The following is a 57,671-nucleotide window of genomic DNA, read 5'->3' as shown; positions in this document are numbered from 1 at the left end:
GTCCCATCGTGATACCATCTGACAGAATACCAGCTACTGGTATAACGGCGTATAAGGATGCAAATCCGACAACAAGTAATGTGATTAAGGGGGTAAAAATAATATCTACTGCATCCCACATTACTTTACGAACGTTTTTCTCAATAAATGTCATTAACCAAGCTGCGAAAATAACACCGAATAAGCCGCCTCTGCCTGGGGTTAACGCTTCACCATAAATCGTAATATCTGCAAGAAGCGGACTAAATAGGAACATTCCTGCGATAGCGCCCAATACGGGTGTGCCGCCAAATTCCTTTGCGGTATTCCAGCCAACCAGTATTCCTAATGATGCAAAGACAACGCTTCCAAGCAAAAGTAATATTTGCATCCATGTTTGTTCTTTATCTGCACCTGCGTTTACCGCAAAGTTAGCCGCTCCATTAATAATTCCTGATGCAACTAGCCCCGGGATTAATGGAATAAAGATATTCCCGAGTTTGCGTAAAAAGTTTTTAAAAGGTGTTCGATTTTTTGCTTTGAGTTTTTGTTTATCAAGGGATGCTTTTTCTTCAAACGTTAAATCATCAGCGGTTGCATCTTCTCCGATGCTAAATCCGGTTAATTGACTCATCTCCGTTGCAACTTTATTTACGGTTCCAGGCCCAATAACAATCTGTAATGTTTCATCCTCCACAACACCCATTACACCATCTACACGCTTTAAGTCAGTTAAGTTAACATTGGAATCGTCCTTTAACGACAAGCGTAACCGAGTCATACAATGGGCGACTCGCCTAATATTGTTTTTTCCACCAACATGCTCTAAAATTTCTGTGGCCATTCTTTGTTCTTTCTTCATGGTGGTCCCTCCCCTTTTATTTCTCTAACGCGCATCGGACAAACCCGTCAGAGCTCTTAAGCTTAGTTATAGCATCTTCATAGGAGCATTGTAATAAAATCATAACGATTGCTACTTTTACCTGATGCTTTGATTTCTCAAAATAAGATGCTGCAGTTTCATAATCAACACCAGTAACTTCCATAATATTTCGTTTGGATCTTTCTTCTAATTTCTCATTCGTTGGCTTTAAATCTACCATAAAATTTTGATATACTTTACCAATTCCCACCATTGCAGCAGTTGAAATCATATTCAAGACCATTTTCTGGGACGACCCCGCTTTTAATCTTGTAGAACCAGTTAATACCTCAGATCCTGTTAGAAGTTCAATTGCGACTGAAGCGTATTGGCTCATTACCGCATTTTTATTACAGGATATACTTACTGTACTCGCCTTTATCGAATTCGCATATTGTAATGCCCCGATAACATATGGTGTACGCCCGCTTGCAGCAATTCCAATTACCGTATCATTTTCTGAGAGCTGGATGCTCTTTAAATCATTTGCTCCAAGCTCTGGATCATCTTCTGCTCCCTCAGCAGCCTTGTAAAGCGCTTTCATTCCACCTGCAATAATTCCCTGCACCATCTCTGGTGATGTGCCAAATGTAGGAACACATTCTACAGCATCTAAAATTCCTAATCTACCACTTGTACCAGCTCCAACGTAGATAAGTCTTCCGTTTTTCTTAAATGATTCTATTGCATATTGCGTAGCTTTCTCAATTTGTGGAAGTTGTTCCTTAATCGCTGTTAATACCTGTTGATCTTCATTATTCATCGTGCGCAAAATATCAATCGTAGCCATTTCGTCTAAATGCATCGTATGTTGATTTCGCGCTTCGGTCGTTAATTTTTCAAGCATCATTTTAGCCTCCTCAACTTTCTTACATCTCTATTTTACTTGTTTATGAAATTAAAAGTCAATATAAATAATTAATTATATGAAATTTAATTTCATTTTATGTAAAAAAGAAGCTATCTTCTTAATTTCACAACATGATCTCTTGCTTCTTGATATTCGTCCAGCACATTTTCACCAATACTATTAAAAATACTGATATATAAGCTATCTATAATTGTCAGCTGGGTCATTCTTGATGTAATGCTGCCAATCCGAAAGTCCTGCTCTACATTTGGTGTTGCTAATCGAATATCTGCTTCTTTATACAACGGTGACTTGTTTATGTTTGTAATTGCTATCACCTTTGCTCCTTTTTTTTGCGACAATCGCGCTAGATCTAAAACATCTTTCGTCTTTCCAGACATACTAATCGCAACAAAAACATCCTCACTGTTAAAGTGCGGAACCTTTGAAAGCATGTAATGAAAGTCCAAGTTAAACTCCACTTGAAATCCGAGCTTTGTAAATTTATATAATGCATCCATCGCAGCAATCGATGACCCTCCGACACCATAAAAGATAATTTTTCGGGCATTTTTCAAGTACGTAACTGCTTCATCCAGCTCTTTTTTATCTAATGATTCCATAATCAGCTCAATCGCATTCTTGTTTACATGGACAACTTTCTGGAACATTTCATATGGGGAATCTTTTTTCTGTAAAATTGAAAAATCTGTGATATATCCATCTTTTACAGCTAATTCCTGCGCTAAGGCTATTTTAAATGTCTTAAAGCTTCCTATCCCAATTGTTTTTGCGAACCGAATTACGCTTGCTTCACTTACATCTGCTTTATTCGCTAATTCCTTTGTTGTCATATTTGGAATGAGCTCTGCATGGTGGAGGATATAATTCGAGATTTTCTGGTCTGCTTTGGAAAATTGGTGATGCCTTTCTTTAATTCTAGCTAGTAATGTAGTTGCCATGTCAACTTCTCCTGTTCTTATCCTTCTATGTTCATTAGTATAGCAAAAATTAAATGTGTGTTCTAATTTAAATTCGATGCTGGTTTGGGGTGGGAAGTTATTTGGTGCGTTTTTTTTGGTGTATGGTGCGGTTTTTCCGGTGGGTGGTGCGGTTTTCGAGTGTGATGGTTCTGTTTCTTACGTAGGTGGTGCTGTTCTTGGGGCGTGGTGCTGTTTCTACGGCGGATGGTGCTGTTTTCTCGGGGCATGGTGCTGTTTCTACGGCGGATGGTGCTGTTTTCTTGGGGCATGGTGCTATTTTCTCGGGGCGTGGTGCTGTTCCGGCCGGGGATGGTGCTGTTTTGGGACGGGGTGGTGCTGTTTCGGCCGGGGATGGTGCTATTTTCTTGGGGCGTGGTGCTGTTTTATCGGGGCATGGTGCTGTTTTCTCGGAGGGTGGTGCGGTTTTTCGAGTGTTTCGAGTGTATGGTGCGGTTTTAGCGTAAGTGGCAGTAATTGCTGTTAAAAAGAGACACGTGCACCGACGTGTCTCTTGGACATTATAGTTCCTTCATCACTGCTGTGATCAATGGATGATCCGCATTCAGCTCTGAAATAGTTTGCAACGTTTTTTCATAACCTTGTTCAGCAATCATTTGCTGTAGTTTCACCGCTTCTTCATCTTGTTCATTTTTGTATTGCAATGCAGCAACAATTACTTGGACAAGATAGGTTGGTACCTTATCTGTTACCTCCATATATAAGCTTGCAGGTCGAATGATACGATCACGAGGCCCCAGCTTGCGGATTGGGCCACGTCCAACTCGTGTAACTTCGTCTGAAATATATGGGTTCATGAAGCGACCGATAATTGTATTGATATAGCTTTCATGCTCACTGCGGTCAAAGTGGTAAGTTTGAATCAACGCTTCACCTGATTCATTTAAAGCACCCTTTATGATTTCCTGTACTTTTTCATCATGCATTGCTTCATTAATCGTTGCATACCCCAGTGAGCGACCAATATATGCAGGAACGACATGTCCGGTGTTCACCGTAAATAGTTTCCGTTCAATGTATGGTGTTAGATCTTCTACGTATGTGACACCATCAATTGCAGGAACCTCGCCTTTAAATGCTGGTTTTTCAACAACCCATTCAAAGTATGGTTCAACAGAGACTAATAATGGATCTTCATTTACTTGGTTGGGTACAATCCGGTCTACTGCAGCATTTGGAAATCCAAACACTTTATCAAACTGTTGTTGTTCATCTGCTGTTACTTGTTTGTAAATATGTTCTTTAAGCAGGGAGCTTCCTCCGACCATATTTTCACAAGCAATAATATTTAAAGGTTTATCATTTGTTTTGATTCGATTCTGCAAGCCTTCTGCAATTAACTTTGCAATAATGGCCAAAATGTTTGGTCCGACAGCAGTTGTAATGAGATCTGCTTTCCCAATTGCTTCAATTACTTTATCTGGATCTGTAATGCTATTAATTCCAGAAACATTATTAACTGTTAATGTTTCACTTTCCTCTGCAGCTAATACAACATTGTATTGTTGTTTTTCATTTATTTCATTAATAATGTTTTCATTAACATCGACAAAGGTTGTATGGTAATTCGCTTGATAAAGCAGGGCGCCGATAAAGCCTCTGCCGATGTTTCCAGCTCCAAAATGTACTGCCAGCATTTAATTCACCTCATCAAAAATGCGAATGATTTCCTCTTTTGTCGTTGCGTTAACGATTGTTTGGATATTTTCCTCCTCAGAAAGTACAATCGCAATTTTTGATAAGACCTCTAAATGATCATCACCTTTACCAGCAATACCAATTAGGATTTTTACCGTGTTTCCATCACCAAAATCCACACCATCAGGAACGATAACTACTGAAATCCCTGTTTCCTTTACTAATTCCTTTGCATCCTCTGTACCATGTGGAATCGCAACATTATTTCCCATAAATGTTGAGGTTAGCTCTTCACGTTCAAGCATTTTTTCCACATATGCAGGTTCAACATATCCATTATCAACGAGGATCTTACCTGTGAAACGAATTGCTTCCTCTTTGTTAGCTAATTTTGTGTCTAACTCAATGTTATCTTTGCTTAAAATTTCCTTTGCCATGATAAAACTCACTCCTTAGATTGTGTATCCTCTTTTAAATTAATTTTTTTTCATGTATAAACTGCTCTAGCTGTTCGGAAAGATACTGTTTTATCTTTGGTTCGTCACCGGATTCAAACAAGGAAATACTTGTCTCATCCTGGATAATCAAACTGCTTAAAAAACTTAAAATCTCCAGCACTTCCTGATGTGTTATTTCTGGTGCCAGCATAACGATTACTGTATCCATCTCCATTTGTTCATTATCCATCCCGCGAATAGTGAGCGGGTGGTTTAATTTATATATGGAAAACGTCGGCTTGCGAATTGCATTGGACCGTGTATGGTAAAGGGCAATGGATGTTGCTGGAATTCCTAATCCACTTATCTGTTCCCTTAATTGCAGCTTTTTAAATACAATTTCTTCATTTCGGATGATTTTCTTATCTGCCAAAGTATTACAAACCAAACGCAGTACAGCGTCCACCTCTAAATTGTCCGACACATCATAAACTCGGAAGGAATCGAGCAGATCAAGTGCTGTGCGAGAAAAGTTTTGCAGTGCTTCCATACGAACAATAAAACTACTGATATCTGTAGTCACTCTTGGCTCTTTATGATTCATATGAACCGTAAGTTTCCTTTTCTTTATCTCCTTTTTCACCTGATGAATCTCGGTTTGGGTAAGCATCGGAGATATCAGTAAATAATCGTGGTCAAATTCTTTCAACGGAATTGTTGATACAATGACATCATAAGCTGTCACATCCAACTTATTTAAGTCAAAAATAGATGCATTTTCAACATGCTTTATCTCCGGTATACGTTGGACCAGCTTTGTTGCTAGCATTTTGGAAGTACCGATCCCGCTCGAACAAATGACTAAAGCTTGTAAATCCACTGCTTTTTCATTGTTTAACAATGCCGCTGCGAAATGAAGCACAAGATATCCGATTTCATCATCCGGGAATTCCATATCCCGAAACGTAGCTTTAGCAGCTGCCTGAATCATATGAAATAACTCATCGTAATCCTGTTTGATTTCCTGAATCATTGGATTTTTTATTGTCATCCCTTGCTTCAGCCGGTAAATAGCTGGCTTTAAATGCGCTACTAAATCATTTAGCAGCTGCTTATTGTTCAGCAAAGACACGTTGATTTGTGTACTGACAGAGCTAATTAATTGACTTGCTAAAAAAACGATATCCTCATTCGGATACATATGAATATAATTCGGATCGAACCGTAATTTAGCACCCATTAAATGCATGGTTATATAGCCAATTTCATCATCTGGGATGACCATTCCAAGGTGCTCTTCTAAATCACGGATCATTTTTTTGGAAATGCGATATTCCACTGTTCCTTCCATCTGTTTCAGCTGTGTTTGGTCAAACTGAATCGTATCCCCTTTTTGCAGCCGTTCAATCGCTAATGCTAAATGAACAACTAAACCAATCAATGCACTGTCTGCTAATTCATAGGGTAATTCTTCTCTTGCTTGTTCTACCCTTTGCCGAATCACAATTAAATGTTCTGGATTCACTAACCCTAACAGCCTATTGGAAATTGCAGAAAACTGATCCTGTGTTTTCTTCTGAATGTTATCCTTAATCAATGACACGAATTCGAAGGGATCAATATGCTTTGAAATCAAGTTGCTTAATGCAGCACGTTTATTCGCCTCGTCACCTGCAATTTCCACTCCATATCCTCTTTTTCGAATTAACACAAGACGATAGGATGCTATTTCTTTCTCTAATTGATCAAGATCATGACTGATAGTTGCTTCTGTTACTTTTAATTCCGCGCTTAAGGTGAACAGCTTAATTGGTTCCTTCATTTCAAGAAGGCTCGCCAAAATAATCGATTGTCTTTCTTCTGGTGTAAAATCAATAACAGTTATATTTGTTAATGCTTGCCGGAGCTGATTGCGACCCTGCTCCGTACCACTCAGCCGTAGTCCTACACCAGATTTTTTTTCTAGCTTCAGGTTATAGTGATTTGTAATATCTTCTGTGTTTTTTAAATCACGATGAATGGTCCGGGCACTTACCTCTAATTCCTTGGCAATATTTTTTACAGTTATACCATCAGGCTTTTTCAATAAAATTTCAAGGATTTTACGCTCGCGACTAGAAATATTCAGAAGCCTTCACCACCTCGACCATGCTATTCGAAACTTCGATTATTTTTTCAAGCGTTCTACCAGCTCGTCGTACCTTGGACTATTTAAGAAGTTTTCTACGGATATATGTTCAGCAGCAGGTACCTTTGCTTTTGCGCGATCTGTTAAATCCTTATGCGTAACAACGATATCTGCATCTTCAGGAATCTCATTAATAGCTTTATTTGTCACAAAAATATCTATATCTGCTTTCTTAAATTTATTTTTCAATAAGGAAGCACCCATTGCACTTGAGCCCATTCCTGCATCACAAGCAAAGATAATTTTATCTACAGCTTCTGCCTGCTTGCTTTCTTCAACTGCTTCTTCTGTCTGTTCTTCTGCAGTTTGATTTAATGATCCTGCAACAGTACTTTTCTTGCCTTTCATTTCTTCCATTTTACTTGTTGCTTCAGAAAGATCTTTGTCACTGTCTTTGCTTGTTTTTAAAATAATGGCAGCAACGATAAATGAAACGACAGCTGCTACAAGAACACCTAGGATAACGCCGACATAGCTATCTTGTGCTGTCATCGCTAATACTGCAAAAATACTTCCTGGCGAAGATGGTGCTCTTAATCCTACATCAAACAGTTGGAAGGTAAACACACCACTTACCCCACCAGCGATAGCTGCCAAAATTAATGCTGGTTTCATTAATACATACGGGAAGTAAATCTCATGAATCCCACCAAAAAATTGAATAATTGCCGCACCAGAAGCAGAGCTTTTGGAAGCACCTTTTCCAAAGACAATAAAGGCAATCAAAATACCTAAACCAGGTCCTGGATTCGCTTCCAATAAGAATAGAATTGATTTCCCAAATTGTGAGGCTTGGTCTGCCCCAATTGGACTTAAAATTCCATGATTGATTGCATTATTTAAAAATAATATTTTCGCTGGTTCAATAATGATATTGGCCAAAGGCAATAAACCAGCATTGATAATCACTTCAACACCAGCAGCTAAGGCTTTATTCAATGCGCCTACTAATGGCCCAATTCCCAGTAACGCAACAATTGCTAATAGTGCAGCAAATATCCCTGCTGAGAAGTTGTTATAAAGCATCTCAAAACCTTGACGAATTCGGTGCTGCAGTACTTGGTCAATTTTCTTCATTAAGTATCCAGCAAGCGGTCCGACAATCATTGCTCCTAAGAACATTGGAACATCTGGTGCTCCAGCAATGACACCCATTGTCGCGGTAGCCCCGACAACTCCACCACGTAAATCATAAACCATACGTCCACCAGTAAAACCAATTAAGAGTGGCAATAAGTAATAAAGCATTGGATCGACTAATGTTGCCAAATCTTCATTTGGCAGCCAGCCATCCGGTATAAATAAAGCTGTAATAATTCCCCATGCAATAAAAGCACCAATATTCGGCATAATCATACCGCTTAAATAGCTTCCGAAACGCTGTACTTTAGCACGGATTCCTTTTTGTTCAGCCATTTAATATTCTCCTTTCATAATTGCATCATTATTAATCGTAAGAAAGAATGGTAGGTTATTCAATCAAAAGAAAATGGCAAATTGGCATTGCTATTGTTGACATAATTTAATAGTAAAGAAATTAAATGTAAAACGTGACTTGGAATGAGCTCTTTTCAGGCTTTATTCTTCTTACTGTACCCTATTCATTTCTATCTTACCCACTAATTTATAATGTGAATGTAGTTGGTGTCAGAGCAGATTTGGTTTGGAATGGTGCTGTTTTGACTTGGGATGGTGCTGTTTCCGTGGACGGTGGTGCTGTTTTGACTTGGGATGGTGCTGTTTCTATGGACGGTGGTGCTGTTTTGGCTTGGGATGGTGCTGTTTCTATGGATGATGGTGCTGTTTTGACTTGGGGTGGTGCTGTTTCCGTGGATGATGGTGCTGTTTCCGTGGACGGTGGTGCTGTTTCCGTGGCAGTAGTGCTGTTTTGACATTAGGTACTGGAAAAAATAAAAGCGCCCGGTTTGGGCGCTGCTTTTATAATTTTATTTACCTTCAGCAATTGTCAGTGCTGCTTCGTCAACAATAACGGTTACGTTATCATGTTGTTTTAAAATAGAAGCTGGGAAGTCTTCAGACACTTCGCCATTTAGCAATTTTGCCATTGCATCTGCTTTTGCTTCACCAGAAACAAGTAAAAGGATTTCTTTACTGTTCATAATTGTTTCAATTCCCATTGAAACTGCCTGTGTAGGCACCTCATCAATGGATTTGAAGAATCGTGCATTCGCCTGGATTGTGGACTGATCTAGGTCAACGACATGTGTTTTGCTGGAGAAGGGAGTTCCTGGTTCATTAAAACCAATATGGCCATTGCCGCCAATTCCCAATACTTGAACATCCACTCCACCTGCTTGTTCAATTGCACGTTCATGTTCCCTACATTCGTTCTCCAAATCTTCAGCTACACCATTTGGAACACGAACTCGATCCATCTCAATATCTACATGACGAAATAGCTTTTCATTCATAAAGTAATAGTAGCTATTTGGATCATTCTTTTCTAATCCGACATATTCATCTAAATTAAAAGTAGTTACATCTTTAAAAGATACTTCGTTTTGCTCATATTTTTTAATAATTCGTTGATAGAGACCCTCTGGGGTTGAACCAGTTGCTAAACCAAGAACCGGATTCTCTATTGTATGGATACGATCTACGATAAATTCGGCCGCTTTTTCGCTCATTTCATCGTAGTTTTTTACTTTTATAACGTTCACTTTCCAATCTCCTCCAAATGAAAAACTTCTGCAAAGCTTTGTCAAATTTTGCACACTTCTTGATAATAACATGAATTATTTCCGAAGTGTTTATTGGAATGAAATTTTCCCGCGACAAATGGTAAATTTTATATTAAGTTCATCATCTACTAACAGAATGTCAGCATCTTTGCCATGTGAAATACTGCCTTTTCGGTCGTAAATGCCAATTTGTTTTGCCGGGTTAACGGATGCCATTTGAACAATGTCACGAATTGAGACACCAGCTAGCTTCAGCATTTGCTTAGCACCTTCATGCATTTTCAAAATACTGCCAGCTAGTGTTCCATCTTCCAATACAGCTCTCCCATTTTCTACCTTAACAGGCTGGCCGCCAAGCTCATAATCGCCATCTGGCAGTCCTTTTGCCCGCATTGCATCGGTAATTAAAATAATCCGTTCACTGCCCATATTATTATAAATTAATTGCAGCATTTCTGGATCAACATGAATTCCATCTGCGATTAGCTCTGCATGTAATTCCTTCAATTGAAATGCAGCACCAACCGCACCAATATCTCGATGATGAATACCATTCATCGCATTACATAGATGCGTTAACTGGCTGACCCCTTGGGCTACAGCTTTTTTAATTCCAGCAAATCCACAGTCTGTATGTCCTGCAGAAACATTTACACCAGCTTGGGCTAAATGACTTATAAAAAAACCTTCTTCATCATGCTCTGGAGCCATCGTAATCGTTTTAATATTTCCGCCTGATTGCGATTGCCATTTCTTAAATTGTTCCAAGTCCGGTTTAATAATATACTCTCTTGGTTGTGCTCCTGCCTTTGTTTCTTCCACAAATGGGCCTTCTAAATGGATTCCGATCAGTTCTGCTTGTCCGGGTTTATTTGAATAACGTGCAGCATTTTCCAAGGCTTTGGAAATATTATCGTGTGCTTGTGTAATCGTCGTTGCGAGAAAGCTTGTTGTCCCTTCCATTGGTAAAAGCGATGCGATTTTATCCAATGCTGTTTCCGTTGCATCCATTGTGTCCGCTCCATTTGCACCGTGGATATGACCATCGATAAATCCCGGGACTGCGTTCAGGCCAGTTGCATCAATGATATGTGCGTGTTGATCAAGGTCATCCGGCAGTTCATTACCTTCATGAATAGAGTGAATGCGATGGTTTTCGATATAAATTCCGGCATTTGAAATCACTCTATCTTCCAAATAGACCTTTACATTCTTAATAAACATCGACCGATTGCCTGCTATCATTCGGTTCCCCTCCACCTTTTCTAATACACATTTATTTATCTTCTGCCGTAATAATAACCGTCTCTTTAGCTTTTGCTATTGTTTCGGATGTAAATTGATACGATTTATTATCTTCTGCACTATTTGTAATTACAATTGGGGTAATTGTGTTCGATGCATGCTCACCAATATAATCCAAATCAACTTCCATTAAAAGCTGACCAGCTGATACTTCTTCCCCTGTTTTTACTTTTGCAGTGAATCCTTCTCCTTTTAATCCAACTGTCTCCAGGCCGATATGGATAAGAATCTCAACCCCACTATCCGTAACAATTCCAATCGCATGCTTTGTCTCAGCAAGCTGAATTACTTTTCCATTAACCGGAGAATAAACCAATCCTTCATCTGGAATAATTGCGATTCCTTCTCCCATCATTTTTTGATTAAAGACAGGATCAGGAACTTCTTCTATAGGTACGATTTTTCCATTTAATGGTGCAACTATATTTTCTTCTTTTTTTTGCTTAAACAGTTTTTTAAACATAGTTGAAATTCCCTTCTTTTTTTTATTAAATCATATCTTTAATTTCATAAACAAATCGGCTTGTAATGTCCTTTGGTCTTGTAATTGCTCCACCTACTACAGTAGCATATACACCTAATTCAAAAGACTTCTTCAGCATATGTGGTGTCATAATATTCCCTTCAGCAATTACTGGCTTTTTCACCGCCTGCAGTATTTCTTTTAAAAAGGCAAAATCATTATCATATAATTTCTTCCCTTTTGTGTGCTTGGTGTAACCATGTAAGGTTGTTCCGATATAATCAAATCCTAATTTCTCAGCAATCTGTGCTTCCTCAATTGTAGATATATCAGCCATCAATTCAACATTTGGTGCCTGTTCTCTCGTATAGGCTACTAACTCTTCTAATATCTTTTCTGGTCTTTCGCTGATGGTTGCATCCATTGCAATCACTTCACAGCCACTTTCAATTAATTCATCGATCTCTTTACTCGTTGCAGTGATAAAGACATCAGAGTCTTTATAATTCCGTTTAACAATTCCAATAATCGGAAGGTCTACTTCTTTTTTAATCTCAATAATATCTTCTTTTGAATTTGCTCGGATCCCTTTTGCTCCACCTTGGGCAGCTGCAAGAGCCATTTTACTCATGATAAACGACGAATGAAGTGGTTCTTCTTCTAATGCTTGACACGAGACAATTAAATTTCTTGGTAATTTCAAAACGTTCAACTCCTATTATTTCTCTAATTCTTCTTCAATTTCATTCTTTATAACGGAAACCTGTGGCCCGTAGATTACCTGCACGCCCTCACCTTTTACGATAACACCTTTACTTCCTGTATGCTTTAAGGCGGCTTCATTAACCATTTCGCCATCCTTAACAGTTATGCGCAATCTCGTTGCACAGTTATCCACATCTAATAAATTATCTCTTCCACCTAATGCTTCAATAATTGCTAATGGGCGTTCTTCACCAGTGGCATTTGCCGTTGCAGTATCTGCATGATCTTCAGCTTTCTTTTCTTCACGTCCAGGTGTTTTAAAGTTAAACTTCTTAATTAAAAATGTGAACGTAAAGAAGTATAAGAAGAACCAAATGATTCCAATCGGAATAACATACATCCAGTTTGTTAATGCTTGACCTTGCAATACTCCAAATAAGATGAAGTCAATGAAACCTCCAGAGAATGTTTGTCCAATTGTTATTTGGAAAATATGTGCCAGCATAAATGCTAAACCATCAAAAAATGCATGCATCACGTAAAGCAATGGAGCGATAAATAAGAATGAGAACTCCAATGGCTCTGTAATCCCTGTTAAAAAGGACGTCAATCCGGCTGATAGCATTAATCCCCCGACAACCTTTTTATTTTCAGGCTTGGCTGTACGATAAATCGCATAAGCTGCACCTAATAATCCAAACATCATTGTAATAAATCTTCCAGACATAAAACGTGATGTACCTTCAAAAAACTTCGTTGTCGTTGGGTCTCCCAATTGTGCAAAGAATATATTCTGTGTTCCTTGAATCAATTGTCCACCAATTTCTAATGCACCACCTAAACCCGTTTGCCAGAAAGGCAGATAGAAAATGTGATGCAATCCAAATGGACCTAGTAGACGCAAGATAAATCCATAGAAAAATGTACCGATATACCCTGTTGCATTAACAATATCTCCAAAGCTAAAAATTGCATTTTGAATAACTGGCCATACATAATACATAACCGTCCCCAGAATAATCGCAGAAAAAGAGGTTATGATTGGAACAAATCGGGAACCTCCAAAGAATCCCAGAAATTGTGGCAACTCAATTTTATTAAATCGATTATGAAGGAGTCCTGCCATAATCCCAACAATAATCCCACCAAAAACGCCTGATTCTAATGTTTGTATTCCTAATGCAACACCTTGTCCAACTGCAGAAAGACTTTCTGCTGCAAGGCTATCCGTAATAATTAAAATAGCATTAATCGTTGCATTCATTACTAGATAACCGATAAGTGCTGCTAATCCAGCTGTACCTTTGTCTGATCTAGCGAGCCCAATCGCAACCCCTACCGCAAAGATCACTGGTAAATTGGCAAACACAATATTCCCAGCGGAACTCATTATCGTAAAAATTGCTTGGAGCCAGCTTTGGTCCAAGATTGGATATGCATTGACTGTATTTGGGTTAGATAAAGCACCCCCTATACCGAGCAAAAGACCTGCTGCTGGCAGAATAGCAATTGGCAACATAAATGATTTACCAAACTGCTGCGCTTTACCGAAAAACTTTTTCATAAATATAACACCACCCGAAAATTATTTTCAACAAAATCTTAACAAACGCTTTCATTTATGTCAATATAATATTTAATATTATGATGCTATAATGATAAGTGTAAGAAAGGAGCTGCAACTGTTGAATTTTGAAAATAGGATTCAAAAATATAACGCTTCATTAACCGATAATGATAAAAAAATAACTAAATATTTACTTGCAAATAAAGCTGCGATACAGGATAAAACCATTATTGACCTATCCGAAGAAATTCAAGTATCTCCAGCTAGTATAACCAGATTTTGCAAAAAAATTGATTTCAGCACTTTTCAGCAAATGAAATTCTCTTTAATTGGAAGTAATACGGAAAACAAGAAAAATGATGAGACATTCGAAACAGTTTACAACTATTACCAAACGATAATCAAATCTACTCAACAGTTTTTCAGTGAAGAACAAACGAGTAAAATTGTAAATCTCATTTTAAACACGAATAAGATTTTGTTTTGTGGAATTGGCAACTCCGGATTGGTTGCTCATGAATTTAACAGCAGAATATACAGAATGGGGATTACGTCGGAATCTGTAACAGATGCACATGATCTGTTAATGAAGAGCAGTCTGCTTCAGGAAGATGATTTGCTCGTTTGTTTCTCTAATTCTGGTAAAACGAAACCAATTATTGACTCTGCTAAAATAGCAAAAGCCAATAAGGTTGCTGTTATTGTCGTAACCAATTTCGAGCAAACAGCTTTAACGGAGCTTGCAGACGAAGTTGTTCTCATATCAAGCTATAAATACATTGATGATGTCAAATTTATTAATTCTCTATTGCCAGGCTTATTTTTACTTGATTTATTGACCTATAAATTACTAAATCATGAAAAATTGATGGATGCCCGCAATAAAACACTGGAGGCCATTCACAAATATGGTTAATCAAAAGGCTAGCAGTCCAGTTCAAAGGACACTAGCCTTTTTGCTGTCCGTTTTTTATGAGCTTGTATGCATATTGCTGAATGAAGCATATTTGATCACAACACCATAATATAAAAAAGGGGCTAGTGCTCATTAATCAACACTAACCCTTTTAGTTACTTTTCGTCATGTAATTTTTTAACTTCATCAGCTACAAATTGCACCTGGGTACCTACAATAACCTGAATGCTATGTTTACCTACAACATTCACACCCGGTACGCCAGCGGCTTTGATTTTATTTTGATCCACAACGTCCATATCATTAACTTCTAACCGAAGACGAGTAGCACAATTATCAATAGATTGGATATTTGATGAACCACCAAGACCATCATAAATTTGTTCAGCCATTACAGCAAATCTATCTTTCCCAGCGGTACTTGTACTTGTTTCTGACGAAATTGCAGTTTCTCCAACAAGTACTTCTTCTTCATCGTCATCCTCACGTCCCGGAGTTTTCATATTGAATTTAACAATTAGGAAACGGAACAGGAAATAATAGATAACAGCAACAACCAATCCTTGTATAAGCAACATGTACGGCTGGTTGGCTAATGGCAGCTGGAAGCTCAGGATAAAATCAATTAATCCCGCGCTAAAGCTAAACCCTGCTGTCCAACCAAACATAGCTGCAACAGCTAGTGAAATACCCGTTAATGCAGCATGAACTACATACAGCGCAGGTGCTAGAAACATAAAAGCAAACTCAATCGGCTCTGTAACACCTGTAAGGAAAGAAGCAAATGCTGTAGCCATTAATAATGATGCAGCTTGTTTCTTTCTTTTGGTTAGAGCGGTATGGTACATCGCAAGAGCAGCAGCAGGCAGTCCAAACATCATAATTGGAAAAAACCCTGCTTGATACATACCGGTAATACCTTTTTCACCATTTCCAGACCAAAAGTTACCGATATCATTAATGCCTGCTAAGTCAAACCAGAACACATTATTCAGTGCATGATGCAAGCCTGTTGGAATTAATAAGCGATTAAAGAATCCATATAACCCTGCACCTAGTGCTCCCAGATCACTGATAAATGTACCAAATGATACCAGCCCTGAATAAAGAACAGGCCAAACAAACAGCATTACTACTGAGACTGCAAGCATTGCTGCTGCAGTAAGAATTGGCACAAGTCTTTTCCCACTAAAGAATGCAAGAGCATCCGGCAGTTTTACATGGCTAAAACGATTATACAAGGCTGCGGCAATTCCTCCAGATAAGATACCAATAAACACGTTCTGGATAGCACCGAATGCAGGATTCACTGCGTCACTTGAAATTTGCAGCAGGTTAGCAGCATTTTCAGATGAAAGCACAGTCGTAATAACAAGATAGCCAACTAAACCACTAAGTGCGGCTGGTCCATCTTTATCCTTCGTCATTCCAATAGCTACCCCTACAGCGAATAAAATTGGAATAAAATCCAGAATTGCACTTCCCCCGCTAATTAAAAAGGCAGCAAATACATTTTCAGAACCCCAGCCCTCTGAATCAATTGCGTACCCAATACCCATTAAAATTGCAGCGGCAGGTAATACAGCTACTGGCAGCATCAGCGACTTTCCAAGATTTTGCAGATATTTCATCATAGAAATAGCCCCCCATTTCAGTTATTAATAAGGTTGTTCAAAAAAGCTGGTTAAAAAACACCGCAGTTAACCGCAATTTGCACTAACTATTTTTTACTGAACAACCTTCCTAAACATTTTAATTCCCAATATGATAGCGTTATCATATATACTTCCAGCAAAATTATACCACCAGCAAATATGCTTGTCTATACAACTACTAGTTAAAGCTTAATTTTGATTTTTCTATAAACCTTTGAAGGGAATAAATCATTGGCTTCTTCAATAAACTCTATAAACAGTATTTTTTGGAGGGGTATGATGAATACGGATAATTTGCTGTTAACAGAGGATATGCTAGCCCGTTATTATGATTTGAACAAGCTGAAAAAAGAAATTGAAGCAGAAATGAACCAATTGAAAGTCTCTTTCCATACACATATGGATAAATATACGGGTCCAAATAAAAAGGGAGAATTCATTGAAGGAGACTATAAGCTTCTGCGTCAGATTCGCAAAACAGAGAGATTTAAAGAGAAGGACACGGTAGAAAAGTTAGAACAATTACAAATGGATGATCTTATTCAGATTGTTAAAAAGCCAGATGATGGAAAGGTAAAAGCTGCAATCGAACTCGGACTGCTTGCAGAAGAAGATTTAGAGGAATGCTTAGCTATAAGCTATTCTCAAGCAATTTCTGTTAGGAAAATATAATAGATTTTAAGATTGAGGAGCGCTAAGTTATTAGGTCAGCTCCTCTGTTTATCATAGGCTGCATTCATTATAGTTGAATGCTGACAGATTTTATATATATTGGTGGTAGATGGTAGTTTACTTATGCAAGTGCAACACACTGTAGCAATCATCCATAATTCCCTGAATTATTAGCCGTATCTTCTATTCTTATAATATTATGGTATAGTTTTATGAAAAGAGGACTACTTAGTAAAAGCAAATCGAACAGAACTGATTCACACGCACTTTTTGTCGATATTTCCCGGGAAATGACTACTATTTTCAAAAGGACACATATACAGGCAAATTATGGTAGTCCACTTCAGCAGCATTGGCACATGAAGAGGAGCTAAGTATCATCCATAGCCCCTCTAGTTCATTTATTACCCTGCTTTTTTAGTATTTCCAGTAAACTGTCGGATAACAGAACAGTTCACTTTGTCTTTTGGATTAAAAGACACCCTTATGAAAATGCCAGTCTTTCACTCCGATAAAATAGCGCTTTTTCGGGAAAATCTGTAATAATCGCATTTACACGAAGGTCTAATAACTGCTTTAATTCATCTTTTTCATTTACTGTCCAGACACGTAGTTTATCAAACATCCCTTTCCATTCAAACGGATCGGACAGTAGCATTCTTTTTGATATATGTAATGCCTCTAAATCAAGTGTATTCATATAATCGAGCGGGTGTGTAATTGGCTGCTCCAACAGCCATGCTATGTTTGCTTCCTTGTCATGACTTTTGATGCGTAATAAAGTAGGTAAATGAAATGTAGAATAAACTACCTTCCGTCCATTTCCATACTGTTCTACTAATGAAAGAATCTTTTCTTCAATACCCTCATAAGGAAATCGATATGTCTTTAATTCGATATTCAAATCAATGGGATAAGGCTCGAGCAGTTCTAATAATTCTTTTAATGTTGGTACACGTTCCATTGTCCAATCCACTTCATCATAATCGTGAAAATGCGTATGCTTTACGCCAGCACTATACTGTTTAATCTCTTCTAATGTTAAATCCTTAATAAATCCAGATCCATCTGTCGTTCGATCCAATGTTTCATCATGGATAACAACAATTTCACCGTCTTCTGTCATATGGACATCTATTTCTAGCCCATCGACACCAAGCTCAATTGCCTTTTTAAACCCAAGCAGTGTATTTTCCGGAAACGAACCCATACAACCACGATGACCGTAAATCTTTGTCTCACACATAGAAACACTTCCCTTATTTTATTATTAAATAGAGGAGCTAGAGCGTGTTTCACTCTGGATTCTCTATTGTACCTTAACCAAATTAGCTGTTTAATTGCCGTTATAATCCTAGTTAGCTATGGAAAGATACAACCTCGTGCGATACGAGTAATCAAATTCATTTAATCATAAATAGAAACGCCAAAATGTGTTTTAACTGATTTCTTACAAACGATTAATGATTGATTTACATATTTAATAACAGATTAATAAAAAATCAATCAATTTGGTTTACAGTCTTGTATAAAGGAAGATTCTAAGGTTCATTGAAAGCAATAAAACGGCTGGCATCATTGTACTGCTCCTCAAGAGTAAGGATTGAAATCGAATTCTCGAGGAATTGTATCAGATGCTAGCCTTTCTTACTTTTTAAAATTAAGTGCAAAAAAAATTTAATTTTCCCCATCGTTTGACCGAAACGGGACGGGTTCTGGAATAAACGATACAGCCATTCTAGATTCAGTCTTTTCCACTGCTGGGGGGTTCGCTTCCTTTCATCAGCTAACAGCTCAAGGCTTTCACCAACTCCGATAAACATACCTTTTGGAATTTGATTTTTATGTGCAGCAATCCATTGTTCTTGTTTTCCCTTCTTTAATGATATAAAAATAAGGTCCGGATTTGCTTTCTTTATATCTTCTGCAATTTGTGGATTCTCAAGGGAAATTGAACCGTGTTGATGACCGGCAATCCTGACATTAGGAAACCTTTTCTCTATTTTTAGTACAGCCTTTTCATTGATATAGTCTTTTCCACCTAATATGTAACAGCTTAAGCCCTGCACTTCAGCAAATTGAAGTAAATCAAGAATAACTTCATATGCCTCAATCCGTTCTATGAAAGGCTGCTTTCTATACTTTGCAGCACCCATGATCCCTTCCCCATTTGGAACAACATAATCAGCTGATTGAATGATTTGTTTATATGTCCTATCCCTGTTCGCACGCATAAGGGTTGCAGTGTCAGCTAAAACAATAAAAGATTGCTGTTTTCTGTTCAATCGAGGATATAAATGATACTGCAAAAAATCTTTTATTGTTGTATTTATTATGTCAATTTCTTCTATGTTTACAACCTGTAATTCCCTCGTCATCTATTAACAACCTTTCAAACTTTCCTATTTTATTACTCCGTCTCATAGAATAATAAATTATAATTTTTATCCATACATTAAAAATACCATATTAAATAAAAGCTTGATAGGGAGAAAGTTATAATTACTTGCTTCAGAATTGGATTACTTCACAATTTAGCAACGTTTAATGTATAATTTTTATAAAATTCAGCTTTCAAATCGGAGGGGAATTTCGAATGAAAATCATTGTTGTAGGTAGTGGTATTGTGGGAGCTAGTACGGCATATCAATTAGCCCAAAATAACCATCAGGTAATTTTAATTGATAAGGATCAACAAGGTGCTGCAACTGCTGCCGATGCTGGAATTGTTTGTCCTTGGGTATCGTCACATGTACAAGATGATAATTGGTACCAGATTGCAAGAAGAGGAGCACTATTTTACTCGCATCTTATCGATCAGTTAAAGAAGGATGGAGAAGAAAATGTGAGCTATAAGACGGTTGGTGCCCTTTGTGTAAGTTCAGATTCGAATGAATTGGATACAATTAAAAAAGAGGTAATGGCTAAGTATGAAAATGCACCAGAGATTGGTGAGATTAGACGTCTATCATCCCAAGAAGCTCGTGAATTGTTCCCACCTCTTAATAAAAATTTAGAAGCTGTTTTTATTTCTGGAGGAGCACGTGTTGATGGAAGACTGCTGCGAGATGCTATGATACGTGCAGCAAAAAAACACGGAGTCGAAGTATTGCATGGTGAAGCTTCTCTTATCCAGGAACAGGAAGCCGTTACTGGTATAACCTTTCAAAATCAAACGATTCAGGCAGATGCTGTGGTCGCAGCAGCAGGTGCATGGACGCCACACTTATTAAGTCCTATTGGAATTGATTTGAAGGTTGATGCCCAGCGCGGGCAAATTGCACATATTGCACTACCTAACGAGGATACATCGAATTGGCCTGTCGTACTGCCGAGGACAACTCATTATATGCTAGCATTTGATGATGCCAGAATTGTTGCCGGTGCTACAAGAGAAACAGGCTCCGGTTTTGAGTATAAAACGACAGCTGGAGGAATTCATGAGGTACTGACAAATGCTTTGGACGTTGCACCTGGTCTTGCCAGTGGTACTATCCAGGAAATGAGAATCGGATTCCGGCCAATGAGCCCTGACGGATTGCCATTATTAGGAACGCTGGATCATGTAAAAGGACTTGTAATTGCAACCGGTTTAGGACCATCTGGCTTAACAATGGGGCCCTACATCGGTGCACTCGCTGCCTCAATAGCCGAAGGGAAAAATGTTGATATAGATTTAACAGCCTACCGACCAGGAAGAAGTCGAGATAAACGAATTTACATTTAAATAATTCGCCAGTAAGGATAAACCTAATCTATCTCTTTGATAGGACTGATTGTTGACCGAGGATATTGCATATCTCTCGGTCTTTATTTTTATGGACCTTTCATGCAATAAAGTTAACAACATTAAAAAAACTCAATCACATATTCATGCTGACAAAGTGAATGATTCAGTCTAAGCTTCAACTTGTATTGTCGCTTTCCAAAATTATTTGCCTAAAAAAGTCGAATTTTAAAAGTTTAATGTATTAAATTTATGGTATGATAATGATACATTCATCAGCAAAATGGAGGCGTAACCCATTAAAAAAATATTAACATATGGCACATTCGATTTGATTCATGCTGGTCATATCAATTTACTACGCCGTGCAAAGAATTTAGGAGATTATTTAATTGTAGGAATATCGACAGATGAATTCAATAAAATAAAAAATAAGCAGGCTTATCATTCATTTGACAATCGGAAAATGATTTTAGAATCGATTCGTTTTGTTGATAAGGTTATTCCAGAATATTCATGGGATCAAAAAATTGAAGATGTTAAACGTTTTGATATCGATATTTTTGTCATGGGAGATGACTGGAAGGGACAGTTTGATTTTTTACAAAAATATTGTGAGGTTGTATATTTTCCAAGAACAGAAGGGATTTCAACATCAGCGATTAAAAAAAATATGAATAACAATCAGAAATAAATTAAAAAAATATGTATCTTTTTTTGAAGTTAAACGTCTAATTCATATGGACGCTGCTTATCACTATATTGTAATTAAATTTTAATTTACGAATTGCTATTTTCATAGTAAAATGTTGTGTAGTATGTTTCTTGATGAGTAGTTAATAGAATTGTTATTTAAGGAGAAAACATAATGAGTAATAATCGAATTACCCAGACTCGAATCGTTAAAAGACACAAGAGAAAATTGCGTAAAAGGGTTTATTTTATCTTATTACCAATTTTAGTTGCTTTTCTTAGTATACTTGGCTATGGAACCTATTTATATATAAAAGCTGACACCGTTATGTCAGACTCCTATGTAGAGACTGACAGAGAGAAATCTCCATTGCGGGATGCACTTGTTGATCCCAGTATTGATAATGTCTCCGTACTTATTATGGGTATAGATGCTAATGAGCATAGAGGCAATGCCGACAGTGCAAGAACAGACGCTTTAATGCTTGCCACTTTCAATAAAGATGAAAAAAGTGTCAATCTTCTAAGTATCCCACGTGATTCATTGGTTTACATTCCTGAAGTTGGTTATGAGGACAAAATCAATCACGCACATTATTTTGGCGGAACTACTGCAGCAATTGAAACAGTAGAAAACTTACTTGATATACCAGTAGATTACTATGTTAAAGTAAACTTCCACGCATTTGTAGACGTTGTCGATGCTTTAGGTGGAATAAACGTAGATGTACCATATGAATTCAAAGAATCCAATTCCATGGATAAACGTGATTCGATCCACTTGATGCCTGGTGTTCAAGACGTTGATGGAGAAGAAGCACTTGCACTTGCAAGAACAAGAAAGCTTGATAATGACATTGAACGCGGTAAGAGACAACAGGAAATTATGAAGTCAGTAATTAACAAAGCAACGTCACTTAATTCTATCTTAAGTTATGATGATTTGCTTGAAGCTGTTGGCGATAATATGACAACAAATATGACATTCAGTGATATGAAAACATTTATTACCTATGGTACAAAAGGAAAGAACATCGAGGTTAATACATTATCATTAGAAGGATATGATTATCAGCCTGCAAATAAATATTATTGGGCACTTGACCAACCATCTTTAGAAGAAACAAAAGCCTTATTACAGGATCATCTGGAAATTAATTCATCCGTTGCAAATAATCAAGATTCAACGGTAGAAAGTACTTCAGAGTCCTACTAAAAAAGAAGCATCTAATCTAGTATTAATAGATTAGATGCTTCTTTTATTTCTTGTCCAGATTCAGCGACCAGCAAGACTTCTCTCAACTCCGTATGTCGCTAGCCGGATGCTTCCTCTTTTGCTATTTCATTCTGTTAGGCTTTCTCAGCTTTGTTAGCTGACGAATTCCACGCAATATTGGCTGGCGATTATGAATGGTTATCCCAGCTATTTCAGAGAACAGCTGAAAGCCTGCTATTATACATGCAAATACAGCTAACGAAGACAACAGTGTCGCACTATTAAAGATTACAGCCATAACCCCAAAAAATACGCTGAAACCATAGATAATTAATACAGAAGCACGATGTGAATATCCTCTTTTCATCAACTGATAATGGATATGTTTATTATCAGGCTTGGCAATCCCCTGATGATTCATCGTTCTTCTTATAATAGCTAGCAATGTATCGAATACCGGAATGGCAATAACAATTATTGGAATGATAAAACTGAAGAACGCAACATTTTTAAATAATCCAAGCATGGATACAACTGCAATTGAATATCCAAGAAACAGTGCTCCCGTATCCCCCATAAAGATCTTCGACGGATGGAAGTTAAAGAATAGAAAGCCTAAAGAGCTCCCAATCAAAACAACACATAAAGCCACTACAATAAATCGGAAATCTGTTACAGCCATAACAAGAATACTTATTAAGGCGATTATAGAAACACCAGCAGCTAGTCCATCTAATCCATCAATTAAATTAATTGCATTAGAGGCTGCCAAAATCCAAAAGATCGTCAAAGCAATTCCAACATATTCATTTAAAAACATCGTTCCAGTGAATGGCAAGGTCACCTTATCAATAACTAATCCAGATGATACAACCACTACAGCAGCAGCAATCTGACCAGCTAATTTATAGGCCGCTCTTATTTCAAAAATATCATCAATTATCCCAGTAATCAGCATAATAAACGCACCAATTATAATTGCATTCATCTCCGGACTAGCAGGCTGTAAATACCAAAAACCTGCAGCTGTACCGATAAAAATACCAAGTCCACCCATACTGGGTTTGGCGCCTTTATGCATTTTCCGGTTATTGTCAGGCTTATCAACGATATTAAATTTAAATGATAGTTTGATAATTAAAGGCGTTACAAGTAATGCTGTCCCGCAGGAAATTAGAAAAGCAATAAGCAATTCGCTCATATTCCACATAAGTGTGCACCTACTTAGAGATTTTATATAGTCTTTTTTATTTTAACATATAAATGTTTATTGGATGGTATTCATCTGCACTTTTCATTCTAATATAATATATTTTATAAAATAGACATCAGTTAATTTAAATTGAAATATTGTAGTAATAAAGTAATTATATTTGAATGTTGGGGAAAATGAACAAAAAGGAGGTTGGACATAATTAATCTATTTAAACGATAGACGAACGGTATAATTCAAACTTAGCGTATGAAATATACCTGGACTTCCTGGAAGGGAAGGCATAGGAGAGACACCGAAGTACGCAGCATAAGGGTGCTCACCACCCGCCGTAGGTTACGCGAAGTATATTCCCATGGCGGGTTATTGATGAACCACTTTACTCTCAATCTCTATTTCTAACTATTTAATGAACGACACAAGTTTAAAAATTCTGGGATATAAGCATGTTTATATAAAATATGAGTTCTATTACTTGAGCCTATGCCTTCCTTGTATCCAGTTAGCGACCATTATTCACCTATCAAATAAGAACCGCATGAAATATTATTTTTTGTATATTGGAATATCTAAATATAATACATATGAATCCAATTGTTTATAAATACTGTGTATCCTATCTAACTGTTCAAATAACCATTGTTTATTTTTTATAATGCGGGTATCACTATTCACTTCCTTTTCAGTTGGAAGATCCCAGCGCATATTGTAAAATGTATTTCTTCCATCACCTAGATACATTTCTTTAATGTACTTAGCACCACCGATAATCGCCTTTTCAACAGTATCCCATCCTTCATCAAATGCTATCTTTGCGTTTCCAGATAAGTTATCTTCGTTACTAATACCGTATACATTATAAACCCATTTATATGTATCTGAGGTTTCTCCTGGCGACTTTAGATTATTCTTTTCTTCTTCCACATACGTGATACGACCATTCTTATCAACCGGAACTCCATTTATCAGTGAAAAACCTCGTTCAACTTCTAGTAATGCATGAGAAGCTAATACAATTTCGTTTATTCTATGCTCACTTGCAGCATTAATAAATACTTCTTCAAGCCCAACAAAAATGCCACTCTTTTTTAGAAATTTATGGAGTGTTTCTATCGTAACAACCTTTGACCTGGATAGATCTAGTAATTGAAATTTATCTTTTTCATTTTTAATTAATCTTTCAGGATTAAAGACTGGTTCCAATTCGGACAAAATGCTGTTGATATCACGTTGTTTAATGCTTTTATGCAATTTTTGCTGTATTTGAAACTTCAAAGCTTCCTCAAGTGTCATATCGAAATAATTGAATGTCTTTTTTTCAATATATCTACATGCCTGTTCAAGCTTTTGCATTGTCAGTTTATCAGCAATACCACTAACTGGCAAATCATGATCTCTTTGAAACTGCTTTACTTTTTTCTCAGTAAGTTCTCCAAATTTATCTGTCTTTATTATTGCGCCATAGCCAAGGTAAATAAGTTTATTTTTAAGTACTAAGACATCTTTGTGGCTCTTATCGATTTGAAGTGGGCTTGATAAAATTTCTTCGACCTTAAGTAGGGTATCTACATTGGCTTTTCCAGTAGCTGGTAACCCATAAAAAGTCTGAAATTTGGTAAGTCGACTCACTGCAAAGGGACCTAGCTTACTCGATATTTCTATGCCGCCAAACCCCAGTCGATTCAATGCCTCCTTAATATATTTAATGCTTTCACTTCTTTTATTTGGCTTAATAGCAGAACACACTGCGTTATAAATTTTCAGCTTGGTGATTTCATCAACCATTCCATTAACTGGAATCCGATTTTCCTTTTGGAATTTTCTAATTGCTCTTTCTGTTTTCTTCCCAAATTTCTTTGTTATTTTGATATACCCGTATCCAAGCAGATTTAAATACTTTTTTAGTAAAATTAAATCGTCATGCTGCTTCCCTTCTTGTAATGGGTTTAATAGGATTTCATCAATTTTCATTAACGTTTCAACGTTAATAAACCCTGTTACAGGAAGACGATAATAAACTTGAAAATCCTTTATTTTACGTAATGTAAAGGAACCTATTTTATTAGATACTAGTATTTTTCCAAAGCCAAGTTTATTTAAATCTTGTTTTAAATATTTAATACTTTCTAGACGAGTTTCCAGATTATTAATAGAAGCAGTAAACTCTTTCTTTATTTGCTGAATTGTCAAGTCATCTATGTGATCCTTGGCAGGGAGATTATAATCACGCTGGAAATCCTGCAGACATGCTAAGATAGACGCATCAAGAGTCTTCGAAGCATCTGCATGTTCATAACCTAACCATTTCAACATTACTTTTAATTGAATTAAAGTACTTTTTTTCTTTATTTGAAATTGAGAAGAATTTGCAACCGGCCACTTTCCTTCTATTCTAGGAACTTCTGAATTAGATTCAGATTCTCCTTTTTCGTTTTTACTATCCTTAACATTCGTACTTGATTGGAATAATTCCACTGGTGTCACTGTTCCAGATCCCATTTAGAGACCCCTCCTCGTTTACTCATTCACATTTTGAGTATAGTATTTTATACCCACAATTTCAATAGTTATTAATTTATTCTTAAAAGGACAATTTAATAGTTACAAATAGTCGATAAAATGTTTTCTTGTACTAACATGTATTACCGAACCAATAATAAATAATAATATTGTAACAACCCAAAAATATGCAGTAACTCCCGGTTCCGTGATAAAATGCCAGTCAACTCCAAAAAATGCTGCCCTGTAGCCTTCAATTAAGTAGGTTAGCGGGTTCAGCCTAACGATTGCTGTGATAACTGCACTTGCAATTGAACCATCTTGATCAATCCTCGAAACGTCCCATAGGACCGGGGATATATATATTCCCATTCTCATTGTCGATGTTAATAACTTATGCACATCGCGTATCATCACGGATAAAGTGGATGTAATAAGTGCAAGGGAGTATGTAAAGATATAGGTTGCGATTGCAAAATAAGGAAGCTGTAAATAGTACTTATTAATCGGATAACCAGCAAATTGAAATATTACGATTATAATCGCTATAAGAGCTACATGTACATAAAATCTAGAAAAAATCACATAGTTTGGAATAATACTTATTGGAAAGTTCATTTTGGATACAATTTTCAACCGAGAAAATATTGATTTTGATCCATTAATAGTAGACTGACTAAAGAAAATCCATAGCATGTAACCTGTCATAAGCCAATATAAAAAAGGAACCTCCATATTTCCGACATGAATGTCTGCCCTATTTCTAATACCTACTCCGAATACAAGCCAATAAATCATTATTACTATTGCTGGTGTCAGAATTTCCCAAGCCATACCAAGGTAATTATTTTTATTAGCGCTTTTCATTTCAAATACAGATAATCTTCGAATTAAATAAAAATGATTAACTTGCTCTTTTATTACTTTCAATGCTGAATTCATTGTGCTTCACTCACATTTCATTATCTATCAAGTTACTTTTTTATTATAGTTATTTCTATAACATAGTCATTTTCTATAGTAAATACAAAATCAAATAATGAGCCTCGATATAAAAGCTTATTAGCTATTTCGATATGAGGATCATCTAGACTTTCAATGACACTAGCTTTTAAAGTATCGCTAACAATAATTGTTGTGTGGGCTTCAAAGCTGTTAATACCTTCATTATCATCTGTTCTATTTAACAGTTCAATCTCTTCTAAAACAGGATGATAACCAGCTAATTGTTGGATTTTTCCTGCTGTCTCTTCATCATTCAATGAATCTTTGATTCCCTGCATAGTATTCCCACTAATCCAACCGTTCTCGTTCGTTGCTTTATTGATCACCTTCAGCCATTCAATATCATTTAAACCAGCTTCAATTTCATTAATGACATATGACTCACCAAAATGCGCATATCCAATTACTTCCGCTTCAAGGTCTGGATTAGCACGAATTGAAGCGGATTCAACTACTAAATACCTTATATCTTCCTTAGACTGCAATTCATTATGTAGTACTGTTTCATTATTTTTATCTTCGTGCATCGTAATCGAATTATCTTGAGGCATGGCTGTATGTGATGTTGAATGATTCCTATAGAACTTATTCCATGGCTTCCCTATGTATAACGAAATACTAAGAATACAAAGTAATAAAAGAAGAACCGTAATTTTTTTATTGACCAAGATAAATAAATTTTTTTTACGGTTCCGGAGTACTCGGGAGCTATTTACATGAGGTATAGCTTGCAATTCATCGCTATTATCCTCTTCAGCTATTTCTAGCTTACTACGCTTTTCTGCAATTTGTTCTCGAAATTTTGCCTTCTCTTCTTCCGATAAAGCTTTAAATTCTTTGAGAAATTTTCGGTATTTCGGCAAGACCAATTTTCTTTCTCCGTATCCCTTGACTTCACCAGCTTCAAGCCATAGTACTTTATTGCAGAAATCTCTTACTTGATTAAGTGAATGACTAACAAAGAAGATGGTTTTCCCTTTCTCTTTGAATTCATTCATCTTTTCAAAGCATTTTTCTTTAAATGTTTGGTCACCAACTGATAAAGCTTCATCAATAACTAATACATCCGGATCTATATTAACAGATATTGCAAACCCTAAACGAGATTTCATCCCACTAGAATAATTTTTAACTGGTTGATCAATAAATTTACCTAAATCCGCAAACTTTATTATCTCCGGCATTAATTCTTGAATTTCTCTTTTTGTAAATCCAAGCATCAAGCACTTGTATTCAATATTATCTCTACCAGTTAATTGATTATCCAACCCAGAAGAAATAGATATAACCGAAACCTGACCATCTATCGAAATTTCCCCAGATGTTTCTGGAACTACTCCAGCAATTAAATTAGATAAAGTGGACTTTCCAGCTCCATTTACTCCTACAAGACCAACCACATCACCTGGCTCTGCAGTAAAACTAATATTTTTTACAGCATAAAAATCTTCTCCAAATCGCTTTGGCGCTGCGATAGCTTTTAGGCGGTCCGCAGAATCATTATACATTTTATACTTTTTTGTTACATTCTTAAAAATAACAGAGTGCTGCATAATTTCTCACCATCTAAAATTAATTTTTACATTAACATTACATTATTTCACCTATATTACTATAACAGATTTATAAAGTATTATCGATATGAAATTATAAGACGTTTTTAAAGTAAATAGCTTAATCACGCTCTCAAAATTGGTCAATTTAAAGTTATTTCTAAATATAACTGTCTTTTCCTCAATAACTTTATACAAACTCACCAAGATTAAAAAGCCTAGTTCGCTTACGTGAACTAGACTTTTAATATTATAGATTATTTGTATTGAACAATATTGAATTTGAATAAAGGATTACTTAGTGTACTGTACATATTTTTAAGGTTATTCGTTTGCTTAACAGCCCAGCCAATATCTGTTGCATATTGCTTGCCGAATACTCCTGTAGCTTCCATTGCTGATGGATTCCAGCGCATTTTATAGATTGTATTTTGCTGATATTCATTATGGATATAGTCTTCCCCAATAAATTCTGCACCACCAACAATAGCTTTATATGGAGTATCCCAATTCTCAGCATAAGCCTTTGCAGATCCACAACTTTCTGGACAAGAGTCATATGCTTCAATTCCAAACATATTATAAACTACTTTTCCATTAACCTTAATACCAGTTGCTAATTTAGAAGTACCGTTTCCTGTTTCGAGCAACGCATGTGAAACAAGATATAATTCATTTACATTATGTTTCTTACTTGCTTCAATAAATGCTTTTCCCATACCTTCTAAAATCCCTTTATCTTTTAAGAAAGCATTTAACTCTGCTTCACTTGCACCAGCATAAGATGTGAGATCTAAATGTTGAAATTCATCATTAAAATCAGGGTTTAAATATGCTTCGGTATCTGATCTGGTTGCATTTCTCCATGCATTATAACTTATTTGATACCAATTCCCAGTTGTACTGATTACATTTACTTCTGTACCTTTTGCAAGTGTACCGTAAACATGTGTATCACTATTACTATTGGGCGCTGAGCGAACATTTAAATTAGCAGTTGTTTTTGCAATAGTTGCATTTTCAACAACTAACTTTGAATGAGCAAATAATACTTCATTATTGTACTCTATTTTATACCAATTCGTACTGCCTTGATAAGAATCTCCTTTAACTGTTCCCAAAATCGATACTCTTGTACCTGGAGTTAAAGTGTATTTATGAGATGTATTATTCAGATTAGGCTCAGTTCGAACCTTGACATTACCACCAGAATAAATTGCTCCAGATTGACTTAATGTCACATATTTACTACTTATATACGCTGGTGAGTTAGCATATTTATCTGTCTGTGGCGGAGGATTTGTAATAGCCATCTGGATATTTAGAGCCTGTTCTAATGTTAGATTGTAATTACTATACGTAATTATAGTGCGATTATTATAAAACTCGTTAATTTTAGCTACAGTTACCTCATCAACTATTCCATTTACAGTCAATCCATTATTCTCTTGGAATTTCCTTACCTGTTTGTCCATAAAGGTTCCATAGAGAGTAGTAACACTAATATAACCATAACCAATTTCATTTAGTTTTTGCTTTAATGTAATAACATCACTATGTCGTTTCCCCTTCTGGAATGGACTGTTGTATACTTCATCAAGTTTCTTTGTCGTTGTTTCATCTATTTTTCCCGTTGCAGAGAGGCCATAATAGGATTGAAATTGTTTAACTCGTGTTTCCATCCAGCTTCCGAAAAGAGTAGTCTCTGAGATTCCACCAAAACCTACTCGATTTAGTTTCTTTTTGATGCCCACAATGTCTTTATGGCGATCTCCACGTTGGAATGGAGTCTTGCTTACTTCCGCATTAAGTTTTTTCAACGTAATCTCGTCCATAATTCCATTTATTCGCAGACCGTTATCTTTTTGAAACTTTCTTACCTGTTTATCCATATAGGTGCCATAAAATGCGGTTACAGTAATTTTCCCATAACCTATACGGTTCAACTTTTCCTTTATGGCAAGCGTATCGTTGTGTCGCTTTCCTTTTTGGAATGGACTGTTGTATACCTCATCTAGTTGCTTTAGGGTTGCTTCGTCTGTCTTACCTGTTACCGATAAACCATAGTAAGTTTGAAATTGCTTCACTCTTTTTTCTGTAAAACTACCAAAAAAATATGTTTCTGTGATTCCACCAAAACCTACTCGATTTAGTTTCTTTTTGATGCCCACAATGTCTTTATGGCGATCTCCACGTTGGAATGGAATTTCACTCACTTCCGCATTAAGTTTTCTCAACGTAATCTCGTCCATAATTCCATTTATTCGCAGACCGTTATCTTTTTGAAACTTTCTTACCTGTTTATCCATATAGGTGCCATAAAATGCGGTTACAGTAATTTTCCCATAACCTATACGGTTCAACTTTTCCTTTATGGCAAGCGTATCGTTGTGTCGCTTTCCTTTTTGGAATGGACTGTTGTATACCTCATCTAGTTGCTTTAGGGTTGCTTCGTCTGTCTTACCTGTTACCGATAAACCATAGTAAGTTTGAAATTGCTTCACTCTTTTTTCTGTAAAACTACCAAAAAAATATGTTTCTGTGATTCCACCAAAACCTACTCGATTTAGTTTCTTTTTGATGCCCACAATGTCTTTATGGCGATCTCCACGTTGGAATGGAATTTCACTCACTTCCGCATTAAGTTTTCTCAACGTAATCTCGTCCATAATTCCATTTATTCGCAGACCGTTATCTTTTTGAAACTTTCTTACCTGTTTATCCATATAGGTGCCATAAAATGCGGTTACAGTAATTTTCCCATAACCTATACGGTTCAACTTTTCCTTTATGGCAAGCGTATCGTTGTGTCGCTTTCCTTTTTGGAATGGACTGTTGTATACCTCATCTAGTTGCTTTAGGGTTGCTTCGTCTGTCTTACCTGTTACCGATAAACCATAGTAAGTTTGAAATTGCTTCACTCTTTTTTCTGTAAAACTACCAAAAAAATATGTTTCTGTGATTCCACCAAAACCTACTCGATTTAGTTTCTTTTTGATGCCCACAATGTCTTTATGGCGATCTCCACGTTGGAATGGAATTTCACTCACTTCCGCATTAAGTTTTCTCAACGTAATCTCGTCCATAATTCCATTTATTCGCAGACCGTTATCTTTTTGAAACTTTCTTACCTGTTTATCCATATAGGTGCCATAAAATGCGGTTACAGTAATTTTCCCATAACCTATACGGTTCAACTTTTCCTTTATGGCAAGCGTATCGTTGTGTCGCTTTCCTTTTTGGAATGGACTGTTGTATACCTCATCTAGTTGCTTTAGGGTTGCTTCGTCTGTCTTACCTGTTACCGATAAACCATAGTAAGTTTGAAATTGCTTCACTCTTTTTTCTGTAAAACTACCAAAAAAATATGTTTCTGTGATTCCACCAAAACCTACTCGATTTAGTTTCTTTTTGATGCCCACAATGTCTTTATGGCGATCACCCTTTTCGAAAGGAGCTTCTACTACTTGAATAGAAAAGGTTTTGAGTTGATTCAGTTCCTGCTCTTCTTTCGAACTTTTTTCTTCTGAATCCTCTTCCTTGCTTTCAATTCTTTCTTCTGTAACTCCTTCTTTCGTTGGTTCATATTCTACAAGACCTTCCTTTGTCTGTTGATCTTGCTGATTTGAAGTTTGTTCTTCTTGCTCATCTGAGATTTGTTCTTCTTGCTGATCTGAAGTTTGTCCTTCTTGCTCATCTGAGATTTGTTCTTCTTGCTGATCTGAAGTTTGTTCTTCTTGCTCAACTGAAGTTTCCTCTTTATCTTCTGACTCTTCTGCTTTAGGGCTATTTTCTTCAGGTCTACTCTCTTCTTCAGATGGTTCGTCTATTTTAGGTGTAGATTGGTCTGCAGTATTATTAGAAGGAGTTACATCCGATAGATCACCAGAATCCTCATTCTCTTCACTAACTTCTTCAATTACCCGTTCTTTGACCTCACCTGGTGTTGCACCTACGATTTGTGGACTAAAGTAGAAACAGGTAAGTAATACAATAGCTAGAATCATAAACTTATTTAATTTCACTTTAGTTTCACCTCCTTTAGTTTAGATTACTATTTTAATATCGACAAAAAACTACATTTTTTAAGCTCTTTAGTATTATTTTTAATTAATAAAAGATGAAATCCCATAAAAGGATATTTTTTACTATTTACGATTATCTACTTTTCGGTTTAAATGAGTACGCAATAGCCCCCGGGGGAAAGAAAGGGAATTTCATTTGCCGATAAATCTAAATATATAAATCTGAGTATTGTGCGGAGCTTTTGAGCCAACATCTACCTATTTATATCGATTAAAAAAGAAAGCATGAACAGTCTATATATTTCAACATAGAGTGTTCATGCTTTCTTCCACCTTACTAATAACTATTAATTCATGAATTATTTCCGATTATTTATCATTAGTTGGTGTTTTTTTAAATTCATTCAATATATAGTTATAATAATTACTTCTCAGGTATGCAACTTCTGAAATTAAAGCAGCAGTGGCTGGTCCATCATTTACTTCAAATAAATAAAGTTCGCCATCTTTATCAATACCAATATCCATACCTAAGGACATAATATGTGTACCTCTTAGTTCTTCAATTTTATATGGTAAGGTTACTGCAAGATTTTCTAGTTTTTTATTAATCTCAGTCCACTTTTCTCCAAAGTTCGCTTTTAAAAATGGCTTTGGATCACTTATTCCCCCACCTTGGTTAACATTTGATATAACTTTTTGTCCTATACCAATTCTAATATAATTTCTTGCACTATGCCATTTACCATCTCCGCCTTTTTCTACATGAATCCTACAATCAAATGGGTCTCCATATAATGTTCTAGACTGAACATACTTTTGAAGAATATAATTTTTCCCTTTTATTTCATCCTCAAAAAAAGTTGCAATCTGATTTTTATTTATTTCCTGTTCCATTGTTTTAAACCCAACAGTATAATGATCACTACTTTTGTTTAAAATATATACTCCTCTTCCCTGAATTCCTCTTAATGGTTTAAGAACAATAGAGGAATATTCATTTAAGTAATGAATAATATCTTCAAATTTCCTTACCTTGTGAGTAGGAATTATTAGATGCGAAAATTCCTGGTCATTTCTCAAAATGTTTTGTAATTTAATTTTACTTAAAACATTTGCACGGTCATCAGATAGGAATGTTTTATTCCTTAGATAATTCATTATTTCCCGATTTTCTTTTTTAAAATTATAAGGAACTACATCAATGAAAGGAGGGATATCGACTATTTTTTCTTGCCAACTATTATTGATATATACTTGTCCTCTTACTTTATTCTCTTCCATCATAATATCTTTTGGCCGCAGATAAATTATTTCAATATCATAGGCTTTACTTATTAATGATGTAATTTTTGCTAATTTTGTTGGTTTATTAAAAGCTGTCATGAAGCCGACTTTCATACTATTTCTCCTTTTTGAATAAATTGTATAAAATAATAATTGTTCTATTTTCGTCTAGTTTATAGAAGTAATCTGACAACTATTTTCTGAGGTATATCCACATTTTTTTGTAAGTCATTTTCTAAAACACTTTGTACATTCAATTTTTTTGAGGCCTTTTACACACTTCAATAAATCCATTTTTTGAGAAATAATAATCAATATTTGCCGAAGGAACGTCTCTTCCTCTTTCATTTCCTCAAAAGGATACAAATGGACATCAGTTTAGCCGCTGCATTTATTTAAAGTATTTTGTCTTTTCTACTATCTTTTGGAGCAAAAATAATATCTTCACCGGCATGAATAGAAGGCAATAACAAGTCTGAGTAGTATTGATGTTTTCTTTATCATTTACCTGTAAATAGTTAATTATAAAATTTTACTCTAAAATCAGCTCAAACCCCAATTTTAACGGTTGATCAGTATGAAGCTCGAATCTCTCTTCCTCTAGGTTATCTACTCTTGACTTTTTAGAACCTTTTCTGCATAGCTCAGCAAATTGTTGCATAATTTCTTTTTGTTCTTGAGTACCAAAAATAACAACTTCTATTCTATCTCCTTCACGCTTTTTTACGTATCCTGATAAGTTATTTTTCAATGCATGTCTTTTGATCCAACTCATATAACCCACTTTATGAACTTTACCTGAAGCAATATATTTTTTGCTATAAATATCACCAATTGGAGGCATTGTTACTTTTACTTCATCTGCTGCCCAAGTTTTTAAAGGTTGCAGAAGGCTATTAAAATCAAAATAGAAATTAGATTTTTCTTTTCCTTTTGTTTCAGGGAAATAATAGTCAATAATTGCCCCAGGTACATCTTTTGCTTCTCCTTCTAAAGGAAAACAATGAAAGGCTATTTCTGCTGTTGCGTTTATTTCTAAAACTACTGCCTTTTTATTTGAATCTGGATCAACAATAACATCAACGCCAGCATGTGGGATAGAAGGCATCGCCTTTAACGCATCAACTGCTATTTGTTTCACTTCATTTGTTAATTCGTATGTTTTTTCAATTGGATCTCCACCTGCAGATAGATTACTCTTTCCTCTTAAAATTAAAAGTTCACCTTTTTTTGGAACACTTTTTTCATTATAACCATAGTTTTTTAAATAATTCTTAACTTCGTAGTCAATTTTAATAGCCTTAGGTGCCAAATACGGATTCTTTTTTCTTTCTATATTCTTTAATTTAATGAGCTTTTCTACCGTGTTTTTGCCATCACCTGTAATGTTTGCAGGTATTCTATGAGTAGCAACTACTGCTTTATCTCCGACCACATAAACACGATACTCTTTTCCAAAATAATGCTTTTCAACGAGATAAGTTTTATACTGCTTATAAGTAGTTTGTGTTTCTTTAATAGCATTTAATAATTCATCCCTATTTTGCAGGTTAATATAAACCCCTCTACCCATACTGCCATTTAACGGTTTAATAATTACAGGATAACCAATTTTTTCAGCATACTTTACCATTTTTTTGCTTTCGGTGATGTCAAACAGTTCTCCTTCAGGTATAGGAACCCCGCCATCTTTTAATAGTTGTTTTGTTTTTTCTTTGTCCGTACATATATTAACCGTCTTATTGGCTACTAAGTCACCTCTAGATCTGAAAAAATAATGTGACTGTTTATCAGAACTTAATGAAAAAAATTTGCCGTCAGTGCTACTATTTAGCCTATGTAATTTACATTTTTCCGTCTCATCTTTATACCATTTAAGTGTCAAGCCTCTTCTAAAGCCTTCTAAGGCAATTAAATAGGCATCTAATTTAAACCCACGGATATCAGCTACCACTTCTTCAGTTAAATGGGGAAAAAGCTTTACTTTATTATTTTCCATATTTCTTCTCCTTCAAATTAAAGTTTCATATTTAAGAATAGGCTATAGAAATATAACATAATTCTTCCAAGAAGACTTAGTACTTCTATAACAACGAGAAATAGAATATCTTTAATATACCATTCCGGCCCTACCTTGATTTAATTATGTCTCAATTAATTGCTAATATAACTTGTTAAAAAACAGATGAATTTTTTATCAGGCATACACTGGTTGTAATATACGAAAGAGAAAAGATTTCTAATTTAGCAACATTTTTTATCCTATTTATTATTTGAATGAATAAAACCCCATTCTAATTGGTTGGTCCCACTTCTCTTCTGTAATCGTGTCTATGGATACTTTTTTGGGACCATTATTTTTCAACCATAGTTTAAACTCTTCTACAGTTTCTTCTTGCCCGCTAACGATAATTGATACTGCTTCATTATCTACTTTTTCCGTATATCCATTTAGTTGAAGCGATAATGCCTTTTTTCTTATCCAGGTTCGAAAACCAACATTTTTTAATTCTCCTGAAACAATTAACTTTGTAGAGACAGGTGAATATTGCGGAAGCTTTTTAACTGTTATTTCTTTAATTGCCCCACTTCTTAACAATTCAGAAGAACTTTCATAATCAAAGTATAAAGATAACTCTTTTTTCCTGTTTTTTGTCTCGGGAAAATAATAATCTATTATCGCTTTAGGTATATCTCTAGCCCTTCCTTCTTCTGGAAACAAATGTAACCCTATGAGTGGTTTAGAGTTAACTTCAATTACTGTCGCTTCGTTTTTTTCCCAATTTACTAACATATCTACAGCACCTTGCACTAAGCCTGGTATCGCTTGAGCCGCTTTAACTGCTGTACTACTTATTTTGGGTGATAATAAATCCGTAATATCTATTGGCTCACCGCCAGCAGAGATATTACTTGTTTTTTTTAAAAATATTTGATTACCTTCTGAAGGAATACTATCTAACGTAAAACCTTCTGAATAAATATAATTAATCAATTCATCATCGATAACGATAGGTCGTCTATAATGATTTGGGTTATTATTTCTTTTTTTGTTCTCCAGATTAATTAATTGCCTAATACTATTTCTTCCGTCACTAACAATTTTTGCTGGTACTCTGCTAACTGCCCCAATTACTTTGTCCTCAATAACATATACCCGACAATCTTCCCCTTGTACAAACTTTTCAATAATCACCTCTTTATATTCCATTTTCTCCCGTACACTAATAAGCGCATCATTCAGTTCTTTTTTACCTTTAATATTAACAATAACACCTTTCCCCTGTAATCCTTTTGTAGGTTTTAATACAAGAGGGTATCCAATGGAATCAGCATATTGGATTATTTCGTCATTATTTGTTTCAGATCCAAATCCTTTTCCAGAAGGTGTTGATATGTTCGCTTTAATAAGGTAATCTCTTGTAAGGTTTTTATCATTGCAGATATTGATTGCCTTTTTGGAAACTCTATCTCCTCTTGAAGCATTAAAGTGATGCGTCCTTCCCTTATAGCTTAGTGAATAACCGATCCTTATTTTCTTTTCTTTTCTATAGTATAAATGGCGAAGTTTTAGAATAAGTCCTCTTCTCCAACCTTCCAAAGCAATTGTATACATGCTTAGACCGCCCCCCATCGCAAGTTTCGGAATTGAACCTTCAAGATGTGGAAGCCAGTTTTTATTATAATTTTCCATAATAGTATACCTTTCTATATATATTTATTGATAGATATTAACATTGTGGGTATATATCAATATTAAAATTTTCCACTATTCTTTCTTCTTTAACAAAGAACCAATTTTTCTTACTAGCTTGGTATATTTCCAAGAACGGCTGTGCAAAATATATTGATTCTCCTTTTGAATTTTTTCCTTCTGTTTAGATACCTTTATTAACTTTTCTTGTATCTCCTCTCTCTCTCTAACTAATCCTGCTATTTTTTCCTCTAATTTTATTGATTCATCTCTTTCTAGACCTATCTTTTGCTTATCATCATGCTGTATTATTTCAAATCCTAATTCAATCGTATTATCCCAATCTGATTCAATTATATCTATCACTTTTGCGTGCGGTGGAGCATTCAATTCAATGTTTTTTTCAAATTTATTAATATTGTCTATATCTCCAGCAACAACAATAAATACACTTTCATCTGCCTTATTTTCCACAAAACCACTCAAATTCAAGACAAGAGCATTTTTTTTAATCCAGTTTCTATACCCTACTTTTTGTACCTTACCGTACACCTTATAAGCTTTTACTTTAAAGTTAAGTACAGATATTTTTGGTAAACTAACCTCTGTCAACATACCGTTTAACAATAAAGAAGAAATTTTATTATAGTCGAAGAAAATTTGATTCGTTATCTGACTCTTCGAAGGAATTTCTGCAAAATAATAATCAATTATGGCTTTTGGTATATCTCTAGATTTCCCTTTTACTGGATATAAGTGGCTGGCAATCCCAGGCTTTGTATTGATTTCAATCACTACACCTGAACTACTTTCCTTATCAAATATTATATCCACACCACATTGAGGTAAACCTGGTATCGCCATAGTTGCATTTACAGCTATTTGCTTTACCTTTTCCGACAAATGGTCTGTTACATCAATGGGCTCCCCACCAGAAGAAACGTTACTGTTTTTCCTTAAAAACAGTCGTTCATTTTCTTTTAATATAGTTTTTAAAGTATAACCTTCTTTGGCAATATTTCTTTTGACCTCATCATCAATTCTAATTGGTCTACCCCGAAGACTAGGTGTTCTCCTTCTCTCTTTATTCTTATTCCTTATTAACTCTCTAATGGTACTAGATCCATCACCAACTACATGTGCAGGAACCCTGTTAATTGCACCTATAACTCTTCCGCCTACAACGTACACTCTATACTCTTCACCAGAAATATATTTTTCTACAATAATATTTTGATAATTGGACTCTTCACGTAGCTTATTAAGCACTTTTCTAAGTTCATTTTCGCTAGTTATATTGGAATTTACTCCTTTACCCATCTTTCCATTACTTGGCTTTACCACTATAGGAAAACCAATTGAATGAGCATAACTAATTATTTCTCCATCTGTAGCCAAAGTTAAAAATTCCTGACCAATCGGTGTTGAGACATTTGCTTCTAATAAGTGCCTTTTGGTTAATGTTTTACTTCCGCTAATTTTCATTGCCGTGGAAGTCACATCTTCACCTGCTGTATATGAAAAATGAATTTCCTTCTGCTTATCAGCAAGCGAGTAACGAACAATAATTTTGTTTCGAAGCTTCGAGGTATAGAACTTTAAAGTAAGGCCTCTTCTCCATCCCTCTAAAGCTATTGCGTAGATACTTAATCTGTCCCCACTTATAGTAGACGGCACACAATCTTTTAAATGGGGAAGCCATTCTTTATTCATATGACACACTAACTTCAACCCTTTCACTAATTGCTGTCAAACTTACCCTAAAATAAGTCTCCCTACTTCTTCTCCCTAAATATTGTACTTAGGTTTCTAACTGGTTCTGTATACTTCCAAGACGTACTACTCAAAATATGTTGATTATCCTTCTCAATTCTGTGTTTTTGTTTTTTCATGCGCTGTAAATCCCTATCCATCTTCCTTAAAGCGTATTGTACAGATTTAATATTTGAAGGGTTATATTGCTCTGATATTTCAAATCCAACTGTTACAGGGTCTTCATAGCTCTCTTCATTAATTTTTAATACGTTAGATCCTTGAGGATACTGTTCAATTATTTTCTTAAAGTCGCTAACTGTTTCTCTGTCTGTTCCAGCAATAACAATTTCGATTTCATCGAATACTTTACTCTTCACATATCCATGTAGATTGTTATCAAGTGCTTGCTGCTTTAACCATTTATGGAAATTATATCGTTGTACATCACCATAAACCGTATATTTTCTTGAATAAAGTCTCCCCAGTGGTGCAGGTGCCACCTCTACTTCAAGGGCAGCCCTATTTTCTAAAGGTTCTAAAACAGTTATTAAATCAAAATAAATTTTTGATTTCTCGGTATTTATTCCTTTAGTTTCTGGAAAATAGTAATCGATAATTGCGGCAGGAATATTTCTTGACTTCCCTTCAATTGGAAACAGTGCACCACCTATTTGTGCTGTTGGGTTCAACTCAATTACAACTACAGATGCTGCAACGTCCTCACCTTCATTTACAATGATATCGACACCAGCATGTGGAAAGCCAGGAATTGCTTTTAACGCATTAATTGCAACTTGCTTATACTCTTCTGACAATGTATCAGTTACATCAACCGGATCTCCACCAGATGATACATTGGTTTTTTCTCTCAAATAGATTATCTTTCCTTTTTCGGGGATACTTTCCATTGTATAGCCAGCATCCATAATAAAGTCCAGAATCTCATTATCGATATGAATTAAACAGCTATTTAGTCTAGCATTCTGCTTTCTCACCTTATTCTTTAGTTCAATTAACTCTTCAATGGTGTGCTCACCATCACCAGTAATATTTGCCGGGACCCGATTATAAGCTGCTATTACCTTATCTCCAACAACGTAAACACGATATTCTTTACCGACCACATATTGTTCAACAATTACTTCATCATAATCTAATTCATGACGAACATAATGAATTGCTTTTATTAACTGCTCTTCATTACGGATGTTTGTTACTACACCATTCCCTAAACTTGCATTGGTTGGTTTTAATACAAGCGGGTAACCTAATTCATTACTGTATGCAATGATTTCTTCATTTGTTGCGTCTGGTGCAAAACCCTTTCCTTTTGGAACAGGAACACCTGCTTTTTCAAGATAAATCTTTGTGTCATCTTTTTCCGAACCTATTTCAACTGCTTCATTAGAGACGAGATCTCCTCGTGTTCTGAAAAAGTAATGTGTTTTTTTATCTGAGCTTAATGAAAACAATCTTCCTGGAGGGTTTACTCCAAAAATAATCATGTCTTTGAAATGCTCGGAGTCCTTTGTATACCATTTAAGCTTAAGTCCTCTTCGCCATCCTTCCAGGGCAACTGCAAAAGCATCTAATCGCGTTTTTCGAGCATTTCTCACAATATCATTTGTAAGCTGTGGCAAACTAATTCCCAGCTGCTTCTCTTTCATTTCCATTTCCTCCTATGTAGCATCCTGTTAGTTTTTGAATTTTTTTGTGATTGATCCTACTAATCGAATTGGCATTGTTGCTTTCCAGGATAAACTACTATAGTACTTTCTGCGTTTCAATTCTGCCTTTTTCAGTTCACGTTCGGTAATTTCAAGCTCCTCTTTATACATCTTCAAATCTTCAATTTGCGTTTTTAAATCTGTTTTAATTTCAAACCCAACCTTAATCGGATCATGATAGGGTTCAACCTGCACTTCGAAAACCTGACCACGTTCTTCATCTTCCCAAATAGCATTTTTGAAATCGTCCACCATCTCGGGATCTGTACCACCTACAACAATTTCAATATCGCCTTCTTCAAGCGTCATGATATAACCATGAAGGTAACGTTCAAAAGCTTCTTTACGCAGTCCACGATGGTACCCTATATCGAGCACATCCCCGCTTACTATATATTTTTTTGCAAATAGCCTTTCTTGTGGGCATGGGGTCACCGTAGTAACAAATGCGTCCCTTGATTGCAATGGGTCAAGCACATCATGAAAATCAAAAAATGTATTTACTTCTGTTGTATCAATGTCTTTTGTTTCCGGAAAATAATAATCAATAATTGCCTTAGGAATATCTCTTGATTTACCTTGAATTGGATAAAGCAAGCCGCCAAGCTGTGCAGTTGGGTTTAGTTCAATAACATAGACATCTGCTTTTTCTTGATGTACAATCAGATCAACTGCACCGTGTTCAAGACCTGGTACAGCATGAAGTGCCTCAACTGCTGCCTCTTTCACATATTCAGGTAATTCATCCAATGCATCAATTGGATCGCCACCTAATGAAATATTCGTTTTATCACTAAGTGCAATATTTAAATCCTTTTCCGGAATCGTATCGAGTGTGTATCCTTTTCGGCCAATATAATCTTCTACCTCTTCGTTTACAGCAATTGGACAACTGACTAATCGAGGGTTTAGACTTCTTTCCTCATTTTTAATCTCAATTAATGCCCTGATAGAATTTACTCCATCACCTGTGACATTTGGTGGAATCCGATTCATCGCTCCAAACACTTCATTGCCGACAACATACATGCGGTACTCCTTACCTGGTATGTATTGTTCCACAATTACGTCTTGGTAACCAAGATTACTGCGTACATATTCCAATGAATGTTCAAATTCACCGCTGCTTGTGATATTAGAGATAACTCCTCTGCCGAAGCTGCCATCAGTAGGTTTTAATACAACTGGGAAACCTAAATGGGTTGCGTAATCAACTATCTCCTCATTTGAAGCTTCTTCTGTAAACTGCTTTCCTTCAGGCACAGTTACCCCATTTTTGAGTAAAGCTTGTTTTGTCTTTTCCTTGTCCCGTCCAATATCGACAGCTTCATTAGTTACTTTGTCACCCCGGGTTCTAAAGAAATAATGTGTTCTATCTTTTAAACTTAAGGAAAATAGTTGTCCAGGTTTATCAACAAACCATGTTCTCATTTCTTTAAACTTTTCAGAGTCTTTTACATGCCATCTAAGTGTTAGACCCCTTCTCCATCCTTCGAGAGCAACTACATATGCATCTAATAAGTTCCCATGTGCATCTGAAACAATTTCATTGGAAAGGTGTGATAACCATTCTGCACGATTCTCTTCCATTTGATTTCCTCCTACATTCCACCATTTCAATCTTTTAAATGAACCTCAGCTTGTAATTTTTTATAATGAGAAAATTCCTTGCCATTTATCAAATCATTTGTTAATCGACCTTGTGCTTCAATAAAATAATCTCCTAGCCATTTATCTGTCGGAATATCAAACTCATCGTAATTGCCCGGCTTTGGTGTGAACTCTCCAAAAACCAAGCCTTCATCAGATCTTAGAAAATCAATTCTTATAAAAGGAGAAGGTATTTCAGCACTAATCACTTTAGCCATCTCAATTTCTGCATTTGTTACACCATTTCCTTTAAATAAGCTTTCATCATATTTTCCAGTTCCAATTCGTTCACCTGATGCCGTCCACCAGCAATATTTTATTTCCGGGTAGCGTACAATTTCTAAGATGAGTGCTACTTTTCCATAAAAACAATAAAACTTGATATCACGGGCAGGTACTTTATTAGCCTTTTCTTCCAATATTAATTCTTCGATGAACCATTCATTGCGACTAACTCGGCCAGATTCTATGTCTCTCTCCATATTTTTTCTTAAAACTTGCCAATTAGCAATTGTCTTTGATTGTTTGATATCTATTATATCATTATTATTATAAACGAGATATACACCGCGAGCCCCTGCCCCATCAATGGGTTTGATTGCTATCCCATTTTTTTCAGGTATTTCTTCTAATGTGTATGTGCTCTCCGAAACCTCTGGTGTTCTTATGTTTAATCGATTCATAAATTGGTATGCAAGCTTTTTATCGTCTAGCAGCATTTCTGGTAATGTTCCCAACAGCTGATGTTCTCGCATGCGCATGTTTAGACTCGCACGATAAGAGGAAGCCGGTTTTAAAGAAATCTCTTCCTCTGAAAGTCCTGACCTGATCATGAACTCTGGAATATCTTCTACTTTAAGCCCGGATAGGAGCTTTGGGTAAACGAGCTGCTTATATGTCTTCTTGTCATTCATAAATAAGCGAGCAGACGCTTTTAATAGATGATTGTAATTCTCGTCATGTGTTTGCTTTTGATCAATGATATCTTCCATGAACTCAATTAATGTGCCTTTATCCTTCTTTTCCTTTGCCGTTCTCCATAAATGATTATAATCCAGCTTTGTAGTTTCCAATTTAAGCGAATGAATTAATTCCTTAGCAGCATATAATTCATGGCGGACAGATGCGACCTCTTTTTCCAATTCTGCTATTTGCGGATCTTGGTTTGCATGCAGTACTTTGCGAATTGAGGCAGTTTGTTTCCATGTCTTGCTTTTCTTTATATGCTGTATCTGTTTCTCACTACTTTTGATATCAGCTTCTGCCTTTTTAATCGCTGCTTCTGTTTTGATCAATCGTTTGATTAATTCCTCATTGTCAACCTCAGGTTCTGTTGAAGCCTTGCTTTTTTCCATATCGAGCTGATTATCAATACCTTCGTTCATCCAATCATCCACCTTTGTCTTATTCCAGTTTAAATGGATTCTCATCCACCAACCAATTTTCTATAAAGGATGCAAATGACACTTGATTCCATGCTTTTTCATCCATCCAGTTTTCAGTGGATAATGGAATCGATTTTAATTCTTTACGATGATTCTCCAATAAGTACTCGCGTATTTCATCGCTAATTGGATACCATTTTGTTTTTGTGTGCGTATATTCTTCGATATGTCTGAAGCATCTTCGAAGATCGTAATTTTTACCCCTTGCATTTCTTCCAGGAAGCTGATTCACAATAACTCGAACAACTTTCGGATCTACATGCGGTACATATAGTTGCTTTTCCTCAAAGATTGCGGGATTGTTCACAATTAAAATGTCACAGGAAATTCGTTCTCCATATACGAGCATTTGTACAGAATCGCCGTCAAGTATCTCTCTGATTGAGTGATCTATTGCTTTTGGCATCTTCAAATCATATTGTCCCATTTGAATCAGTCCTGTTCGCATACCCATTTCCTTAAAAGCATTTAATTGCAGTAATAGATACTGCTCTATCTTTAATCGAAAGTCAGAAATAATAACGATATCGAAATGACGCTTTCCAGCCTGCTTTTCTTCTCTTTCAGGCCACATTGGCTCTGGCACGGGGTACCGTCTTGTTTCGGGTTGGTTAGGCATGTAGAATGTATCTGTTTGGTTATGATAAAACCGATAACTTTCAGCATACTCTTTGCGGGCACCCATTAAAAATCCATTGTACCCAAAAGCCGAGCTTGCAGTGAGTGAACCCGAGGATTGCATTGGAAAAGATAATGGTCCTGTTTTTAAATCCACTACAGCTTCCTTGCCGAAAACTGCAATCAAACGGTTTTTAAATTCACTGTCTGCGGCAAATCGGACTCTATCCCAATAACCAACCTTTTCAAGCACCGGCTCTTTTCTAAACATAATGGATGACATGTTTGAGAAAATATATCTTCCTGGCATACCTCTTCGATAGGCTTTAAGTTCTTCTGTCAGTCGTGCATGCTCAGAGGTGTTTGCAATGATATCTTTCTGCTCCATCAAGTGGTTCACTTGTCTTTCAATCTTTTCTGGGTGCGACCAGTCATCTGCATCATTAATCGTTACAAATTCACCTGTCGCCTGCTGCAAAGCTATGTTACGAGCAACATATGGCCCACTGTTTTTTGGTGTAGTTAGCGGTTTTACTCTTGCATCCATTTCGGCATACTCAGCAATCACATTTGCTGTATCATCTGTACTGCAATCATCAACAACCAATATTTCAACGTTGTTCCATGTTTGAGCCAGCATGGACTCGATTGCTACACGAATTCCCGATTCGGAGTTATAAGCTGGAATGATGATTGAAACTTTCGGGCCATCACTCACAGTGTGCTTCCTTTGAATCGGGTTGGTTCTTAATCTATAATAAGCATCCGTGTTCTCGTTAGGTGACAAAATAATCCCCTGCAATTGGTATAGATCCAAGCACTTATTGATCCAACCAACTCTGCCTTCAATCGTTTTTTCTAAATTCGCTGCAGCTATATACAAATCTGCATGTTTATCCGAAGCGAGCAGATTTGTAATAAGGCGTATTCCCTTTTCTTGTTCACCTAAGAGTTCGTAGCTCTCAGCCTTAAGTATTGCCGCTTTTCTCAGAGTTTCTTGGTTCTTTTCTTTATCCATTACAATATCAATGTACTCAAGAACCATGCTTGCACTATCTGTCGTGAGCTTATTCGCATACCATAAGACTAACTCCCATGCGATTGCTTTTTTTAAATAATAATTATCTGTAGTTGCGAACAATCGTTGTAAATCAGTTAAGGCTTTTTCAATAAATCCTAAATCATATAAGTACTTTTTATATTTTTTTAGTTGATTTTCAGCATGTTTTCTTTTATATGCTTTGCTATAGACTTGCTTGATATTTCTTCTGCCTAATGCATAGGCTGGAATCGATTTTATAAGGAATTTTCCTTCACGCTTATACTTCGCCAGCTTTTTTATCAGGTGCTGTGCCTGCATAAATTCGCGTTTATATTCCATTAAACTCTGCTGCTTCGCTTTCTTTTCGGCTAATTTCTTTTCTAAGTCAGCTTCTAATTCAGCCAATTGATCAGTTAATGCAGCGTCTTGTTCTTCGAGCTTATTCATTTCAGTTTGTTTTTTCATCATATACCCAGCTCTTCTCCCATACACGTTCACTGAAGTTAACTTCATGCAACGCTTCTGTATGATGTTCCATCAAGGCATTCTTAATTTCAAGTGTTGCGGGATACCACGTTCCCGGGTGGTCAAAGTATTGCTTTAAGTGTTTTAAACAATTAGAAATAGCATATCCTTCACCGCTTGGCAATTTGTCTACAATAACATCTACTGACTTTGCAAAAACGGTGGGTATGTAGTGTTGATATGCTTCTAAAGCAATCGGATTCAAAATGAGCAGTTTATCTGTTTGTATCTGCTCCCCATATACGAGCATTTGCAATCTGTTGCCATCGAGCATATTCCGAATGGACTCTTCTATGATAGATGCACCTGCATTATATTGATTAATTTGCACGAGACCAATACGCCCGTCCTTTTTCGCATAAATTTCCTTAATGAAGCTGATTTGTTCCTCATTAATAACTCGAAAGTCCATGGCGATTACAGTATGAAAGAAGCGTTTGCCATCCACCTTTTCCTCTCGTTTCGGCCACATTGGCTCTGGAACTGGAAAAACTCTGGTTGTCATTGGAAAAGGATAACGCAGTGTCTCTGCAGTATGATGATGATACTCCAAAGCTTCTACATATTCTTTTCTTACACCCATGAAAAAGCCGCTATAACCAAATGCAGAGCTCCCAGTGAGCGATGTAACGGACTGCCTTGGTAATGATAGTGGACCTGTTTTCAGATCGACATAGCTATTTTTTCCGAATACTTTAATCAGTCTTCGCTTAAATTCACCATCTGCAGCGAACCGTACACTATCCCAATAGCCAACTTTTTCAAGAACTTGCTTGCGTCTGAACATAATAGAAGACATATTTGGGAAAATATATCTTCCTGGTGTACCTCGACGATATAATTTCAGCTCTTCTTCCGTTAACCTTGAATGCTCAGATGTATTTGCAATAATATGCTCATGCTCAATCAAATGCTTAACCTGTATCTCTATTTTCTCAGCATGTGACCAATCATCGGCATCATTAATAGTGACAAAATCTCCAGTTGCATGCTCTAACGCAATGTTTCGAGCAACATATGGCCCACTGTTTACTGGGGTTGAAAGAGCTTTTACCCGCGAATCCTTTTCAGCATATTCAGCGATAACTTTCGCTGTATTGTCCGGACTGCAGTCGTCAACAGCTAAAAGCTCGATGTTTTGCCATGTTTGCGAAAGAATTGATTCAATCGCAACTCTTATCCCTTCCTCAGCCTTGAATGCTGGAAGGATGACAGATACTTTTGGCCCTTCTTCTACTTTTCGGTCCAAAGCTATGGTTTGCAGGTCATCGTATACTGAAGAGCGATCCATTTGGGTAAATCCAATTGGCTGCAAACCATATAGCTCCATTACTTTGTTTACCCATTCCATCCGTTTATCAAGAGTGTCTTCTAAATTAGCTGCTGCAAGATAAAGGTCAGCATGCTTCTGCGTGGAAAGCATGCCGTGGATAACTTCTTTACCCTTTTCTGCTTCATTGCACATTTGATAGCATTCAGCTTGAACAATAGCGATTCGCCGCAATTGCTCCGCATCTTTCTCGCCATTCTTTGCTGCTGCAATATACTCCAGTGCTTTTCCAGCACCTTCTTCTGTATATTGATTGGCATGCCATAACGTCAGTTCCCAAGCTGCAAGGCGCTTTAGCTGTGGATCTTTTATGTTGGTATAGTATTCTTCTAATGCTTTAAGCGCCTTTTCTGTAAATCCCAGATTGTACAGATGGTATTTAATTTGTTTAAGCTTTTGTCTCTGGGCTTGCTTTCTTCCAGACAACATTCGTTTTATTTGCTGCTTCTGTTCTTCTGTAAAAATGTCCGTCAGAGCCTTTCTCTGCCTTTCATTTAATACGGTGTATACAACCCAGTCAACAGGGGCTAAGATTACTTTTTTCATTGCACGAATCACTTCTTGTCACCACCAAACGGTACCATTATTCTTTATTTTCTACAGGTTTCTTGGGAGATTCCTGTTTAAAAACTTGCTTTCTTATTTGTTTTACAACTTTTTTATTCGCGTTTCCAGTTTTACTTATGCCAAGTGATTCTCGATATGCAGCAACTGCCTCTTCCGCAGTTCCATCAAAGCGAACCTGTCCACGCTCCATCCAGATTCCTCTAGTGCATACTTTTTCCACAAAGTTCATACTGTGCGAAACGATAATAACTGCTTTTGCATGAGACATCATGTCTTGGATTCGTTCACTTGCTTTTTGCTGAAATGCCATGTCACCAGTTGAGAGTGCTTCATCAATAATAAATATATCAGGCTTCAATATAGCGGCAATGCTAAAGCCGAGCCTTGATTTCATACCAGATGAATATTGTTTTACTGGTTTATCAATGGATTTTTTCAGTCCGGAAAATTCAACAATTTCGTCATATTTCGCTTGTACTCTTTTTTTAGGTATCCCAAGAAGCATCGCATTCAGGAAAATATTGTCTCTTCCAGATAATTGTGCATTAAAACCTGTTCCATACCCTAAAAGGGAAGAGGTTTCCCCTTCTAGCTGAATATCGCCTTGGTCTGGCTTCAGGATATTTGTCAGCACTTTGCAAAGTGTACTTTTTCCAGCACCATTATGACCGATGATCCCAACTACTTCGCCTTCTTTTATTTCAAAATTAACATCCTTTAACGCCCAGAATGTGCCTGTATTAAGTTCATAGGAAATACCCACATTTGTAGCCCGAACAATCGTTTTATCTTTAACCGAGCTCTCCGTTTTGTTTAGTTCCAGGCTTCGTTTGCGTTTAGGTGGCGCAGGGACTGTTGCTTTATAATGCGCAACAATCTCTTTCGGATCACCAATTTCCTTTACCACACCCTGATTGATCCACATTAATCGATCACAATTTCGCTGTGCGTATCTTAGGCTGTGTGTAACAATAATTACCATTTTAGCCTGTTTTACAAGCTCTTTCATTTTCACAGCAGCTTTTTTGCTAAAACGCGCATCCCCTGTATTTAATGCTTCGTCAAGGATAAGCACCTCAGGCTCTAAATGGGCCGCGACACTGAATCCGAGTCTTGCTTTCATACCACTGGAATAATATTTCATTGGCTGGTCAATAAAATCTCCGATATCTGAGAACTCATGGATATCATCAATATAATGATTAATCAATGATTTACTGACTCCAAGCATCATGCCATTTAAATAAACATTCTCTCTTCCAGTCAGCTCTTTATTGAAGCCCATTCCAAATGAGAATAATGCAGTTACCTTACCATCAACGTGCATTGTCCCTTTATCTTGCTGCAAAATTCCTGCAATGATTTTACTTAATGTCGTCTTTCCAGCTCCATTGGAACCGATAATGCCGAGGATTTCTCCTTGGTGACCTGTAAAATCTATATCCTTTAATGGCCAGACTTTTTCCTTTTTCTTTTTCTCTTTTTTAGCGAACATGCCAAATACACGTGATTTTATATCATCCTGATAGCCACGGTCATAAAAGGAAACACCTATATTCTTAGCAACGATAACATCCTCTTGCGATTCGTGCGTATTATGTTTCGTTTGATCCTGCATGTCTACCCCTCATTTTAAATATGACATACCTATAATGCCTTAATAATTTTATGTTCGTTTTTACTGTAATAATAAATCATAAAGGTTCCTATAATAATTGCGATTAAGAAAAGAATTCCAAGACCAATCAAATTTGGTGTTTGGTGGAACATCAAAATATCTCGATAGGCTGTAACTATAATCGCTACTGGATTGTATTCAATCAATGGTACAAGCCAGTCAGGCACCTTTCCACTTCTGATTAAACGTCCACCTTCCCAGATGATCGGGGAAGCGTAGAAGAAAATACGTGTAATATATGTCATTAGATTCTCAATATCTCGAACAAAAATCGTAATAAATCCGAGAACAAGTCCTAACGCCAAATGTACCGTTAATTGAATAAAAATAATTAATGGCAGGTATGCAATATGCCATGTTGGTACAACGCCATAAATTGCTAGGAATAACGCAATTACAATTAAACCAAATGCAAAGTTAAATAACTGTGTTAACGTAAACGATAATGGAAATAGCGCTTTTGGCAAAGATACCTGATTAATAATCGAGCTGTACCTTAAGATGGATTTTGATGATGAGTTGATGCTTGTACTTATCCAACGCCAAGCGACTAATCCAATGACTAAAAAGAGTGGATATGAAAACTCATCATGGGTTCTCCCCAGTACGATTACGACTAGGAAGTAGTACACCAATACATTCAATAATGGATCCAGCAACCACCAAAAATATCCTAAGTAACTATTCCGGTGCTCTGCCTTCAACCCGGACTTGACTAAGTAAAATAATAAATCTTTTCTCTTCAGCATTTCTTGCATATAATTTTTCATTATTCATGACACCGCCTAATATTAAAAGCCTAAAAGCTTAATCAATTATTACCTGATTATTGATTTATCGCTTTAACAAAAAATGTATTATGATTATAATCAGTGTTCTTTATATAAATGTATTTTCGATAATAATTATAATCATCGCTTCGTTCTCCATCTAATAAGATCCATAATGGACCTTATTACATAATGCGCAAAGTACCATATGCTTTTCGGCAAGCTTTGCTTTTCAATTTTCCTGAAAACATACCAGTTTCGTTTTGCAGCTTTCCACTTATTACTTGAGATTGAATTGCCAACAAGGCGGTATTCGGCTAATATTTCGGGAAGTCCATAAGCAAGGAAACCCTTTTTCGTAATGGTTAACCAATAAACATAATCCTGCCTTGTTCGGATATTGACCATTTTCAAATGACCAACCTTATCTCGGTCAAGCATAACGGTTAAACAGCCAATTACACATCGTTTCATTAAATCATCGTAATTTACAGATTCTGGGGTGCTGCTCACAGCATTTGTTTTAGTCCCATCCTCTAAAATTCGGACATACTTTGTGAAGGAAAAAGCGATGTCGTTGTTTTGCATAAATCGGAGTTGTTTGTCCAGTTTTTCTGGCAGCCAACGATCATCACTGTCAAGAAAAGCAATATAGCGACCTTTAGCATTCTCCATTGCTGTATTACGCGCTACAGCTGAACCGCTGTTCTCCTCAAGAACAATTAGCTTAATTCGATTGTCACGCTTCCTATATTCTTCCACAATCGACGTTGTATTATCAGTGGAACGATCATCCACAATCACCATTTCCCAATTAGAGTACGTTTGATTCAAAACAGAATCAATCGTATCTCCGATAAACCGCTCTGCATTATAGGCAGGGGTAATTACCGATATAAGTGGATCTTGTTTCATTTAATCACCGATTCCTTCTTCCCGCATACTTTTCTTTTCTAAATCAAGCAATTTATAATACCAGGAAATTAATTTTTGCTCTTCTGTATACCAGTTCAGTTCCTCTGCAACAGCTTTTTTCCCATTCTCCCCCATGCGTTTTGCTTCTTCAGGGTTATTTTTAAGATAAGAAATTGCCTTTCTTATCGCTTCATCATCATATGGGTCAACAGCTATACCGCACTGATAGGTTTCCATAAATTTTTTCCAGACAGGAAAGTTAGAGCAGATTATCGGCAGCCCTGCATTCATATATTCAAAAAACTTGGTCAGTTCTTTTTTCATATAATGCTCCGTTGGCGGGAAAAGGGCTATCCCTGCCAGCCAATTTGTTTGAAGGTAGCGATCCTCAATTACTTCTTTTTCGATAAACTGGTCGATTCCTTCAATTTTTAAGTTTGCTTTCTTATCTCCAGCTGCCTCGTACATTTTTTCTGCCAGGTCACTTGGACATTTACCTACGAAATGCATTTCAATCTCTTCATCAATTACCGGTATGCGAGCGTGAAACATTGCACCTCGTACAACGGACACATTTCCAGTATACAGGACTTTATTCTCTGCAGGGGTTTCACGTTTGCTATTTAAAAACTTTTCATTAACTGTCGGGTAATTTAGAATACACGTCCCCGTCGGATAAATATCCTTATAATATTTTTCCGCAAGACATAATTCAAAGTTCCGAGCAAAAAAGCGTTCCATTAATCTATAAATAGACGCAATCATTTTTCTGATTGGCAATGACATATAATCTTTTTGCAGAATGCTTGTAATGTAATCTTCATGAATATCATAAACGACGACATTGTCTTTATTTTTTAACAGCCATGCTATCGGCAAAAGCTCTGGATCATGAAAGTGATAGATGTCTGCGTTTAATTTTTTCGCTTCTTTAAAAGCTGCAAATGCGCCAACTGTCATCCTTTTTAATCTGCTTTTATATTTTTTTAATGGTATATGTTTTATTGGTTTATCTCCATTTGATTTCTGATCGCCTTCTTGGGCGATTAAAGTCACATCAAAACCTGCCTTTTGCAATGACTTACACTCTTTATGATAGATCCTGGGATCATATGGGTGGTGTACAGTTGTTAACTGAACAACACGCTTTGGAGTATGCATACTCCTTCAACTCCTGTTCAACATTTTATTCTGTCTTGGTTATGTTTCCATAAATACATCTTCATATTGTTTAACAATTTTCTGTGCGCGGAATGTATTCACACGCTCTAGTCCTTTTTTAATGGCATGATCCCGCCTGTCTTCTGTCCAGGTTAATGTTTCGTAAATTTTTTCTGCTATTTGTTCTGCATTTCCAATTTCACACATTAGCCCATATTCACCAGCATTTAATACTTCTTCAGCACCAGGGTATGCCTTCGTTGAAACAACAGGTATTCCTGTGGCTAACGCCTCTGACAGAACATGGCCAAAGCCTTCTCGTTTCGAGGTTAGGACGAAAACATCCGCATGGGCAAAATAGATATATGGATTCTGTTGGAATCCAAGAAAAAATACTTTATGCGCCACACCTAGTTTTTCAGCAAGCTGCTTCAATTCGCCCCCAAGTTCACCTTCACCAAGAATAACAAGCTTTACATCGATGCTGCGACTTACATCAGCAAACGCTTTAATCAGTGTTTGTTGATCCTTATCCTGGACCAGCCTGCCTGCTGTAATGATTACTTTTTCATTTCCATTAAATATGGTTTGATGTTCCTGTGGAAGAATTCCCTCTTTTATATTAGTTCGAATACGTTCTATATCTACTGGGTTATAAATAACATTAATTTTTTCACGTTTTACCTTATAACGCTTTACAATATTTTCTTTTACACCGTTGGAGAGTGCAATCACGCGACTGGAAAGTTTGTATAAAAGCCCGTATAGTCTTAATTTAAAATCAGCAGCAGGGCTGCCTCCCAAAAAGGCTGCTTCTCGCACGATGTTTTTTGCTCCAGTAAAAGAGAAAAAATTTCCCAGTATGGCTATCGTGTTATAATTCGGAATCGTACTGAATACGATATCCGCCTTTTCTTCCCGAATTACTTTTGCTAATGGGAAAATGGCTGATCTTAATCGTTTCGTCTTTAATTTAATAAATTTCACATCAGTCTCTAGATACTTCTCATAGCTTCCATCGTACTGTAATGTAACGAGTATTGGAATGAATTTCGATCTATCGATATTGTTTAATATGTTCAATAATGTTCGAGCAGCTCCACCGCCACCCATTTGGTAAATAAAAAATAAAACACGTTTCTTCTCCACGAAATCGTCATCCTTTTTTTAAAGTAAAGAAAGTATATGATTTAACTGTACTGTGACACCCATATTCAGCTTCTTCGCCAGCGATTAGCAAGGCTTCCGCTTTTGTTCACTTCCTTAATAGACCGAAAATACACTGAACGAATTATACCATAGCGGCAACAATAAATAAATTGTCGAAATCATTACAATTAAGGTATCATCCATATGATTTATTGTTACATTGTCCCTTTTTTGTAAAGCTCTCTTAATATAACCAAAAATCCGTTATCCTGCCTTTGAACACAAATATATAATAAAAATGGATGTTTAACGCCAAAAAGGACCTGGTATGATAAACGCAGATCCTTTTTGTTGCTGGTGTCTATTGTTGTTCTAAACTTTTCAGCTTTTGCTCCATATATGCCTTAATTTCGTTATGTAAGTCTGGTCTATTCAGGGCAAAATCAATGGTTGCTTGTACAAATCCTAATTTCCCGCCAATGTCATAACGTTCACCAGTAAAGTTATATGCAAGCACTTGTTCCTTTTCATTTAACTTATTTAATGCGTCCGTTAACTGAATTTCGTTATTTTTCCCTGGCTTCTGTTTTGCGAGAATATCAAAAATTTCAGGTGAAAGTATATATCTTCCCATAATTGCTAAATTAGATGGAGCTTCATCTCGACCTGGCTTTTCAATTAATGATTCAATCGCTCGAACAGAAGAACCATTATCGTTTAGCGTTAATGGCTTAACGATGCCGTATTTTGATACATCCTCCATTGGGACATCGTGTACACCAATTACCGAAGATTGGTGTTTATCAAATACATCGATAAGCTGCTTTAAACATGGTACTTCTGATTCCACAATATCATCCCCAAGCAGAACAGCAAATGGCTCATTTCCTACAAAGCTGTGCGCACAGCCAATTGCATGCCCTAAGCCTTGAGGCTCCTTTTGTCGGATATAATGGATATTGGCTAAATTCGAAATAGACTTGACCATTTCCAGCATTTGGAGCTTCCCTTTATGTGCGAGCGTTTCTTCAAGCTCGTAAGACTTATCAAAGTGATCCTCTATTGCACGCTTTCCTCTTCCAGAAATAATAATAATATCTTCTATTCCGGAAGCAACTGCTTCTTCCACAATATATTGAATCGTTGGTTTATCCACAATTGGAAGCATTTCCTTTGGCTGTGCTTTTGTAGCTGGCAGGAAACGTGTCCCTAATCCCGCCGCCGGGATTATAGCCTTCGTTACTCTCATCTTATGCTCTCCTTCTATTATAATTAAATAGCCGTTTATTAAGGTTTTCTTATTTTACCTTGTGATAGTGTTAGTTTATCATATTGCCACTTACTATCCAATTTTCGACAAAAAAATGCAATAAATAGTCAGAATCTGTATAATAGTAATTGCTATACAAGATCAATATATAGATGTATAGTATTTTTGAAAAGCAATATTTAAAGATGTAGTGCCATTTAGGAACCGAGAAGCACTACTTAATCTTAAAGCTTCATATGAAATAAACCATACAGATAAAGGAAGGCAACGATACCATGGAATTGTTTAAGAAATTACAAGCAAAAGAAGAGAAAATTGCAGTTATCGGTTTAGGATACGTTGGTCTGCCACTAGCAATAGAACTAGCTAAGAAATTTGATGTTGTTGGCTTTGATGTGAATAAGGCTAAATTGGATAAATATTTAAGCGGGATTGATGTAACAGACGAGGTTGGCGACGAAGCCCTCAAAGAAACGAGCCTAGTATTTACGAGTGAGGAGGAAGAGTTACAATCTTGCAAATTTCATATTGTAGCTGTACCAACTCCTATTAATACGGATAAGACACCTAATTTAAATCCAGTAATTGGAGCAAGTGAAACTGTTGGAAGGAATTTAACTAAAGGCTCTATCGTTGTTTATGAGTCAACGGTATATCCGGGAACGACAGAAGAGGTTTGCATTCCAATTCTTGAAGAAGTTTCGGGTCTGGAATTTGGAACTGATTTTAAAGTTGGTTATTCACCAGAGCGAATTAACCCAGGTGACAAAGTAAATACCTTAACGAAGATCACAAAAATTGTTTCCGGTTCGGACGAGTCTGCGCTTCGCGAAATAGCTGATCTTTATGGCTCTATTATTGAAGCTGGTGTATTTGAAGCCGAATCCATTAAAGTTGCTGAAGCAGCTAAAGTCATTGAGAATTCACAACGAGATATCAATATTGCATTTATGAATGAGCTTTCAATGGTGTTTAATAAAATGGATATTAATACAAAAGCTGTCTTGGAAGCTGCTGGAACGAAGTGGAATTTCCTTAACTTCACACCTGGATTAGTTGGCGGACATTGCATTGGCGTTGATCCATATTATTTCACCTATAAAGCCGAACAACTTGGATATCATTCGCAAATCATTCTTTCGGGAAGAAAAATTAATGATGACATGGGAAAATACATTGCAAGCAATATCATTAAAAAAATGATTAAAGCCAAACAAGAGATCGACGGTGCACGGGTAGCTATTTTCGGACTCACGTTTAAAGAGAATGTTCCAGATGTCCGAAATACAAAGATCATCGATATCATTACAGAATTACAGGAATACGGTGTTGAGACACTTGTTCATGATCCTGTTGCCGAGAATGAGGAAGTTTATAATGAATTTAACATTCGCTTAGTAGAACAAGAGGAATTAATGGAGTTGGATTGTGTAGTATTTGCTGTTCCTCACAAGGAATTCCAGGAATCTTACACCTTAGATAACTTGGAAGAGCTTTACAAAAATGATTCAAAAGTGTTAATTGACATTAAAAGCATCTTTGACAGAAAAGAATCTGAAGCAAGAGGATATCATTACTGGAGTTTGTAATTTGATAGTAAAGAAAAAACGGGAATCTTTGTTTATTGCAAAGATTCCCGCTTTATTAATTCCAGGTTGGATTTTTATCTGTTTTTCACATTAACTTCTTCCTGACCTAAGATTAAGTAATTCAATTCCTTTTCAGGGACTTTATTAAATTGCTTACGTTTCATCAAATAAAAGATAACCCCGAGAACAATCCACGCTGCTAAGGCAATCCTTGATTCAATTCCTAAATATGCAGGTGATCCCGGAACCAGCAACAGGCCAAGAAACACAAGACTCGTAAGCAATCCAATAAAGGAAACAACTTTTTTAAATGGTGAAACGGTATTTAATTGTTCATTAAAATTAGCATCTTTTTTCCACCTAAATAGTTTAAATGCAGTGAAACAAGTGTAAAAGTAAGCTATTGTTACACCTACCGATGACATGTCAACCACCCACAGCAATGCCTCTCTGCCAAACCACGGGGCGAACATCGCCAAAATCACTACAAATATAATACTAATATAAGGTGTTTTATACTTTGGATGCAATTTCGAAAAGGTTTCAGGAAGTATCTTTGCCCGCGACA

The 57,671-nt window shown here is 36.3% G+C and carries 44 protein-coding genes (2 of these 44 only partly in view); 8 read left to right on the top strand and 36 right to left on the bottom strand.

Features of this window, described 5'->3' with window-relative positions; all coding sequences use genetic code 11:
* The 3 genes from NSQ77_RS13730 to NSQ77_RS13720 form a co-directional block, all read right to left on the bottom strand.
* A protein-coding gene (locus NSQ77_RS13730) for a PTS transporter subunit EIIC (RefSeq protein WP_339226601.1) crosses the window boundary here: on the bottom strand, window positions 1–841 show its 5' portion. 533 nt of this gene lie to the left of the window's left edge; 841 of the gene's 1,374 nt are visible here — the first part of the coding sequence; its start codon is at window positions 839–841; its stop codon lies beyond the left edge, outside the window.
* A 16-nt stretch (window positions 842–857) separates the two neighbouring features.
* Window positions 858–1,748, bottom strand: coding sequence for an N-acetylmuramic acid 6-phosphate etherase (gene murQ / locus NSQ77_RS13725; protein WP_339226600.1), 891 nt, complete (start codon window positions 1,746–1,748; stop codon window positions 858–860).
* A gap of 113 nt (window positions 1,749–1,861) precedes the next feature.
* On the bottom strand, window positions 1,862–2,713 hold the full coding sequence (locus tag NSQ77_RS13720) for a MurR/RpiR family transcriptional regulator (protein WP_339226599.1): 852 nt from the start codon (window positions 2,711–2,713) through the stop codon (window positions 1,862–1,864).
* A 197-nt stretch (window positions 2,714–2,910) separates the two neighbouring features.
* Here NSQ77_RS13720 and NSQ77_RS13715 point away from each other — a divergent pair, with 197 nt between their 5' ends.
* Window positions 2,911–3,198, top strand: a complete 288-nt coding sequence (locus NSQ77_RS13715; protein ID WP_339226598.1) for a hypothetical protein — start codon at window positions 2,911–2,913, stop codon at window positions 3,196–3,198.
* A gap of 54 nt (window positions 3,199–3,252) precedes the next feature.
* On the opposite strand, the gene NSQ77_RS13710 is transcribed toward NSQ77_RS13715, so the two are convergent.
* From NSQ77_RS13710 to NSQ77_RS13695, 4 genes are all read right to left on the bottom strand, one after another.
* Window positions 3,253–4,389, bottom strand: a complete 1,137-nt coding sequence (locus NSQ77_RS13710; RefSeq protein ID WP_339226597.1) for a mannitol-1-phosphate 5-dehydrogenase — start codon at window positions 4,387–4,389, stop codon at window positions 3,253–3,255.
* Window positions 4,390–4,827: a PTS sugar transporter subunit IIA gene (locus NSQ77_RS13705; protein ID WP_339226596.1), complete on the bottom strand. Its 438-nt coding sequence runs from the start codon at window positions 4,825–4,827 to the stop codon at window positions 4,390–4,392.
* A gap of 34 nt (window positions 4,828–4,861) precedes the next feature.
* Window positions 4,862–6,928 carry a PRD domain-containing protein gene (locus NSQ77_RS13700; protein ID WP_339231015.1) on the bottom strand — a complete coding sequence of 689 codons (2,067 nt, stop codon included), beginning with the start codon at window positions 6,926–6,928 and terminating at the stop codon, window positions 4,862–4,864.
* Window positions 6,929–6,994: 66 nt separating this feature from the next.
* Entirely contained in the window at window positions 6,995–8,431 is a 1,437-nt protein-coding gene (locus NSQ77_RS13695) for a PTS mannitol transporter subunit IICB (RefSeq protein ID WP_339226595.1), read from the bottom strand.
* Window positions 8,432–8,565: 134 nt separating this feature from the next.
* Between NSQ77_RS13695 and NSQ77_RS13690 the strand changes: the two genes are divergently transcribed.
* A complete protein-coding gene (locus NSQ77_RS13690; RefSeq protein ID WP_339226594.1) occupies window positions 8,566–8,907 on the top strand; it encodes a hypothetical protein in 342 nt (113 codons plus the stop codon).
* 54 nt (window positions 8,908–8,961) lie between these two features.
* On the opposite strand, the gene nagB is transcribed toward NSQ77_RS13690, so the two are convergent.
* The 5 genes from nagB to ptsG all read right to left on the bottom strand — a co-directional run bounded on the left by nagB (window position 8,962) and on the right by ptsG (window position 13,754).
* Entirely contained in the window at window positions 8,962–9,696 is a 735-nt protein-coding gene (gene nagB, locus NSQ77_RS13685; protein ID WP_339226593.1) for a glucosamine-6-phosphate deaminase, read from the bottom strand.
* Between the two features lie 90 nt (window positions 9,697–9,786).
* Entirely contained in the window at window positions 9,787–10,962 is a 1,176-nt protein-coding gene (gene nagA / locus NSQ77_RS13680) for an N-acetylglucosamine-6-phosphate deacetylase (RefSeq protein WP_339226592.1), read from the bottom strand.
* 31 nt (window positions 10,963–10,993) lie between these two features.
* On the bottom strand, window positions 10,994–11,485 hold the full coding sequence (locus NSQ77_RS13675; RefSeq protein WP_339226591.1) for a PTS glucose transporter subunit IIA: 492 nt from the start codon (window positions 11,483–11,485) through the stop codon (window positions 10,994–10,996).
* Window positions 11,486–11,510: 25 nt separating this feature from the next.
* Window positions 11,511–12,188 carry an N-acetylmannosamine-6-phosphate 2-epimerase gene (locus NSQ77_RS13670; protein ID WP_339226590.1) on the bottom strand — a complete coding sequence of 226 codons (678 nt, stop codon included), beginning with the start codon at window positions 12,186–12,188 and terminating at the stop codon, window positions 11,511–11,513.
* 15 nt (window positions 12,189–12,203) lie between these two features.
* A complete protein-coding gene (gene ptsG, locus NSQ77_RS13665) occupies window positions 12,204–13,754 on the bottom strand; it encodes a glucose-specific PTS transporter subunit IIBC (protein WP_339226589.1) in 1,551 nt (516 codons plus the stop codon).
* Window positions 13,755–13,875: 121 nt separating this feature from the next.
* On the opposite strand from ptsG, the gene NSQ77_RS13660 reads away from it, so the two are divergent.
* Entirely contained in the window at window positions 13,876–14,673 is a 798-nt protein-coding gene (locus tag NSQ77_RS13660) for a MurR/RpiR family transcriptional regulator (RefSeq protein ID WP_339226588.1), read from the top strand.
* 155 nt (window positions 14,674–14,828) lie between these two features.
* On the opposite strand, the gene nagE is transcribed toward NSQ77_RS13660, so the two are convergent.
* Window positions 14,829–16,307, bottom strand: a complete 1,479-nt coding sequence (gene nagE / locus NSQ77_RS13655) for an N-acetylglucosamine-specific PTS transporter subunit IIBC (protein WP_339226587.1) — start codon at window positions 16,305–16,307, stop codon at window positions 14,829–14,831.
* 300 nt (window positions 16,308–16,607) lie between these two features.
* Between nagE and NSQ77_RS13650 the strand changes: the two genes are divergently transcribed.
* Window positions 16,608–17,000 carry a hypothetical protein gene (locus NSQ77_RS13650; RefSeq protein ID WP_339226586.1) on the top strand — a complete coding sequence of 131 codons (393 nt, stop codon included), beginning with the start codon at window positions 16,608–16,610 and terminating at the stop codon, window positions 16,998–17,000.
* Between the two features lie 484 nt (window positions 17,001–17,484).
* Here the strand turns inward: NSQ77_RS13650 and NSQ77_RS13645 are convergent, their stop codons facing one another.
* Complete coding sequence (locus NSQ77_RS13645) at window positions 17,485–18,246, bottom strand: glycerophosphodiester phosphodiesterase family protein (RefSeq protein WP_339226585.1); 762 nt, start codon at window positions 18,244–18,246, stop codon at window positions 17,485–17,487.
* A 391-nt stretch (window positions 18,247–18,637) separates the two neighbouring features.
* Window positions 18,638–19,378 carry a WecB/TagA/CpsF family glycosyltransferase gene (locus tag NSQ77_RS13640; protein ID WP_339226584.1) on the bottom strand — a complete coding sequence of 247 codons (741 nt, stop codon included), beginning with the start codon at window positions 19,376–19,378 and terminating at the stop codon, window positions 18,638–18,640.
* A gap of 218 nt (window positions 19,379–19,596) precedes the next feature.
* Here NSQ77_RS13640 and NSQ77_RS13635 point away from each other — a divergent pair, with 218 nt between their 5' ends.
* The 3 genes from NSQ77_RS13635 to NSQ77_RS13625 all read left to right on the top strand — a co-directional run bounded on the left by NSQ77_RS13635 (window position 19,597) and on the right by NSQ77_RS13625 (window position 22,636).
* Window positions 19,597–20,727, top strand: coding sequence for an FAD-dependent oxidoreductase (locus NSQ77_RS13635; RefSeq protein WP_339226583.1), 1,131 nt, complete (start codon window positions 19,597–19,599; stop codon window positions 20,725–20,727).
* A gap of 298 nt (window positions 20,728–21,025) precedes the next feature.
* Window positions 21,026–21,421, top strand: coding sequence for a glycerol-3-phosphate cytidylyltransferase (gene tagD, locus NSQ77_RS13630; protein WP_339231013.1), 396 nt, complete (start codon window positions 21,026–21,028; stop codon window positions 21,419–21,421).
* A 174-nt stretch (window positions 21,422–21,595) separates the two neighbouring features.
* On the top strand, window positions 21,596–22,636 hold the full coding sequence (locus NSQ77_RS13625) for an LCP family protein (protein ID WP_339226582.1): 1,041 nt from the start codon (window positions 21,596–21,598) through the stop codon (window positions 22,634–22,636).
* 121 nt (window positions 22,637–22,757) lie between these two features.
* On the opposite strand, the gene NSQ77_RS13620 is transcribed toward NSQ77_RS13625, so the two are convergent.
* From NSQ77_RS13620 to galU, 20 genes are all read right to left on the bottom strand, one after another.
* A complete protein-coding gene (locus NSQ77_RS13620; RefSeq protein WP_339226581.1) occupies window positions 22,758–23,846 on the bottom strand; it encodes an MraY family glycosyltransferase in 1,089 nt (362 codons plus the stop codon).
* Between the two features lie 549 nt (window positions 23,847–24,395).
* Complete coding sequence (locus NSQ77_RS13615) at window positions 24,396–26,333, bottom strand: peptidoglycan-binding protein (RefSeq protein WP_339226580.1); 1,938 nt, start codon at window positions 26,331–26,333, stop codon at window positions 24,396–24,398.
* A 117-nt stretch (window positions 26,334–26,450) separates the two neighbouring features.
* A complete protein-coding gene (locus tag NSQ77_RS13610) occupies window positions 26,451–27,290 on the bottom strand; it encodes an ABC transporter permease (RefSeq protein WP_339226579.1) in 840 nt (279 codons plus the stop codon).
* A gap of 32 nt (window positions 27,291–27,322) precedes the next feature.
* Window positions 27,323–28,906: a teichoic acids export ABC transporter ATP-binding subunit TagH gene (gene tagH, locus NSQ77_RS13605; RefSeq protein WP_339226578.1), complete on the bottom strand. Its 1,584-nt coding sequence runs from the start codon at window positions 28,904–28,906 to the stop codon at window positions 27,323–27,325.
* 257 nt (window positions 28,907–29,163) lie between these two features.
* On the bottom strand, window positions 29,164–32,931 hold the full coding sequence (locus tag NSQ77_RS13600; protein WP_339226577.1) for a peptidoglycan-binding protein: 3,768 nt from the start codon (window positions 32,929–32,931) through the stop codon (window positions 29,164–29,166).
* A 369-nt stretch (window positions 32,932–33,300) separates the two neighbouring features.
* Window positions 33,301–34,332, bottom strand: coding sequence for a YheC/YheD family protein (locus NSQ77_RS13595; RefSeq protein ID WP_339226576.1), 1,032 nt, complete (start codon window positions 34,330–34,332; stop codon window positions 33,301–33,303).
* A gap of 418 nt (window positions 34,333–34,750) precedes the next feature.
* Window positions 34,751–36,217, bottom strand: a complete 1,467-nt coding sequence (locus NSQ77_RS13590) for an acylphosphatase (RefSeq protein WP_339226575.1) — start codon at window positions 36,215–36,217, stop codon at window positions 34,751–34,753.
* Between the two features lie 270 nt (window positions 36,218–36,487).
* Window positions 36,488–37,912, bottom strand: coding sequence for an acylphosphatase (locus NSQ77_RS13585; RefSeq protein WP_339226574.1), 1,425 nt, complete (start codon window positions 37,910–37,912; stop codon window positions 36,488–36,490).
* Window positions 37,913–37,987: 75 nt separating this feature from the next.
* Window positions 37,988–39,625 (bottom strand): acylphosphatase, encoded by a 1,638-nt coding sequence (locus NSQ77_RS13580; RefSeq protein ID WP_339226573.1) that lies wholly within the window; start codon window positions 39,623–39,625, stop codon window positions 37,988–37,990.
* Between the two features lie 62 nt (window positions 39,626–39,687).
* Window positions 39,688–41,334, bottom strand: coding sequence for an acylphosphatase (locus NSQ77_RS13575; protein ID WP_339226572.1), 1,647 nt, complete (start codon window positions 41,332–41,334; stop codon window positions 39,688–39,690).
* Window positions 41,335–41,361: 27 nt separating this feature from the next.
* Window positions 41,362–42,984: an acylphosphatase gene (locus NSQ77_RS13570; RefSeq protein WP_339226571.1), complete on the bottom strand. Its 1,623-nt coding sequence runs from the start codon at window positions 42,982–42,984 to the stop codon at window positions 41,362–41,364.
* A gap of 26 nt (window positions 42,985–43,010) precedes the next feature.
* Window positions 43,011–44,429, bottom strand: coding sequence for an ATP-grasp fold amidoligase family protein (locus tag NSQ77_RS13565; protein ID WP_339226570.1), 1,419 nt, complete (start codon window positions 44,427–44,429; stop codon window positions 43,011–43,013).
* Between the two features lie 19 nt (window positions 44,430–44,448).
* Window positions 44,449–46,617: a glycosyltransferase family A protein gene (locus tag NSQ77_RS13560; protein WP_339226569.1), complete on the bottom strand. Its 2,169-nt coding sequence runs from the start codon at window positions 46,615–46,617 to the stop codon at window positions 44,449–44,451.
* Window positions 46,598–48,562: a glycosyltransferase family 2 protein gene (locus tag NSQ77_RS13555; RefSeq protein ID WP_339226568.1), complete on the bottom strand. Its 1,965-nt coding sequence runs from the start codon at window positions 48,560–48,562 to the stop codon at window positions 46,598–46,600. The genes NSQ77_RS13560 and NSQ77_RS13555 overlap by 20 nt, the downstream gene beginning before the upstream one ends.
* Before the next feature lie 25 nt (window positions 48,563–48,587).
* Window positions 48,588–50,189 (bottom strand): ATP-binding cassette domain-containing protein, encoded by a 1,602-nt coding sequence (locus NSQ77_RS13550; RefSeq protein WP_339226567.1) that lies wholly within the window; start codon window positions 50,187–50,189, stop codon window positions 48,588–48,590.
* A gap of 29 nt (window positions 50,190–50,218) precedes the next feature.
* Window positions 50,219–51,019, bottom strand: coding sequence for an ABC transporter permease (locus tag NSQ77_RS13545; RefSeq protein WP_339226566.1), 801 nt, complete (start codon window positions 51,017–51,019; stop codon window positions 50,219–50,221).
* Between the two features lie 141 nt (window positions 51,020–51,160).
* Window positions 51,161–51,934, bottom strand: coding sequence for a glycosyltransferase family 2 protein (locus tag NSQ77_RS13540; protein WP_339226565.1), 774 nt, complete (start codon window positions 51,932–51,934; stop codon window positions 51,161–51,163).
* A complete protein-coding gene (locus tag NSQ77_RS13535; protein ID WP_339226564.1) occupies window positions 51,935–53,095 on the bottom strand; it encodes a glycosyltransferase in 1,161 nt (386 codons plus the stop codon).
* A 39-nt stretch (window positions 53,096–53,134) separates the two neighbouring features.
* A complete protein-coding gene (locus tag NSQ77_RS13530; protein WP_339226563.1) occupies window positions 53,135–54,244 on the bottom strand; it encodes a glycosyltransferase in 1,110 nt (369 codons plus the stop codon).
* A gap of 361 nt (window positions 54,245–54,605) precedes the next feature.
* Window positions 54,606–55,493, bottom strand: a complete 888-nt coding sequence (gene galU, locus NSQ77_RS13525) for a UTP--glucose-1-phosphate uridylyltransferase GalU (RefSeq protein WP_339226562.1) — start codon at window positions 55,491–55,493, stop codon at window positions 54,606–54,608.
* 296 nt (window positions 55,494–55,789) lie between these two features.
* On the opposite strand from galU, the gene NSQ77_RS13520 reads away from it, so the two are divergent.
* Window positions 55,790–57,103, top strand: coding sequence for a nucleotide sugar dehydrogenase (locus NSQ77_RS13520; RefSeq protein ID WP_339226561.1), 1,314 nt, complete (start codon window positions 55,790–55,792; stop codon window positions 57,101–57,103).
* A 74-nt stretch (window positions 57,104–57,177) separates the two neighbouring features.
* Here NSQ77_RS13520 and NSQ77_RS13515 read toward each other — a convergent pair whose 3' ends face one another.
* Window positions 57,178–57,671: the 3' end of an APC family permease gene (locus NSQ77_RS13515; protein ID WP_339226560.1), read on the bottom strand. Its footprint extends 964 nt past the window's final position; only the last 494 of its 1,458 coding nucleotides appear in the window; the start codon falls outside the window, past its right edge; the stop codon is at window positions 57,178–57,180.

It is taken from the genome of Oceanobacillus sp. FSL K6-2867, assembly GCF_037963145.1.
In the GTDB taxonomy this organism is placed as follows: domain Bacteria; phylum Bacillota; class Bacilli; order Bacillales; family Amphibacillaceae; genus Oceanobacillus.
This window is presented reverse-complemented; position numbering and strand designations above follow the sequence as displayed.

Coding starts and splice junctions, on each gene's coding strand:
- galU (WP_339226562.1), bottom strand. CDS start 55,493: ATGAGAGTAACGAAGGCTATAATCCCGGCGGCGGGATTAGGGACACGT.
- NSQ77_RS13710 (WP_339226597.1), bottom strand. CDS start 4,389: ATGCTGGCAGTACATTTTGGAGCTGGAAACATCGGCAGAGGCTTTATC.
- NSQ77_RS13640 (WP_339226584.1), bottom strand. CDS start 19,378: ATGACGAGGGAATTACAGGTTGTAAACATAGAAGAAATTGACATAATA.
- NSQ77_RS13610 (WP_339226579.1), bottom strand. CDS start 27,290: ATGAATTCAGCATTGAAAGTAATAAAAGAGCAAGTTAATCATTTTTAT.
- NSQ77_RS13535 (WP_339226564.1), bottom strand. CDS start 53,095: ATGCATACTCCAAAGCGTGTTGTTCAGTTAACAACTGTACACCACCCA.
- NSQ77_RS13575 (WP_339226572.1), bottom strand. CDS start 41,334: ATGAAAGAGAAGCAGCTGGGAATTAGTTTGCCACAGCTTACAAATGAT.
- NSQ77_RS13565 (WP_339226570.1), bottom strand. CDS start 44,429: ATGAACGAAGGTATTGATAATCAGCTCGATATGGAAAAAAGCAAGGCT.
- NSQ77_RS13695 (WP_339226595.1), bottom strand. CDS start 8,431: ATGGCTGAACAAAAAGGAATCCGTGCTAAAGTACAGCGTTTCGGAAGC.
- NSQ77_RS13635 (WP_339226583.1), top strand. CDS start 19,597: ATGAAAATCATTGTTGTAGGTAGTGGTATTGTGGGAGCTAGTACGGCA.
- NSQ77_RS13645 (WP_339226585.1), bottom strand. CDS start 18,246: ATGTGTGAGACAAAGATTTACGGTCATCGTGGTTGTATGGGTTCGTTT.
- nagA (WP_339226592.1), bottom strand. CDS start 10,962: ATGATAGCAGGCAATCGGTCGATGTTTATTAAGAATGTAAAGGTCTAT.
- tagH (WP_339226578.1), bottom strand. CDS start 28,906: ATGCAGCACTCTGTTATTTTTAAGAATGTAACAAAAAAGTATAAAATG.
- NSQ77_RS13550 (WP_339226567.1), bottom strand. CDS start 50,189: ATGCAGGATCAAACGAAACATAATACGCACGAATCGCAAGAGGATGTT.
- NSQ77_RS13675 (WP_339226591.1), bottom strand. CDS start 11,485: ATGTTTAAAAAACTGTTTAAGCAAAAAAAAGAAGAAAATATAGTTGCA.
- murQ (WP_339226600.1), bottom strand. CDS start 1,748: ATGCTTGAAAAATTAACGACCGAAGCGCGAAATCAACATACGATGCAT.
- nagE (WP_339226587.1), bottom strand. CDS start 16,307: ATGATGAAATATCTGCAAAATCTTGGAAAGTCGCTGATGCTGCCAGTA.
- NSQ77_RS13590 (WP_339226575.1), bottom strand. CDS start 36,217: ATGGAAAATAATAAAGTAAAGCTTTTTCCCCATTTAACTGAAGAAGTG.
- NSQ77_RS13650 (WP_339226586.1), top strand. CDS start 16,608: ATGAATACGGATAATTTGCTGTTAACAGAGGATATGCTAGCCCGTTAT.
- NSQ77_RS13595 (WP_339226576.1), bottom strand. CDS start 34,332: ATGAAAGTCGGCTTCATGACAGCTTTTAATAAACCAACAAAATTAGCA.
- NSQ77_RS13540 (WP_339226565.1), bottom strand. CDS start 51,934: ATGAAACAAGATCCACTTATATCGGTAATTACCCCTGCCTATAATGCA.
- NSQ77_RS13705 (WP_339226596.1), bottom strand. CDS start 4,827: ATGGCAAAGGAAATTTTAAGCAAAGATAACATTGAGTTAGACACAAAA.
- NSQ77_RS13560 (WP_339226569.1), bottom strand. CDS start 46,617: ATGATGAAAAAACAAACTGAAATGAATAAGCTCGAAGAACAAGACGCT.
- NSQ77_RS13720 (WP_339226599.1), bottom strand. CDS start 2,713: ATGGCAACTACATTACTAGCTAGAATTAAAGAAAGGCATCACCAATTT.
- NSQ77_RS13585 (WP_339226574.1), bottom strand. CDS start 37,912: ATGGAAAATTATAATAAAAACTGGCTTCCACATCTTGAAGGTTCAATT.
- ptsG (WP_339226589.1), bottom strand. CDS start 13,754: ATGAAAAAGTTTTTCGGTAAAGCGCAGCAGTTTGGTAAATCATTTATG.
- NSQ77_RS13580 (WP_339226573.1), bottom strand. CDS start 39,625: ATGAATAAAGAATGGCTTCCCCATTTAAAAGATTGTGTGCCGTCTACT.
- NSQ77_RS13620 (WP_339226581.1), bottom strand. CDS start 23,846: ATGTGGAATATGAGCGAATTGCTTATTGCTTTTCTAATTTCCTGCGGG.
- NSQ77_RS13625 (WP_339226582.1), top strand. CDS start 21,596: ATGAGTAATAATCGAATTACCCAGACTCGAATCGTTAAAAGACACAAG.
- NSQ77_RS13570 (WP_339226571.1), bottom strand. CDS start 42,984: ATGGAAGAGAATCGTGCAGAATGGTTATCACACCTTTCCAATGAAATT.
- NSQ77_RS13520 (WP_339226561.1), top strand. CDS start 55,790: ATGGAATTGTTTAAGAAATTACAAGCAAAAGAAGAGAAAATTGCAGTT.
- NSQ77_RS13545 (WP_339226566.1), bottom strand. CDS start 51,019: ATGAAAAATTATATGCAAGAAATGCTGAAGAGAAAAGATTTATTATTT.